This is a genomic window from Cellvibrio zantedeschiae (assembly GCF_014652535.1).
GTDB lineage: Bacteria > Pseudomonadota > Gammaproteobacteria > Pseudomonadales > Cellvibrionaceae > Cellvibrio > Cellvibrio zantedeschiae.
The window spans coordinates 2,016,622-2,074,292 of sequence record NZ_BMYZ01000001.1; the positions used below are offsets into that span (position 1 = coordinate 2,016,622).

54 protein-coding genes and 1 tRNA gene (2 of these 55 only partly in view) are annotated in these 57,671 nt (G+C 45.0%); 18 read left to right on the forward strand and 37 right to left on the reverse strand.

Annotation, left to right across the window (positions count from 1 at the left end; genetic code table 11):
• The 3 genes from IE104_RS08950 to leuB all read right to left on the reverse strand — a co-directional run.
• On the reverse strand, positions 1-2,811 hold the 5' portion of the coding sequence (locus IE104_RS08950) for a motility hub landmark protein FimV (protein WP_189417628.1). 672 nt of this gene lie to the left of the window's left edge; the window shows 2,811 of its 3,483 coding nt (coding positions 1-2,811); the start codon lies at positions 2,809-2,811; its stop codon lies beyond the left edge, outside the window.
• A 358-nt stretch (positions 2,812-3,169) separates the two neighbouring features.
• Positions 3,170-4,279 carry an aspartate-semialdehyde dehydrogenase gene (gene asd, locus IE104_RS08955; RefSeq protein WP_189417630.1) on the reverse strand — a complete coding sequence of 370 codons (1,110 nt, stop codon included), beginning with the start codon at positions 4,277-4,279 and terminating at the stop codon, positions 3,170-3,172.
• Positions 4,280-4,445: 166 nt separating this feature from the next.
• Positions 4,446-5,522: a 3-isopropylmalate dehydrogenase gene (gene leuB, locus IE104_RS08960; RefSeq protein WP_189417631.1), complete on the reverse strand. Its 1,077-nt coding sequence runs from the start codon at positions 5,520-5,522 to the stop codon at positions 4,446-4,448.
• A gap of 166 nt (positions 5,523-5,688) precedes the next feature.
• On the opposite strand from leuB, the gene IE104_RS08965 reads away from it, so the two are divergent.
• The gene (locus IE104_RS08965) at positions 5,689-6,216 is read left to right on the forward strand and encodes an acyloxyacyl hydrolase (RefSeq protein ID WP_189417633.1); all 528 of its coding nucleotides are present in this window, start codon (positions 5,689-5,691) and stop codon (positions 6,214-6,216) included.
• Here the strand turns inward: IE104_RS08965 and leuD are convergent.
• Together leuD and leuC are read right to left on the reverse strand one after the other, a co-directional pair.
• Positions 6,213-6,863, reverse strand: a complete 651-nt coding sequence (gene leuD, locus IE104_RS08970) for a 3-isopropylmalate dehydratase small subunit (protein ID WP_189417634.1) — start codon at positions 6,861-6,863, stop codon at positions 6,213-6,215. The two genes, IE104_RS08965 and leuD, sit on opposite strands and share 4 nt — an antisense overlap.
• Positions 6,864-6,876: 13 nt before the next feature.
• Entirely contained in the window at positions 6,877-8,301 is a 1,425-nt protein-coding gene (gene leuC / locus IE104_RS08975) for a 3-isopropylmalate dehydratase large subunit (protein ID WP_189417636.1), read from the reverse strand.
• A gap of 229 nt (positions 8,302-8,530) precedes the next feature.
• Here leuC and IE104_RS08980 point away from each other — a divergent pair, with 229 nt between their 5' ends.
• From IE104_RS08980 to IE104_RS09005, 6 genes are all read left to right on the forward strand, one after another.
• On the forward strand, positions 8,531-9,418 hold the full coding sequence (locus tag IE104_RS08980; RefSeq protein ID WP_189417638.1) for a LysR family transcriptional regulator: 888 nt from the start codon (positions 8,531-8,533) through the stop codon (positions 9,416-9,418).
• An 85-nt stretch (positions 9,419-9,503) separates the two neighbouring features.
• Complete coding sequence (locus IE104_RS08985) at positions 9,504-10,238, forward strand: TIGR04219 family outer membrane beta-barrel protein (protein ID WP_189417640.1); 735 nt, start codon at positions 9,504-9,506, stop codon at positions 10,236-10,238.
• 110 nt (positions 10,239-10,348) lie between these two features.
• A complete protein-coding gene (locus IE104_RS08990; RefSeq protein ID WP_189417642.1) occupies positions 10,349-11,662 on the forward strand; it encodes a TRZ/ATZ family hydrolase in 1,314 nt (437 codons plus the stop codon).
• Between the two features lie 10 nt (positions 11,663-11,672).
• Positions 11,673-12,377, forward strand: a complete 705-nt coding sequence (gene ubiG / locus IE104_RS08995) for a bifunctional 2-polyprenyl-6-hydroxyphenol methylase/3-demethylubiquinol 3-O-methyltransferase UbiG (protein ID WP_189417644.1) — start codon at positions 11,673-11,675, stop codon at positions 12,375-12,377.
• A 98-nt stretch (positions 12,378-12,475) separates the two neighbouring features.
• On the forward strand, positions 12,476-13,147 hold the full coding sequence (locus tag IE104_RS09000; RefSeq protein ID WP_189417645.1) for an HAD family hydrolase: 672 nt from the start codon (positions 12,476-12,478) through the stop codon (positions 13,145-13,147).
• Between the two features lie 128 nt (positions 13,148-13,275).
• Positions 13,276-14,034 (forward strand): YciK family oxidoreductase, encoded by a 759-nt coding sequence (locus IE104_RS09005; protein ID WP_189417647.1) that lies wholly within the window; start codon positions 13,276-13,278, stop codon positions 14,032-14,034.
• A gap of 27 nt (positions 14,035-14,061) precedes the next feature.
• Here the strand turns inward: IE104_RS09005 and IE104_RS09010 are convergent, their stop codons facing one another.
• From IE104_RS09010 to IE104_RS09020, 3 genes are all read right to left on the reverse strand, one after another.
• The gene (locus IE104_RS09010; protein WP_189417649.1) at positions 14,062-14,952 is read right to left on the reverse strand and encodes a M28 family peptidase; all 891 of its coding nucleotides are present in this window, start codon (positions 14,950-14,952) and stop codon (positions 14,062-14,064) included.
• A gap of 97 nt (positions 14,953-15,049) precedes the next feature.
• Positions 15,050-16,282, reverse strand: coding sequence for a permease (locus IE104_RS09015; protein WP_189417650.1), 1,233 nt, complete (start codon positions 16,280-16,282; stop codon positions 15,050-15,052).
• Entirely contained in the window at positions 16,279-16,710 is a 432-nt protein-coding gene (locus tag IE104_RS09020; protein ID WP_189417652.1) for a MerR family DNA-binding protein, read from the reverse strand. The genes IE104_RS09015 and IE104_RS09020 overlap by 4 nt, the downstream gene beginning before the upstream one ends.
• A gap of 289 nt (positions 16,711-16,999) precedes the next feature.
• Between IE104_RS09020 and IE104_RS09025 the strand changes: the two genes are divergently transcribed.
• Genes IE104_RS09025 through IE104_RS09045 form a run of 5 tightly spaced genes read left to right on the forward strand, consistent with a single transcriptional unit; the run spans position 17,000 to position 22,329 of the window.
• Positions 17,000-17,227: a 4-diphosphocytidyl-2C-methyl-D-erythritol kinase gene (locus tag IE104_RS09025; RefSeq protein ID WP_189417653.1), complete on the forward strand. Its 228-nt coding sequence runs from the start codon at positions 17,000-17,002 to the stop codon at positions 17,225-17,227.
• Position 17,228: 1 nt separating this feature from the next.
• On the forward strand, positions 17,229-17,630 hold the full coding sequence (locus IE104_RS09030) for a GtrA family protein (RefSeq protein WP_189417654.1): 402 nt from the start codon (positions 17,229-17,231) through the stop codon (positions 17,628-17,630).
• Positions 17,631-17,632: 2 nt separating this feature from the next.
• Positions 17,633-18,604 (forward strand): glycosyltransferase family 2 protein, encoded by a 972-nt coding sequence (locus IE104_RS09035; RefSeq protein ID WP_189417655.1) that lies wholly within the window; start codon positions 17,633-17,635, stop codon positions 18,602-18,604.
• A gap of 26 nt (positions 18,605-18,630) precedes the next feature.
• Positions 18,631-20,472, forward strand: coding sequence for an NPCBM/NEW2 domain-containing protein (locus IE104_RS09040; protein WP_189417656.1), 1,842 nt, complete (start codon positions 18,631-18,633; stop codon positions 20,470-20,472).
• A gap of 36 nt (positions 20,473-20,508) precedes the next feature.
• Positions 20,509-22,329 carry a glycosyltransferase family protein gene (locus IE104_RS09045; protein WP_189417658.1) on the forward strand — a complete coding sequence of 607 codons (1,821 nt, stop codon included), beginning with the start codon at positions 20,509-20,511 and terminating at the stop codon, positions 22,327-22,329.
• A 121-nt stretch (positions 22,330-22,450) separates the two neighbouring features.
• On the opposite strand, the gene IE104_RS09050 is transcribed toward IE104_RS09045, so the two are convergent.
• From IE104_RS09050 to IE104_RS09065, 4 genes are all read right to left on the reverse strand, one after another.
• Positions 22,451-24,835, reverse strand: coding sequence for a carbohydrate-binding protein (locus IE104_RS09050; protein ID WP_189417659.1), 2,385 nt, complete (start codon positions 24,833-24,835; stop codon positions 22,451-22,453).
• Positions 24,836-24,931: 96 nt separating this feature from the next.
• A complete protein-coding gene (locus IE104_RS09055; RefSeq protein WP_229837748.1) occupies positions 24,932-26,329 on the reverse strand; it encodes an MATE family efflux transporter in 1,398 nt (465 codons plus the stop codon).
• An 86-nt stretch (positions 26,330-26,415) separates the two neighbouring features.
• The gene (locus IE104_RS09060) at positions 26,416-28,908 is read right to left on the reverse strand and encodes an ABC transporter permease (RefSeq protein ID WP_229837749.1); all 2,493 of its coding nucleotides are present in this window, start codon (positions 28,906-28,908) and stop codon (positions 26,416-26,418) included.
• 20 nt (positions 28,909-28,928) lie between these two features.
• Positions 28,929-29,612: an ABC transporter ATP-binding protein gene (locus tag IE104_RS09065; protein WP_189417661.1), complete on the reverse strand. Its 684-nt coding sequence runs from the start codon at positions 29,610-29,612 to the stop codon at positions 28,929-28,931.
• A gap of 228 nt (positions 29,613-29,840) precedes the next feature.
• On the opposite strand from IE104_RS09065, the gene IE104_RS09070 reads away from it, so the two are divergent.
• Positions 29,841-30,464 carry an arylesterase gene (locus IE104_RS09070; protein WP_189417662.1) on the forward strand — a complete coding sequence of 208 codons (624 nt, stop codon included), beginning with the start codon at positions 29,841-29,843 and terminating at the stop codon, positions 30,462-30,464.
• 6 nt (positions 30,465-30,470) lie between these two features.
• Here IE104_RS09070 and recJ read toward each other — a convergent pair whose 3' ends face one another.
• The 10 genes from recJ to IE104_RS09120 form a co-directional block, all read right to left on the reverse strand.
• Positions 30,471-32,204 carry a single-stranded-DNA-specific exonuclease RecJ gene (recJ, locus tag IE104_RS09075; RefSeq protein WP_189417664.1) on the reverse strand — a complete coding sequence of 578 codons (1,734 nt, stop codon included), beginning with the start codon at positions 32,202-32,204 and terminating at the stop codon, positions 30,471-30,473.
• A 216-nt stretch (positions 32,205-32,420) separates the two neighbouring features.
• Positions 32,421-33,818, reverse strand: coding sequence for a threonine synthase (thrC, locus tag IE104_RS09080; protein ID WP_189417666.1), 1,398 nt, complete (start codon positions 33,816-33,818; stop codon positions 32,421-32,423).
• A gap of 57 nt (positions 33,819-33,875) precedes the next feature.
• The gene (locus IE104_RS09085; protein ID WP_229837750.1) at positions 33,876-35,198 is read right to left on the reverse strand and encodes a homoserine dehydrogenase; all 1,323 of its coding nucleotides are present in this window, start codon (positions 35,196-35,198) and stop codon (positions 33,876-33,878) included.
• 166 nt (positions 35,199-35,364) lie between these two features.
• Complete coding sequence (locus IE104_RS09090; protein WP_189417669.1) at positions 35,365-36,120, reverse strand: thioredoxin fold domain-containing protein; 756 nt, start codon at positions 36,118-36,120, stop codon at positions 35,365-35,367.
• A gap of 21 nt (positions 36,121-36,141) precedes the next feature.
• On the reverse strand, positions 36,142-37,062 hold the full coding sequence (gene xerD / locus IE104_RS09095) for a site-specific tyrosine recombinase XerD (protein WP_189417671.1): 921 nt from the start codon (positions 37,060-37,062) through the stop codon (positions 36,142-36,144).
• Between the two features lie 102 nt (positions 37,063-37,164).
• Complete coding sequence (gene rplS, locus IE104_RS09100) at positions 37,165-37,521, reverse strand: 50S ribosomal protein L19 (RefSeq protein ID WP_444542200.1); 357 nt, start codon at positions 37,519-37,521, stop codon at positions 37,165-37,167.
• Between the two features lie 26 nt (positions 37,522-37,547).
• Positions 37,548-38,264: a tRNA (guanosine(37)-N1)-methyltransferase TrmD gene (trmD, locus tag IE104_RS09105; RefSeq protein ID WP_189418403.1), complete on the reverse strand. Its 717-nt coding sequence runs from the start codon at positions 38,262-38,264 to the stop codon at positions 37,548-37,550.
• Between the two features lie 91 nt (positions 38,265-38,355).
• Complete coding sequence (gene rimM, locus IE104_RS09110) at positions 38,356-38,895, reverse strand: ribosome maturation factor RimM (protein ID WP_189417674.1); 540 nt, start codon at positions 38,893-38,895, stop codon at positions 38,356-38,358.
• A 15-nt stretch (positions 38,896-38,910) separates the two neighbouring features.
• On the reverse strand, positions 38,911-39,156 hold the full coding sequence (gene rpsP / locus IE104_RS09115; protein WP_189417676.1) for a 30S ribosomal protein S16: 246 nt from the start codon (positions 39,154-39,156) through the stop codon (positions 38,911-38,913).
• Between the two features lie 151 nt (positions 39,157-39,307).
• A complete protein-coding gene (locus tag IE104_RS09120) occupies positions 39,308-41,212 on the reverse strand; it encodes a beta-ketoacyl synthase (protein ID WP_189417677.1) in 1,905 nt (634 codons plus the stop codon).
• A gap of 120 nt (positions 41,213-41,332) precedes the next feature.
• On the opposite strand from IE104_RS09120, the gene IE104_RS09125 reads away from it, so the two are divergent.
• Positions 41,333-42,337: a GlxA family transcriptional regulator gene (locus IE104_RS09125; protein WP_189417679.1), complete on the forward strand. Its 1,005-nt coding sequence runs from the start codon at positions 41,333-41,335 to the stop codon at positions 42,335-42,337.
• Between the two features lie 56 nt (positions 42,338-42,393).
• Here IE104_RS09125 and IE104_RS09130 read toward each other — a convergent pair whose 3' ends face one another.
• Positions 42,394-42,897, reverse strand: coding sequence for an Hsp20 family protein (locus IE104_RS09130; protein WP_189417681.1), 504 nt, complete (start codon positions 42,895-42,897; stop codon positions 42,394-42,396).
• A gap of 435 nt (positions 42,898-43,332) precedes the next feature.
• Here IE104_RS09130 and IE104_RS09135 point away from each other — a divergent pair, with 435 nt between their 5' ends.
• The gene (locus IE104_RS09135; protein ID WP_229837751.1) at positions 43,333-43,650 is read left to right on the forward strand and encodes an HPF/RaiA family ribosome-associated protein; all 318 of its coding nucleotides are present in this window, start codon (positions 43,333-43,335) and stop codon (positions 43,648-43,650) included.
• A gap of 82 nt (positions 43,651-43,732) precedes the next feature.
• Here the strand turns inward: IE104_RS09135 and IE104_RS09140 are convergent, their stop codons facing one another.
• The 11 genes from IE104_RS09140 to thrS all read right to left on the reverse strand — a co-directional run bounded on the left by IE104_RS09140 (position 43,733) and on the right by thrS (position 52,738).
• On the reverse strand, positions 43,733-44,476 hold the full coding sequence (locus tag IE104_RS09140; protein ID WP_189417683.1) for a SapC family protein: 744 nt from the start codon (positions 44,474-44,476) through the stop codon (positions 43,733-43,735).
• Between the two features lie 186 nt (positions 44,477-44,662).
• Positions 44,663-44,739 (reverse strand) — tRNA-Pro (locus IE104_RS09145).
• 135 nt (positions 44,740-44,874) lie between these two features.
• A complete protein-coding gene (locus IE104_RS09150) occupies positions 44,875-45,234 on the reverse strand; it encodes a MerR family transcriptional regulator (RefSeq protein WP_189417684.1) in 360 nt (119 codons plus the stop codon).
• Positions 45,215-45,523, reverse strand: a complete 309-nt coding sequence (gene ihfA / locus IE104_RS09155) for an integration host factor subunit alpha (RefSeq protein ID WP_189417686.1) — start codon at positions 45,521-45,523, stop codon at positions 45,215-45,217. Before ihfA ends, IE104_RS09150 begins: the two co-directional genes overlap by 20 nt.
• 32 nt (positions 45,524-45,555) lie before the next feature.
• Entirely contained in the window at positions 45,556-47,943 is a 2,388-nt protein-coding gene (gene pheT / locus IE104_RS09160; protein ID WP_189417687.1) for a phenylalanine--tRNA ligase subunit beta, read from the reverse strand.
• Between the two features lie 92 nt (positions 47,944-48,035).
• Positions 48,036-49,049, reverse strand: coding sequence for a phenylalanine--tRNA ligase subunit alpha (pheS, locus tag IE104_RS09165; protein ID WP_189417689.1), 1,014 nt, complete (start codon positions 49,047-49,049; stop codon positions 48,036-48,038).
• 15 nt (positions 49,050-49,064) lie between these two features.
• Positions 49,065-49,367: a chorismate mutase gene (locus IE104_RS09170; RefSeq protein ID WP_189417691.1), complete on the reverse strand. Its 303-nt coding sequence runs from the start codon at positions 49,365-49,367 to the stop codon at positions 49,065-49,067.
• A gap of 160 nt (positions 49,368-49,527) precedes the next feature.
• Positions 49,528-49,887: a 50S ribosomal protein L20 gene (rplT, locus tag IE104_RS09175; protein WP_189417693.1), complete on the reverse strand. Its 360-nt coding sequence runs from the start codon at positions 49,885-49,887 to the stop codon at positions 49,528-49,530.
• 34 nt (positions 49,888-49,921) lie between these two features.
• On the reverse strand, positions 49,922-50,119 hold the full coding sequence (gene rpmI, locus IE104_RS09180; RefSeq protein ID WP_189417695.1) for a 50S ribosomal protein L35: 198 nt from the start codon (positions 50,117-50,119) through the stop codon (positions 49,922-49,924).
• A 61-nt stretch (positions 50,120-50,180) separates the two neighbouring features.
• On the reverse strand, positions 50,181-50,729 hold the full coding sequence (gene infC, locus IE104_RS09185; protein WP_189418407.1) for a translation initiation factor IF-3: 549 nt from the start codon (positions 50,727-50,729) through the stop codon (positions 50,181-50,183).
• Between the two features lie 83 nt (positions 50,730-50,812).
• Positions 50,813-52,738, reverse strand: coding sequence for a threonine--tRNA ligase (gene thrS / locus IE104_RS09190; RefSeq protein WP_189417696.1), 1,926 nt, complete (start codon positions 52,736-52,738; stop codon positions 50,813-50,815).
• A 370-nt stretch (positions 52,739-53,108) separates the two neighbouring features.
• On the opposite strand from thrS, the gene IE104_RS09195 reads away from it, so the two are divergent.
• Both IE104_RS09195 and IE104_RS09200 read left to right on the forward strand, forming a co-directional pair.
• The gene (locus tag IE104_RS09195; RefSeq protein WP_229837752.1) at positions 53,109-53,753 is read left to right on the forward strand and encodes an RNA polymerase sigma factor; all 645 of its coding nucleotides are present in this window, start codon (positions 53,109-53,111) and stop codon (positions 53,751-53,753) included.
• On the forward strand, positions 53,747-53,989 hold the full coding sequence (locus IE104_RS09200; RefSeq protein WP_189417698.1) for a zf-HC2 domain-containing protein: 243 nt from the start codon (positions 53,747-53,749) through the stop codon (positions 53,987-53,989). The genes IE104_RS09195 and IE104_RS09200 overlap by 7 nt, the downstream gene beginning before the upstream one ends.
• Here IE104_RS09200 and IE104_RS09205 read toward each other — a convergent pair.
• Positions 53,984-54,871, reverse strand: coding sequence for a sensor domain-containing diguanylate cyclase (locus tag IE104_RS09205; RefSeq protein WP_189417700.1), 888 nt, complete (start codon positions 54,869-54,871; stop codon positions 53,984-53,986). The genes IE104_RS09200 and IE104_RS09205 overlap by 6 nt on opposite strands.
• Before the next feature lie 167 nt (positions 54,872-55,038).
• Here IE104_RS09205 and rrtA point away from each other — a divergent pair, with 167 nt between their 5' ends.
• Positions 55,039-55,638 carry a rhombosortase gene (rrtA, locus tag IE104_RS09210; protein ID WP_189417701.1) on the forward strand — a complete coding sequence of 200 codons (600 nt, stop codon included), beginning with the start codon at positions 55,039-55,041 and terminating at the stop codon, positions 55,636-55,638.
• Here the strand turns inward: rrtA and IE104_RS09215 are convergent.
• On the reverse strand, positions 55,635-56,894 hold the full coding sequence (locus IE104_RS09215) for a response regulator (protein ID WP_189417703.1): 1,260 nt from the start codon (positions 56,892-56,894) through the stop codon (positions 55,635-55,637). The two genes, rrtA and IE104_RS09215, sit on opposite strands and share 4 nt — an antisense overlap.
• A gap of 85 nt (positions 56,895-56,979) precedes the next feature.
• On the reverse strand, positions 56,980-57,671 hold the 3' portion of the coding sequence (locus IE104_RS09220; RefSeq protein ID WP_189417704.1) for a DODA-type extradiol aromatic ring-opening family dioxygenase. It continues 118 nt past the right edge of the window; the window shows 692 of its 810 coding nt (coding positions 119-810); its start codon lies beyond the right edge, outside the window; it ends in the stop codon at positions 56,980-56,982.

Consider the following 57,671-nt stretch of genomic DNA (forward strand, 5'->3'; position numbering starts at 1 on the left):
TTCAGATTCGGCAGACTCTTCAAGTCCAGCTTCAAGCTCAACTTCATCTTCTTCCCACGAAAATTCGCTTTCATCCAATTCAGTATCGAGTAATTCATCTTGCTCAGTAGAATTCTCTGCTACGAAGTTTTGCGATTCTGGTTTTTTGTCATCAAGGTTGAGCTCTGCTTCGATTTCATCGAACTCGTCGCCCGCATCAAAATCTTCAAGATCCAAACTTGAATCCAAATCTGCTAATTCGCTATCTACATCATCAAGCTTAAATTCATCTTCATCCAAGCTGGCAAATTCATTTTTGGTTGACGGCGCAGTAGAATCTTCATCATCCAACAAATCTAATTCAGCATCGAGACTCGCCATTTCATCGTCGAGCGCTGCCAAAGCAACATCGTTAACATCCATTTCCAGATTAAAATCATCGCCGACTGCTTCTTCATTAAATTCCGCAGATTTAATGCTATTGGCTTCTTGCGCGAGTGAGCTTGGCTCGTTATCCAACTCATTGAAGTCGAAGCTGAACTCATCTTCTTCACGCTTGGAAACTTCAACGTCTTCTGGCAAACCGTCGTCATCAAGACTGTCGAGCGCTAAAGAAATTTCGGAAAGATCTTCTGCTTCACCGTGCTTGGCAGGAGCATCATCCAAATCGAAATCCAATGTGAAATCGTCATCCAGATCTGCGGGCTTTTTGGCCTCAGCACTGAAATCGCTAGCAAATTCATTGGTATCATCGAGCTCTAAATCAAAGTCGAAGTCATCGCTGGTGGAATCGGTAGCGACGCTAGTTGAGACCGCAGGAGCCGGAGTTTCTGGCTCAACATCAAAGTCATCCAGATTGAAGTCTTCATTAAAATCGAACTTTTCTTCCGGTTGCGATGCCTGCGCAGTATCAGGATTAAACTCACCGATATCTGGAATGCTCGCACGCAATTCTTTAGCGCGGCTTAACGCAAAACCACTTGCGAGCGGCAAGAGTGCTGCGTAGTGTTTATCGAACGCCGTTGCATTTTGAGTATGGGAATAAACTTCCAGAAGTTTCAAACGAATATCAGTAGACGCAGGATCTTTCGCCAAACCGTTCACAAGCATTTCTTCTGCCTGATCAAATTTGCCGTATGCGATGTAAATATCTGCTTCGCCTACTACGTCGCCAGTTTCGGCGACAGCGGTTGTCCCTTCTTCATCAAACAAAGCCATTTCATCAGCGGTTGGCTCCAAAGCCGACTCTTCTTCATGCGTTTGATTGAATGAATCGAAATTAGGTTCGTCTGAAGAAAAATCATCAGTCGCAGAATTATTTTGTTCCGCTTCCGCTTTACGACGACGCGCCAATGCCACACCGCCAGCGCCTAACAATACCGCAGCACCCAAGCCCACCCATAAAATGTTGTCAAAAATTTGATCGACAATTGTTTTTTCAGGTTCTGGCGCCGGTGTAGGCTTAACAACTGGTTTTTTCGGCGCTACTGATGCAGCTGCACTGGATACGGCAGCGGTAGCAGCGGCAGAAGTATTCGCTGCAGCTGCTGAAGTTTTGGTATCTGCAGGTGTAGTTTCAGCAGGTTTAGCATCCGCTGCTTTTTTATCTGCCGTCGCTGATTTGTCTGGTTGTTTGCCGGAATTTAATTGCAGCGCACGCAATTTTTCATTACTGACATCAACCAAACGCTGCATGGTTTTGACCTGCTCTTCCAGATCATGCACGCGTGACGATAATTCGGTTTTTTCAGATTTAGCGCGCTCCAGCTCTTCCAGAGTTGAAGCCAGTTCGGATTCCAGAGCCTTGCCAGAACCTTTGTTAGCTCCACTGCCTTGGCCGCCAGCAGCTTTTTCTTTTGCAGTTGGTGCTTCCAACCTTACGCGACCGGTAACCGCTTCTGATTTGGCGCGCTCGGTGTTAGTACGGCGTGACGCATCCAATTGTGCACCCAAACCTGAATCGCTTGGGCTGACAGAGTTACCGGACCATTCCGCAGACTGCGCATTAAACTGTCTTACGGCTTCCGACTGGGAAACGCTGGAAATTTCGCTGGAATCAGGCACACGCAGCACCTGACCTTTTTTCAATAAATTAATATTGCCGCGAATGAATGCATCAGGATTCAGACGCTGCAACGCCAACATGGTTTGGTGAACGCTGGCACTGGAATCTGGGCGAACAGCAAGTGCGATTTCCCACAGAGTGTCTTTATCACCTACAGGCCCGTAGGTGCCAGACGCAACTTTAGACTTTTTTGCGGGCTGATCTTGCTCGGCAATAATGTCCGGCTTTTCTTCAGGAGTATCTACAGCCTCAGCAGGAGCCTGGGTTACAGGTGCCGTCACTTCGGTTTTCGTTGCGGGAGGCGGAGTTACCGCCGGTTTGGCCGGCGCGGTTTTGGCCGCTTGCACGGCCTGCGGAGCTGCATCATCGTAAGTCGGCAAATCCATCAACAAGGTGTATTCGCGCAACAAACGACCAGAGGTCCATTTAGCTTCAACAAGGAAATTCAAATAGGGTTCGCGAACCGGGTTGCGTGACGTAATACGCACCACGGGGCCGCTGGGGTTATCTAATGCGACTTCAAACTTAAATTCGGTATAGAAGTGAACAAAATCCAGTCCATTGCGCTCGAACTCAGTGGAGGACGCAAGCGAAACGATAATCTGCTCGGGAGATAGGCCTTTGGTATCCAATAACTGGACTTCAGCGCTAAGCGGCTGATTGAGTGTGGATTTTAACTTAACCTCACCCAACCCCAATGCACTGGCATAATTTGACAGGGCGAACGAAGCGAATCCACAGGCTAATACCAATTTACGAAGATGCATAGGGTGATCCTTTATTATCTCCCAGAAGTAAGACTCAACGAGATTCCGGCAGTGAGTAGCCAGAACTAAGGGTTAAGTCCCAAACCGGATGTTGTATGCGGGTACTGCAAAACCTCGAATAAATATTCACTATCTGTCGTAAGTATTCATTATAAATAGGTTTTTATCAACACTTAGCCCTATCTGGAAGCTTGCCAGAACGGACTTTTTGCACATTTTTCATTGCTTTTGGGTAAAAAAGTAAAATTTGGCACGACTAATTCAGACGACAGCACAAAAAATACCAGCCAAAAATAAAAAACCCTCAATAATCGGGCGATTATTGAGGGCACTTAAAGCAATTCTTTAAGTTTGAGGATTAAGCTTCTTTGAGTACGCGAAGCATACGACGCAAAGGCTCAGCGGCTCCCCACAATAATTGATCGCCTACGGTAAACGCTGACAAATATTGCGGGCCCATGTTCATCTTACGCAGACGACCAACAGGAATGCTCAAAGTGCCAGTGACCGCCGTTGGGGTCAGATCACGCATACTGCTTTCGCGATCATTTGGTACAACTTTAGCCCATGGATTGGCATTCGCAATTAAAGCTTCGATATCTGTGATGGGTACGTCTTTATTGAGCTTGATAGTCAATGCCTGTGAGTGACAGCGCATGGCACCGATGCGCACACACAAACCGTCAACTGGGATGGGGTTGCCATCGCGACCGAGAATCTTGTTTGTCTCGGCCTGACCTTTCCATTCTTCTTTGGATTGACCGGTTTCCCATTGTTTATCGATGTAAGGCAACAAACTACCTGCTAATGGATGGCCGAAGTTGGCTTTGGGTAAATCATCGCCACGCATGGTTTCAGCAATAATGCGGTCGATTTCCAGAATCGCAGATTTTGGATCAGCCAATTTGTCCGCAACAGACGCATGCAAAGTACCCATTTGCGAAATCAGCTCACGCATGTTCTGAGCACCGGCACCAGATGCTGCCTGATAAGTCATGGAAGAAACCCACTCCACCAAACCAGCATGGAACAAGCCGCCCAAGCCCATCAACATCAAGCTAACGGTACAGTTACCGCCGATGTAATTTTTAACGCCCTTGGCAATACCATCTTTGATCACGTCGAGGTTTACCGGATCAAGCACGATAATCGCATCTTTCGCCATACGCAGGCTTGATGCAGCATCAATCCAGTAGCCGTTCCAGCCAGAAGCACGCAGTTTTGGGAAGATCTCGTTGGTGTAGTCACCACCCTGGCAGGTAATAATGGCATCCAGTTGTTTCAAATCATCAACTGAATAAGCATCTTTCAATGCTGGTAGGCCACTTGCTATCGCTGGGGCTGCGCCGCCTACGTTAGAGGTGGTGAAAAATACAGGTTCAATATTCGCAAAATCATTCTCTGCTTGCATACGTTCCATAAGAACGGAACCCACCATACCGCGCCAACCTACAAAACCTACTTTCATTTCAATTCTCTCTTAAAAACTGCTTACTTGAAAAATCATCTGCTTTTAGATTCAACACAAACAAACCATTGCACAATTAGCCGATATTTAAACATTTGGCCTCAATGGAGAAATAATAAAGCTTTCCTCCATAGATTGCATGAAGACTTAGCAAAAATTGCCCGGTTTATTGCAATGCTGCAACAACTGCGTCGCCCATTTCCGATGTAGATACTTTTTTGGTGCCTTCAGTGTAAATATCCGCTGTACGGAAACCCTGATCCAACACTTTGCCGACTGCCACTTCGATAGCATCTGCTACAGCCGGATAACCCAAAGAGTAACGTAACATCATGGACACAGATAGAATCGTTGCAAGCGGGTTAGCGATACCCAAGCCAGCGATGTCTGGTGCAGAACCATGGCATGGCTCATACATACCGCGACCATCTTTATCTAAAGAAGCCGACGGCAACATACCAATCGAACCCGTCAACATAGCTGCAGCATCAGACAAAATATCGCCGAACATATTGCCCGTTACCAACACGTCAAATTGCTTTGGAGCACGGACCAATTGCATTGCAGCATTGTCGACGTACATGTGAGAAAGCTCTACGTCTGGATATTCTTTATGAAGTGTATCCATGACTTCGCGCCACAACATAGTGGCTTCAAGCACATTCGCCTTATCGACTGAACACACTTTGCGATTGCGCTTGCGCGCCATTTCAAATGCAGTGCGGCCGATACGGATAATTTCGCTCTCGGAATATTTGTAGGTGTTGTAACCTTCACGCTCGCCATTTTCCAATACACGAATACCGCGTGGCTCACCGAAATAAATACCGCCCGCCAATTCGCGAACGATAAGAATATCCAAACCGGAAACCACTTCAGGCTTTAATGAGGATGCATCCACCAATTGCGGGTACAACAACGCAGGACGCAAATTGGCGTACAAACCTAATTGCGAACGAATTTTTAACAAGCCTTTTTCAGGGCGAATTGAACGATCCAATTTATCCCACTTGGGGCCGCCTACAGCACCAAGCAAAATAGCATCCGCTAAACGCGCGCGCTCAAGCGTAGAATCCGCAAGCGGAACACCGTGCACATCAATTGCGCAACCGCCCATTAATTCATTTTCAAAGGTCATACCCAAATCAAATTTGGCGTTAATAACATCCAACACTTTGCGCGCTTCGCGCACGATTTCTGGACCAATACCATCGCCTTCCAGAATTAAAATATGTTTACCCACAAGTCTCTCCTGTTTCAAAAATATTAGATGCATGCATTTCTCACAAATAATGCATGACAATTCTCACTTCACCGAATGCGCGCGCAAAATTAATCTGGCAACACAATAAAACAACACACCTTATCACTAGAGCCATTAAATATGTGGCAAGTTCGGAACCTGTTTTATGCGTCAGATTGTTATTGCGTTCGTTTGTTTTCTTTCTCTTAGCGCTAGCGTGGCCCACGCTGTTGATCGAATCCATATCTCCGTTGGAAGCCTTTCGCGCCCGTCTTACCACGTAGATACCATTAGTAGCTATCGCGCTGGGTTATCGTGGGATACCGAGTTGCTCAACGATTATCTCAGTGACCAAAGCAGCATTCGTTTGGAATCAAGCATTGGCCTCAACCAAACCAGCTTGGGCGATGTCTATGACATAACCGCTGCACCTGTTTTTCACTACCAATTTAAAAAGTTCGATCAAAAAGCATTTTTTGAAATTAGCGCCGGTATAGCTTACCTTTCAGACACTGACTGGGCGGCATATCACGACATGGGTTCAAATTTGCAGTTTGCCGATCGAATAGGTTTTGGTTACGCTTTTGAGAAAAGTGAAATCAGCATTAACTTTTTTCACTTTTCTAACGGCGGAACCAACGCTCACAACCCAGGTTGCGACATGCTGCTCCTTCGAACAAGCTTTAAGATTTAGTTTTTCACCACGTCAAATAACCACGGACTCTCAACACGCTTTTTAGCTTCGTAAGCGCGAATAGCATCGGCGTGTTCGAGTGTTAAACCAATGTCATCCAAACCATTCAACAAACAATGCTTGCGGAATTCATCAACTTCAAACGCAAAGGTTTCACCACTTGGTGTTTTAACAACTTGCGCAGCCAAATCAATTGTTAATTGATAGCCTTCTGTTGCGTACATTTCTTTAAACAATTTATCAACGATTTCGTCACTCAAAATAATCGGCAACAAACCATTCTTAAAACAGTTATTAAAGAAAATATCGGCAAAGCTTGGCGCGATTACGCTGCGAAAGCCATAATCATCCAGTGCCCATGGCGCATGTTCGCGGCTTGAACCGCAACCAAAGTTTTCGCGCGACAATAAAATTGTTGCGCCTTGGTAACGTGGAAAATTTAAGGGGAACTCATTATTGATCGGGCGACCTTCACAACTTTGGTCTGGCTTGCCTTCATCTAAATAGCGCAACTCATCAAACAAATTTTTGCCAAAGCCAGTACGCTTGATCGACTTCAAAAATTGTTTGGGAATAATCATATCGGTATCGACATTGGCGCGATCCATAGGAGCGGCCAAGCCTTGCAAAACGGTAAAACTTTTCATGGCTCTATTCCTATTAATTGAAAGTGCGAACGTCAACAAAGTGCCCAGCAATTGCAGCAGCTGCGGCCATAGCCGGGCTCACCAAATGCGTGCGACCACCGTAACCTTGGCGACCTTCAAAATTACGGTTGGATGTTGAGGCGCAGTGCTCGCCATTACCTAATTTATCCGCATTCATTGCCAAACACATTGAGCAGCCTGGCTCACGCCATTCCAAACCGGCAGCAATAAAAATTTCGTGCAAACCTTCTGCTTCCGCTTGCGCTTTAACAGCGCCAGAGCCGGGAACCACAATGGCTTCTTTTACCGATGCAGCTTTAGTTCGACCTTTTACAACTTCTGCTGCCGCACGAATATCTTCAATACGCGAGTTGGTGCAGGAGCCGATAAACACGCGATCCACATAAATTGATTCAATCGGTTGGTTAGCTTGCAAGCCCATATATTGCAATGCGCGAATCATACCTTCGCGCTTTACTGGATCAGTTTCTTGCGCTGGGTCCGGCACTTTATCTTCAATGGAAACCACCATTTCTGGCGAGGTTCCCCAGCTCACTTGCGGCTTTATGTCAGCGCCATTGATTTCAACAACCGAATCAAAATGCGCGCCTTCATCACTCACATAATTACGCCAATCGGCAACTGCGCGCTCCCACATTTCACCTTTTGGTGCGTAGGTTCTTCCTTTTACATAATCGATAGTGGTTTGATCCACAGCGACCATACCCGCACGAGCACCTGCTTCAATCGCCATATTGCACACGGTCATACGACCTTCCATGCTCATATCGCGGAATACCTGACCGCCGAATTCCATCGCGTAACCTGTACCACCGGCAGTGCCGATTTTAGCGATGATCGCTAACACCACGTCTTTTGGCGTTACGCCCAAACCGAGTTTGCCTTCAACTTTAATCAGCATGTTCTTCATTTTTTTGGCAACCAAACACTGGGTCGCCATTACATGCTCAACTTCGCTGGTGCCGATGCCGTGGGCCAATGAACCCAAAGCGCCGTTGGTTGCCGTGTGCGAATCGCCGCAAACAACGGTCATGCCGGGCAAGCAAGCGCCGGTTTCCGGGCCAACTACGTGAACAATACCTTGGCGATGATCATTGATTTTGTATTCAACGATTCCAAACTCATCGCAGTTGTCATCAAGGGTTTGTACCTGAATCAATGACACCGGGTCTTCAATACCGCTAATACCGTGGGCGCGCTCTTTTTGGGTAGTTGGTACGTTGTGATCTGGCGTCGCCAAAATCGAGTCAACGCGCCAAGGCTTACGGCCAGCCAAACGCAGGCCATCAAAGGCTTGCGGCGAAGTCACTTCGTGAATGATGTGGCGATCAATGTAAATCAACGACGAACCATCGTCGCTTTCTTTGACCAAATGGGCATCCCACAACTTGTCGTATAAGGTTTTCTTGCTAGCCATAAAACAACTCCTGCTTGGCTTGAGAGAGAGCTTTTAAAGTGAAGCGAGTTTATGCCTGCAGGCACCATAAAACAAATTTATCTTTTTTATAGTTTGCATTCCAAAAAGGAATAGTATAAAAATAATACATGACGACGAATCCGCTCACCTTGTGTTCAGCTGAAAAGTTGTAATTTAGTCGGCTCCACCTGAACGGATTGGTGCCTAATCGGTGGCCTTTAGCAGAAAGATGGATACACAGCACCTTCAAGCGTTTGTTGCTATTGCAGAAAGTGGCTCGTTTTCGGGAGCCGGTGAACGCCTACATCTGACGCAACCGGCCATCAGTAAACGCATCGCCCTTTTGGAGGAGCAGATCAAAGCCAAACTCTTTGATCGAGTCGGTCGGCAAGTGGTTTTAACCCAGGCAGGGAACTTATTGCTGAATAAGGCGACAAATATATTGAAAGAGGTGACAGCCGCCCAACGCGAGATTGCAGATTTGCGGGGCGACATCACAGGAAAACTCAGCGTGGCAACGAGCCATCATCTAGGCTTACATTACCTGCCACCCTATTTGCGGGAATTTTCACAGCGTTACCCAGACGTAAAATTAGACTTACATTTTTTGGATTCAGAACATGCGTACCACGAAGTACTCCTCGGCCGATTCGATATCGCCATTATTACGCTTGCGCTCGAGCAAGACCCGCGCATCAACAGCAATGAACTCTGGCAAGACCAACTCCAGTTCGTCGCGTCGCCCACCCATGCACTTGCAACGCTGGCGAATCTTCGCCTGGCCGATCTAAGTCCGCATCAGGCGATAATGCCGGATATCAACACTTATACCACGCGTTTAATTAAGGATTTGTTTGACCGCGAGAACCAACCGCTTGATATCACCATGGTGACCAACCATTTGGACACCATCAAAATGATGCTAAGTATCGGTCTTGGTTGGGGTGTGCTTCCCAGCAGTATTATCGACGACCAACTTAAAGTATTAGATGTAAGTCACCCCCCTCTTACCCGCTCGCTCGGTTGCATCTATCACAATCAACGCAGCCTGAATAACGCCGCTCGTGCGTTCCTTGAGCAACTTAAAGCGCCAATTGCCTCCAATCTCGTCAGCTAACTCACAAATTCCTTACAAAACAATCACTAAAGCACTCGTTAACCGCTAAACTAACGGCCGTCTCATTGATTTAAAGGATCATCCCATGAAGAAACTTCCCCTTATTATTACCCTTAGCTTCCTGGCTCCATTTGCCCACGCAGACCGCGTGCTTGGCCTTTACGCAGGTGCAGGTTCATGGCTTTCTGACTATGACGGTAAAGCGGGTAACCCCTCGGTAACCCTGAATGACTTGGGAGTAAAAGAAGACTACAACAACTATTTTTATGTCGCGATTGAACACCCTATTCCGTTTATTCCCAACATTCGCTTGACCCAAACCAACCTTAAAAGCTCACAAACGGGTACGGTTACCCAAAGCTTCACCATTGGTGATACCACATATGCGGCCAATGAATCGGTAAAAAGCAGCTTTGATTTGAGCCACCGCGATGCAACTCTTTATTACCAATTATTAGACAACTGGATTAACCTGGACCTCGGTGTCACTGCCCGTCAATTCGACGGATATGTACGAACCGAAAGCGCCAGCTCAAACGAAAACCTCAAAATAGATTTAACCGCACCCCTACTTTACGCAAAAGCGCAATTTGATTTGCCCTTCACAGGCTTATCTGCCGGAGTTGAAGGCAATTACACAAGCTACCAAGACAACTCCCTGAGCGATTACTCCGCCAAACTCACTTATTTGTTCGATACGGTTGTAGATGTAGGTGTAGAAGTCGGTTACCGCAAAATGTCTATCAAGATTTCTGATAATGATCTGGAAGCTGACATGACGTTAAAAGGCCCCTACGCCGCTTTGATTGCTCATTTCTAGGATGGCGATAACAAAAAAGCTCTGCACGGAAAATCTGTGCAGAGCTTTTTGCTTTTAGGCAGGCGTATCTGCGATATACTGCGCGCCTCCAATTCTTGTAAGCCTCTACCATGACGCCGATAGATTTATTGATTAATGCTCGCTGGATAATTCCAGTAGTGCCAGAAAATCGCATTCTTAAAGATTGTGCCATTGCTGTTCATGAAGGGCGAATTCTTGCATTACTTCCGCAAGAAGAAGCTGCTAAACGCTACAACCCAGCGCGCACAGAAAATTTACTCGAACACATTATTACACCCGGTTTAATTAATGCCCACGGCCACGCGGCAATGACTTTATTGCGTGGCTATGCTGATGATCAGGCGCTCAATGATTGGCTCAACAATCACATATGGCCCGCGGAAAAAAAATGGGTAGATGAACAATTTGTACGCGATGGTACTGAGCTTGCAATTGCTGAAATGATTAAAAGCGGAACGACTTGTTTTGCAGATATGTATTTCTTCCCGGAGCAAACAGCGCAAGCTGCATTAGATGCGCACATTCGCTGCCAAATTTATTTCACGATTTTTGATTTCCCCTGCGCGTGGGGCTCAGGGCCGGAAGATTATTTTTCCAAAGGCCTGGCTCTGCACGACACATTTCGCGATAACGATTTAATAAACATTGGTTTCGGCCCACACGCGCCTTACACCGTTGGCGACGAAACATTGAAAAAAGTCGCCGTACTCGCACAGGAAATGGACACACCGATTCACATACATTTACATGAAACCGTACAAGAAGTTGCTGAATCCATCAAACAATATGGCGTGCGCCCCAGTCAGCGCTTAATGGACTTGGGCTTGCTTTCACCGCTTACGCAGTGCGTGCACATGACCCAAATAAATGACATCGATATAGCGATTTTGCAACAAAGCGGTGCCCACGTAATTCACTGCCCCGAATCCAATTTAAAACTCGCCAGCGGATTTTGTCCCGTCGATAAATTATTAAAAGCTGGCGTCAATGTAGCACTCGGAACAGACGGCGCTGCAAGCAATAACGATTTGGATTTATTTAGCGAATTAAAAACGGCTGCGCTTCTTGCAAAAGCCGTCAGTGAAAATGCCGCAGCAATTGATGCGCATACCGCTTTACGTATGGCAACGTTAAACGGGGCAAAAGCCTTGGGAATTGACGACAAAGTTGGCAGCCTGGAAATGGGTAAACAAGCAGATATTACTGCCATCCATATTGGCGATTTGGATTTACAACCAATTTACAATCCAGCATCACAGCTTGTGTACACCAACGTTGGGCATCGCGTATCCCACGTTTGGGTAAATGGTAAATGCTTAATGCAAGACCGTGAATTGCTAACCCTTAATGAACGCGAATTGAAAAGCAAAGTTCGCCAATGGCAAGAAAAAATTCAGAACTGAGAAATTAATTATGGCAAACGTCAACACCGCTGAAATTGCAAAATTTGAAGCTCTCGCCAGCCGCTGGTGGGACAAGAACAGCGAGTTCAAGCCACTACACGATATCAACCCTTTGCGTGCAAATTATATTGACCAACGCTCACCGGTCGCGCACCGCAAAGTGATTGATGTAGGTTGTGGCGGCGGTATTCTTGCAGAATCTCTCGCACAACGCGGTGCAGATGTAACAGGTATTGATATGGGCGAAGCACCTTTATCAGTAGCCCGCTTACACGCCTTGGAAGTTGGCGTAACCATGAGTTACGAACGCATTACCGCCGAAGAAAAAGCACAAGCATGTGCAGGTGAGTTTGACATAGTAACTTGCATGGAAATGCTGGAACATGTTCCAGATCCATCATCGGTAGTAAAAGCTTGTGCGGATTTGGTTAAGCCAAATGGCGATGTGTATTTTTCCACCATTAACCGCAACCCCAAAGCTTACGCATTCGCCATCCTGGGCGCAGAATATATTTTAAAGATGCTGCCAAAAGGCACGCACGATTACGACAAATTTATTCGCCCATCAGAATTAGCACAGTGGTTACGAGCAGCAGGTTTGGAACTGCAAGACATTAGTGGTATGACTTACAACCCCATCACCAAGCATTACAAGCTGGATGCAAATGATGTGAGTGTGAATTACTTATTGCACGCCAAAAAGATACCCCAATAAATATTTCCTAATTCACATTAATTAAATAGGGAGTCGTCATCCCCGTTACGCGAGGATGACGACTTCCCGACAAAGTAAATTCAAGTGTTACTCAATTTATGCAAAATCAAAAAAAAATCCGCGCCGTTATGTTTGACCTTGACGGCACCCTGCTCGATACAGCCCCTGACTTCGTCGCTGTGGTTAATAAACTACTACAAGAAAACGGGCGCGATGAATTACCGCACGAAATGATTCGCGCCTGCGTATCAAACGGTTCAAAAGCTTTAGTAATGATGGCATTCGCCATTGAAGAAGCACACGAAACCTTTCAACCATTGCGTGCACGCTTGCTTGAACTTTACACACAACACATAGCCGTATTTACCAAACCCTTTCCAGGCGTTCAGGATTTATTGAACAATCTGGCAAAACACAATATTCCTTGGGGTATCGCAACCAATAAGCCTGCCGCTTACACAGTTCCCTTGATGGAACAATTAAATATGCAACCCGCACCCGCGATTGTCATTTGCCCGGATCACGTACAAGACAGCAAGCCGCACCCTGAATCATTATTTTTAGCAGCGCGAGAATTAGGCTGCACGCCAGAAGAAATTATTTATGTCGGCGACCATGAACGTGATATCCAATGTGGCAAACGTGCAGGCAGCCTAACAATTGCTGCCGCTTTTGGTTACGTTGGGAATGAAGACATTGATAGCTGGCAAGCAGATTACCGAGTTGAACATGCGGAAGAAATTTGGCCGATTGTAGAAAAATATTTGTAAACCGCCCTATCGTCATCCCCACAGAGGATCCAGCGACTTTAAACCCTGGCAAGAAAAAAAGCACTGGGTGCAGGTATGACGAAAGAGCTCGTACTGTAGATCTAAATTAAATTATTTGATTATTGACCATGAAAACTCCAGAAAATTTTATTCCAACACAAAACTGCCTTGCCGATAAAATTATCATCGTCACTGGCGCAGGCGATGGCATTGGCCGCGTCGCAGCAAAAACTTTTGCAGCGCACGGCGCAGCCGTAATCCTTGTTGGCCGCACGCTACAAAAACTGGAAATGGTTTACGACGAAATTGAAGCAGCGGGTCACCCGCAGGCGGCTATTTACCCAATTGATTTTCAAGTTGCCAACGAACAGTCTTTTATTGATATGTGCAATGCCATCAACGAGGAATTTAATCACCTCGACGGCATACTGCATAACGCTGCAGACTTAGGTCAACGCACACCTGTTGCCAACTACGCACCCGATGTTTGGATGCGCTTAATGCAAGTAAATGTGAACGCGCCCTTTATGCTGACGCAAGCTGTAATGCCCCTGCTGGAGCGAGCAAAGAATGCGTCTATTTTATTTACGGGCTCTAGTGTGGGCTACAAAGGCCGCGCTTATTGGGGTGCTTACGCCGCATCAAAGGCTGCTGCTGAAAATTTGATGCAAACACTCGCAGATGAGCTGGAAGAAACCACACGCATTCGCGCCAATAGCATCAACCCCGGCGCCACCAGAACTAAAATGCGTGCAGGTGCTTACCCGGGGGAAGATCCAACAACCATTAAAACACCGCAGGATTTAATGCGTGATTATTTGTATTTGATGAGTGATGAATCGGTTGGAGTTAACGGCCAACAATTTGAAGCAAGCGTAATCAAATAAAGAGAACGCCTGTATTTTTTATAACCTTTACTCTTTTGCATCCAACACTTGAATATATTGAAAGACACCGTAAACAACCTCGGCCATCTTTTTATAATTCAGCCTCTCATAAGTATCCTGCTCTTGGTGATACTGATGATTTCTATAAAAAGAAGTATCAGTCACCATAATGGCGGGATAACCATGCGACCAATAACTCCGATGATCTGAATAATCTATACCCAGCACCCAACGAGGCGCATTAATAGAATAGGCTTGCACATCAGTATATTTATTAATACTAGCCTTTAAAGGTGCTGCCTCATTTGACAAAAACGAATCAACAACAGCGATAAAATCGCCGCTATCCGGATAAAATAAACTCAACAGCGGCATGGGGAAAGACTGAGATCCTGGCGAATCAGTGAAAAAACCAATCATTTCCAAAGAAATCATCAATCGTACTTTGTTATCTTTCAAGCTTGCTGCATGAATAAAGCTCCCCATATGCTCCGTCGCATAATAAGGCGGCTCTTCCAAGGTATAAGCCACTAATAAAATACGATGCTTTAATTGAACTTTGCCTAGCAATTTTCCGAGTTCAATGAGCCCCGCCACACCACTGGCGTTATCATCAGCCGCTGCATGTGTAGAAAAAGCATCGTAATGCGCACCAATAACAATCACTTCTTTTGTATCTGGACCAAAACTCGCGATGACATTTTTATAGTTATTGCCATTCACAGCATATGATTGAAAGATTGCAGAAGCAGAACTCATGCTGAGCTTTTGTTTAATGAATTCCGCAGCAATATCCAAATTTTCAGGATGCTGGCTATCTCTCGGCAAAACTTTTTCACTTAAAAATATTACAGTTTCTTTTAAATCATTTTGATTAATAAGAGACCGATGGCTCTCATTTTTATTAGTGATCAACAAAGGCCGCGCTATAACCAACCACAACAACAATATGCTTACCGCCAACACAAACACAATACGAATAGTAGAACGCAAAAAACGACTTTTCATATAATTCTTACCAACGATTCATCAAATACCCCACCACCAAAATCTGCGGTAAAGTGATTAGCGGCAAGAACAAAGATATTTTCCAGGATTTAGTTGCATCCTTTAACACTAAAATTTCTGTGTAGTCAGTCGATACGCCAGCCATCATAAAAGTAAATGCATTGCCGGGTGCGTGGGCTCTCGTTAAAAGATCCGCAGCAATTGGTGTTGAACCTTCAGAACACACTTCAATTACCGTTGCAGCAATTAAAGTAAAGATAATTCCAATCAAGCTGGGACCAAACCATTGCTGAAAAAATTCAGCGCTTACAAAAGTGCGAATCAGCGCAGCTAACACCACACCAAATAATAGCCAACGTAAAACCATCTTCGAACCGTTGACACCTTCGCGCACCACAGTTTTAACCGTATCAAATGACCAGCTAACTGCTGACCATTGTTTGCGCGCTTCTGGCCAGAACTGAAAATTTTCCTGTAACTCAAATGCGTTCGGATTGGAGGGCAATATCTTTCGCTGAACACAAAGATCAAATATCCATCCGCTGATAATTGCAATTAACATTGAAAATGCTATGAATGCCAAGGTCCACTTGACACCAATCAACGCAAACATAATTAGGGTTAACGAAAACGAGTTCCAAGGGCTGGCAATTAGAAATGCCATCACTTGCCCCAAGCTTGCACCTTTTTGATATAGCTTGGTGCCAACCATTAAAATTCCGTGGCTACATAAATCCAGCAACACGCCAGCCGCAGTAGCGCGCAAAAGTCCATTGACGGTGCCGCCCTTGCCCAACACTGAGAGCACTAAATTTTGCGGAACATTTGCTAATACGCCGACAAAAACCAAACCAAGTAACACGCCCCACCACATGCTATTAAGCATTTCAAAAATACTATGCGCAAAATGCTGCAAGAAATTTGGTAAAAGTGTTGGCGCCAATAAATGGGAAACATAAAAAACCAAACAAATACTTAGCGAACCCCATAATAAATAGTCGTTCTTACCACCGTGCTCGTGCCCGTGGTCGCTTTCACAACAACCCATATTTTGGGCATGCTCATGCTGATCTACTGCAGGACTGCAACAGGAGGCCGTAGCTGCAACAACTGGGCTTTCCCCCAAATTTGAATAGGATTTTGATTGTGCCGGATGGTGATGATCATGTGATTGAGTTGCGCAGCAAGGCTTGGCTTCTTTGGCCTGACTGGAGGGCTCATGGGAACAAGAATCACTCATGATGATGACTCCACTAACATGAATGGCATTAAGGAAGATTTAGGTTGCGCGAGCGTTTCGATAATGGTGCATTCGGCAGAATCGTCGCCTGCACATCCATTAGCCATATCAGCAAGAACAGATTTAAGGGCATGAAGCTCCCGAAGCTGGGCCTCCACCTGCTCGATCTTCTCAAGCACTAATTTTTTAACCTGTGAGCAGCGACGGTTTTCATCGCGGTAAAGATCAAGTAACTCCCTGCACACCTCCAGGCTAAAACCTACGGCGCGCGCTCGCTGCAAAAAGCGCAAATGCTCAACATCTACCAATGAATAATCCCGATAGTCATTACCCGCTGCACGCGCTGGCTGCACAAGCCCTATTTCCTCGTAATAGCGCAAGGTTTTAGCCGGTAATCCACTCTGAACAGCTGCCTGACTTATGTTCATTGTCTCTCCTCACAAGAATTCACATCAATGTTAATGAACCATCATAAACCTTTCTGTAACTGTAAGGTCAAGCATAAGTTTTTTGTAACTTTGTGTATTTAAATCCCAAAAAAACTATAAACAGGATACAATATGTAACTTTAAGCGACATCAGCTTGAGACATTAATCACAAAATATGTGGTTTTAATCAGTAAAAATCCTTTAAAATCATTTATATGCATCACCTTCTTGACAAACTTATTTAATAAACCACAATAAGTGAACAAGATTAATTACCAGAGCAGTTCTATGGAATACCTTGATATCAACAACCCCGAATGGTCCAAAATGTGGGATGAACTCGCCGCCTATAAAATGAATGCTGGCGATCATCTGTGTGTCTTTGAAGGGCAATGTTGGGAATACATGGGTTCAACAATAGATCACCATCATTTTCGCCACGCTTGCCATCCGCTGACACAAAGGGTTGAATACCTTTACATTGAACGAGCAAGGGCAGCTGTCGGCTGGGCATAGGATGGTTAGATTTATCAAATTCGTAATAATTGGAGGAGCGGCAACGCTCCTTCAGTTTTTATTCCTGGGGCTTTTTGTAGAAGTCTTTGGATTAGTACCAACCTTTGCGTCAGCCCTCTCCTATTGTTGTTCTGCGGTCTTTAACTATCTCGCTAATTATTATTTTACCTTTGGCAGTAACAGCAGCCATAAACAAACCTTACCCAAGTTTATTGTTACCGTTGCCTTGGGAATGGCGCTTAGCACTACACTCTTCGCAATTTTCCATTACCTGCTAATAAACTTCCTTCTCGTCGATACAATTCTGATCAATAGCGCCTACCTAATTGCACAGCTCTTTGCTACCCTGCTCACCCTCATCGCCAATTTTTTAATGCATAAATTTTGGATATACCGGAGATAATAATGAGCAGTGGAACACCTGCAATAGCCATCCCGTCTCTCGCAGTGGTAGTCCCCTGCTATAACGAAGAAGAAAGCTTGCCGAAAACTATTCAGGTCTTAAATGATCTTTTAGATAAGCTTATTGCCGCTAATAAAATTACGCCTGATTCAAAAAATTATTTTGTTGATGACGGCAGCCGCGATAACACCTGGCAAATTTTGCACAATACCGCGCTGCAAAATGACAAAGTGGTTGCGATTAAATTATCGCGCAACAAAGGCCACCAAAATGCACTCTACGCTGGCCTTTGTACAACCACTGAAGATATTACCGTTTCAATTGATGCCGACTTACAAGATGACCCTGCCAATATTGAAAACATGGTGGATGAATATTTGCAAGGTAACGAAGTCGTCTACGGTGTACGCTCAGCGCGCAAAACCGATACTTTTTTTAAGCGTTTCACTGCCGAAGGCTACTACCACACCATGCGCACAATGGGCGTAGATTTGGTTTTCAACCACGCTGATTTCCGTTTATTATCGCGCCGCGCGCTGGAAGCTTTAAAAGAATACAAAGAGTCCAACTTATTTTTACGCGGTATAGTGCGTGAGGTAGGTTTTAAATCATCAGTGGTTGAATACGAACGCCAGGCACGTGAACTCGGCGAGAGCAAATATCCACTCAAGAAAATGCTCTCCTTCGCCTGGAAAGGCATTACTGCATTTTCAGCCGTACCACTCCGAATGATTACGGTGCTTGGTCTTTGTTCTGGTTTTGCATCCTTCGTATTAATTTTGTGGGTGTTGGGCATTCGTATTTTTTCTGACCACGCAGTACCGGGTTGGGCATCTATACTTTTGCCATTGCTTTTTATCGGCAGCGTTCAGCTTTTATGTTTGGGCGTGATTGGTGAATACATGTCCAAAATCTATGAAGAGGTGAAAGGTAGGCCGAAGTACCATATTAGTGATGTCGTACGTAAGCATTAATAACGCGGATAAACCAAGAGATCGCCATGTACAGCGAAAAAAATAATAACTACGCTGCTAATCACATCACCAGCCAAACTGGTACACCGTTAAAAGCTCTTAATTACGGTTATTGGCTACAGGTTTATCTGATTGCTGTTATCGTCTGCAATTTCATCCTGCTCTTTTGGGATAGCAATGGCAGCGATACGGGTTTTTGGGAGGACTGGGTAAAGCAGCTTGTTAATAAAGGCTATGGCGATTTCAATGGTAATTATCCGCCAATGTACATTCATTGGTTGTATGTTGTGGCAAAAGTTTATACTCATTTGAATATCCCTGTTGAGAATAATATTTTTTTAAAATACCTAACTCAGATTCCCATAGTCATCTCTCACCTTAGCCTAACAGCTCTTGTATTTTTTATTGTCAAAAAATATAAATCGACACCAGAACATTTCCACGCGGCCCTAGTCTTAACGGCGTTAAACCCGGCAATTCTTTTTAATGGTGCAATATGGGGGCAAATCGATGTTGTACCTGTAATACCTGTGGTTCTTGCACTCATTGCAGGCACAAGTAATTCCTACAAAATTTACACATTTCCGCTTTACTGTTTGGGTTTACTTACTAAATTCCAAATGATCGCCTTTGCACCTGTTTTTGGTATCTTATTTTTTACTGATTATAAAACCCACTTGAAAGCAAGCATACTCTGCCTTGCTGTCTTTCTGATTGCATTCCTGCCGTATGTAGTCACATATAATTTTATCCCCTCGTTCAAGCTTGCTTATGTAGATGTGTTGAAGCAATACGGCACAACCACCATGGGAGCAGCCAATATCTGGATTCTTTTGACAGGTAATGCAGCACCCGACTCCATCGTGCTATTCGGAATGTCAAACAATCCGGTTATGGCAAAAATATTTACCGCAAAACATTTTGGTATGATTAGTTTCTCCTGTGTTTGCCTGGGAATTTTTACGCAGGGCTTAATAAACTTGCGCGCCAAAAAATATGCTGCGAATAATACGCTGCTCGCCCAGGATATTTTATTTTATGCTGTTTTGTGCTCAACGGCATTTTTTACCTTACTGCCAGCCATGCACGAGCGCTACTTATTACCGGCCGTTGTTTCATCCCTCGTTTGCTTTGCAATAAGCCCTCGAAAGATTATTTATCCTTTAGCGTTCAGTTTTATTTCCGCATTCAACCTTGCAATGTGTATGGGCATTAAAACCTCCAATGGTGTATGGCCTCTTATTTCCTGGCTTATGCTCGCCGTGCTTGCTTATGGCATCATGGAGCTCTTCTATAGGCGCTCCTGGGAAATCTTTATAAAAGATTTAACGTCTACTTTATTTGGATTCAAATACACATATATCATCTTCTTTATTATTGCTAATTACATATTGTGCAACTATCTCATTGAGACTACCCGCATTCATAAAATTACGCTTGTCGAAAATCAGATTGTACTAACGCAAATGACACCTTTTAGTAGTCATCAGGATTATGGCCATTTAAATATCAATAAGAGTGCCAATGGAACTGTATTAGCAATCGCAGGAAGACGATTTGCAGATGGGCTAGGTACACATGCCAACTCCCAAATTGATTATTTAATTCCACATAACGCACAGGAATTTAGTTTTATTGTTGGATTAGATGATGAAACAGAATCTGCCAGCGTTATTTTTTCGATATGGGGCGACGACAAACCCTTGTGGGAATCGAAGCCTTATTATGGCGCCGAAAAAAATCTGGAGACTATCAAGTTGCCTGTTGAAAATGTCAAAAAGCTAAGCTTGCGTGTGTCAGGAATGGGCGACATTAGTAGCGACCATGCCGACTGGATTCAGCCCATTCTCACACTACGTAAAGACTGATCGATAGAAAGCTAATGAGTAGCTAAAGAGATAACGATGAAAAAATTAATACCCCCGTTAATAAGCCTGGGAGCATGCATAGTAATACTACTTATGCTCATGTGGATTTCCACGTGGAAATCTATCACCTTGGGCAAGGTAGAATTTTCATCCAATCCAAATGAACACCGCATTGTCTCACTTCCATTCTCTGAGGATTTTGTAGGGCGCTACACCATTAGCGTTGACCTGGAAAACGTTACCAGTGCATACCAGGAGTTTCGTATAACGCCGGATGATGAAGTTGTTGCCATCCGCGTAAATGGGGAAAACATTCCATTAAATAATATTCCCCACTCCGATCTCAGAAATTATGGGTCTGGATTTTTAATGAGTTTTAATAATTTAAAACCAGACCAAACCAATGTATTTCAATTTGATTTAGTGAACGAAAGTAATCCTACTGGATTTCGCCTGGAAACAACCCAACGATTAACAACAACTCAATTGATTGGCATAGCGTTTAGCTTATTTAGCTTCGCCTTGTTTCTTAGCCGCACCTTAAAAATTTCACATGCACAAAAACTATTTCTTCTTGCTGGATTAATAGTGTCGGTAATGTATCTATCCAAAACGGATTCGCGCACACGGACTTTTGATGTTTATGAAGGTGGCGGACATAAAGATTATATAGAGCATTTAATCCATCACAAGAATTTACCAAACCCTGGCGAGGGATGGGAATATCATCAACCGCCGCTTTATTATTTAATTGCCGCAACCGCAAAAGTTACCGGCCACATTCCCGAGGCTGCCAGTGATTTATGGGCACAACTCTTAGCGCTTTATTTTTGGGTTATTTTTCTTGTAAGTGGTCTTGCTTGCTTGCACATAGCCTTTCGAAAACGATTGGTACCGCTTTTAATTTCCAGCCTCGCATTCTGCTTATGGCCTGCGGGGATTATTCATAGCATACGAATTGGGAATGATTTGGGTCTTTATGCCTTTTATGGCCTCTCATTTTTCTACACGCTTAAATGGTGGAAGACTCGTGCATCAAGCGATTTAATTTGGGCCAGCTTGTGGATGGGGGCATCCTTATTAACTAAATCCAATGGATTAGCGATGACTAGCACTCTGGGAGCGTTATTTTTCTTACATATGGTTTTAATCTTTACGGACAAACAACACTTTCAAGCAAAGAAAACCAAACTTATTCGCGATTTTTCTATAATGTCTGCTATTTTCGCTACCGCACTCCTATTAAACTTTGGAGACAATATTTATTACTATTTAAAAGGCACTTCAAGCGACTGGTTGCTCTCAAACGTAAGTGAAAGTATAAATTCAGGTCTAAAAGTAAATAACAATCTAGAAAATTATTTAGTCTTTGACTTAGCAACTTACGTATTACATCCATTTATTAGCACTTGGGATGATATCTCGGGGAGGCAATATTTCTGGAATTTTGTATGGCGCTCAAGCCTTACGTCGGAATTTTATTTTCAGGGCGATGCGCTAAAATATTGGGGAGTGAGTAACGGCATATTTCTTTTGTGTGCCCTTGCCGGCACTTGTATTTATTTTTTACAAAAACAACCCTACACAACTAGAAGAGAAATGATCTTGGGAGCCTATAAATATCTTCCGTGGATTTTAACGCTTGTTTTACCTTTTTTATTATTGCTGGCTTACCGTATTAAAGTACCTTTATCATGCAACACTGACTTTAGATACATATATCCTGTATTGATAAATATCATTTTCTTTGCATGTTTAACGTGGAAAAAACCAAAGGAGCTTCCCATTCCGGCTGTTCTTACATTGGGGCTAGGAATAATTGGAGCAAGCTCTTTATACTGGATTAAACTTATCTAATCAGCACAGATAAAAATTATAGGCCTATCCGGATCAAATCTATTTTCATTTAACAAAACCAATATTTCCAGAAACATTGGTTTTGTTAATCTGCTTCATAAAAAGGCATCCAAAATTTATATTAACGAGTAAGTTTAAATCTCAGATAATCTGCATCACAGCCACTCCAATAAAAAGCACCCGTACCTTCTGCTGGCATTGATGACCCGCCATTTGGATGAATACACAAACCACTTTTGATATTTTGGAGGCTTCCCTGACTTGTCACTTGTATTGGTAGGCCAGGATCAACACAAGCTGGCCATAATACAAGGGGAACGCCTACACCAGCGGTACCGCCAGAAGGATGCACGCAAAAGCCCGTGCCTGTGCTCGAAGATCCCATAAATTCAAGCATACCGTTTTCACGAAGTTGAAACGAAGATGCATCTGTATTACACGTTAATGAAAAAACTATTTCTGTCCCGGCAGCGGGATTAACCACTCCATTTTTGGTCGACAAACACATTCCACTTGTGACCTGGATAATTTTATTTACTCCAACGGAATCTCTAGCGGTTGCAAAAGCTCTTACTGTTTCTCGCCGAAACATTCTTGGACCATATCCACGATAAGTATCATCAGTAGCGATAACGGTACCTAACCAATAATCGCGATACCAAGGCATCCAGCCATCAGTTTCACTTTTATATTTATTAAATTCCGCACCATGTAAATAACCCTCGGGTAACGGTAATCCGAAACGATCAAAATGCGAATCGAATCCGTGCATGGGTTCATGAATAAAAACTTCCGTTGGCTCATTGGCACCGGAAATCCATTGAGCTGCCGGGGTAGTGCCACCATTCACGGTTGCCCATAAGGTATAATTTGACTCTTTGCTACTTCCTTGCCCCCAGCCCCAACCTCCGGATACATTGCCTGGTGTAAAAAATAAGGTAACCGTATCGTACTTACCAATGGGCACAAATCGTTGTACATCGTCCTGCACATTTACGGCGGCCGGAAGATAAGTTACTCCATCATTGGTAAATGATGTGATTGGATTGGGCGAAATCACAGTTTCTGCTTTCCAAGTAACTCTGCCATCAGTCATACGTTTAAACCACAAGGCAACATCCCTTTCATATGATGTACTTGCAGCTGCCATGATATCTGAAGCTATTCTTGCTGAAGCCAAACCAGGTACATTAGTAAATTCTTTTATCAATAATAATGATTTAACTTCGTACTCAACTGGCTTGGAACGCTCGCCATAACCCACTGGCTCGAAATACCAACGAGCATGTTCTCCACACTCACCCATAGCAATTCCTGTTTGCGGATGAGCGACCACACACCCTCCGTAGAACGAACGGAGTTGGTAAATCGCTGGCCTCTCCTCACTGCGGGCACGCAACATGTCTAATGCCCAAAAACCACTAGCATCCCCGCACGTAGCCAAGCCTTTTGAAATTAAAGGGGTCAAGCATTCACCAGAGCCTTCCAAAGAAATTTGCAAACGCTCATCACCCAGCTTTTTAACACGCCATTGTTGTTTGATATTTCCAGAATATTCAGACTCAACTAAATTGCCCGAAACCGGGTCACGAGTTAAGGTCATTCTGGTGTCCCTATTCACCAACCGCCACAACCCTATTTCTACATTCTCATTCGGTGTTGCAAAACCTGGACTCAACTTTACCCAGTTCAGAACCTGGGATGGTGTCGTAAATTTAATACGTAACTTATGTAAACCAGCGGCAACTCTAAAAGATGTTGAATCAAAACTTTGCCAGCTATTGAATGATCCGGTTGAAGATAAACCCAACTCGGCAACTTCAATACCATCAATTTCTATTTGCTGTCTACTTAGAGCAATCGTTGCACTACGTGAGGTCAATTTGAAAATATTGCCCGCAGGTACATTTATATCCCACTCGACATAATCACCCGCCTCTATTCCCGCAATGTGCTGGCCGTTCACATCATCATTATTAGTGTCATACCAAATACCTGAAGTGCGCTCATTACGCTCACCTTCCAATTTATTATTTATATCTCGTCCAATGGAAGACGAGCTCGAAGACCTGGATGAGCTGGAAAATGACGAACTGAAAATAGAGGAAGAGAGTGAAAATTGGCTAGACAAGCTGAGGCTGGAATAACTGATAGCAGATGAATAAGAGCTGGCAGAACTAATAGCAGAAGAACGCGAGCTACTTTCAATCACTGATGCTGATATAGAGGAAGGTTGCGATGAAGAGGCAACAACAGTACTCGAACTTGTATTACTTGTTGAACCAGATAATTCACTTGAACTCGCCTGATCTTTACTAGAGATCTCACTTGATAGTGCAGAAGATGAAACCGCAGGGGCACTTGATGCAACGGGTGTTGAATTACTTCCTGGGTTACCTGTCGATGTTGAGCTACCACCAGATCCACCACCACAAGCACTAAGAACACAAACCCACAAAAATAAGGAGGATTTTTTTACGCATAAGTTATAGCATGCCCGCACCATTACAATCTCCCTTTGAGAAAAACAGATCAATTATTATAGATTGCATATTATACAACCTATTTTGTTCATTATTCATCCTTTGAGTAATGAAGCAGTTTATGAAACTGGTGACTCCCTGACCACTACTCCATACCCCTGCCACTTACGCGCCTTCCAACGGAAATATTTAATGAGTGCACGCACGCCTTCGTCTAGAACCGCTGCTATCAACAATCCGAATATACCGAGGTGTAGGGGCACAGCTAACACATAAGCCAGAGGCACTGAGAAAAGCCAGATCACTGCAATACTGGATACTGAAGTGAAAGTCGCGTCTCCAGTACAGCGAAGCGCCCCCCCAATAATAATATTGGTCGTGCGCATAGGTTCTGCCAGGAAACCTAACAAGAAAACCCAAAACCCTATAGAAATAATTTCAGGATCGTTCGTAAACATTTTTAAAATCGGTTGATTGAACACCAACCAAAGTGCAGCAAGGATACTTGTACCAATAAGCGAAGCTTTTAAACTTTGCCGCAATTGTAAATGCGCTAAATCAAACTCCTTACGCCCAACTCGCTGCGCAATAATAGCTTCTGTTGCCATGCTGAGTGCGATTGAAATCATTAAACAAAAAAGAAACGTATTGTAAGTATATATTTTTACTTTTAACGCAAGATCACTTACGCCTGCCGCAATCCAGTTCAAAACAATCATATAACCCTGGAATGACATAGGCTCCAAAATAGCAGGCGCGGCAATCAATAATATCGGTGTCATCAACACACCAAACTGCGCAAATGATGATTTGAAAGGAATATGAATTCGCAACCGGAAATGTACAGCTGCCATAACAAACAATAAACTGCTAAACGCAGCAAAAATACTGGCAAGCGCTACGCCCGTGACACCTGATGGTGGAATAGATTTGAATCCATAAACCGCTACCAGATTTCCAATTACGTTTACCGAAAAAAAGATTACATTACTGTAAGTATTCCATTTGGGTGCACCATAAATATTTAAAATAGTTTGGTAGATTAAACGGCAGCCCCAAAAACCCACCATCCAACCAATAATAGATAAGTATTCAACAGCGTAGGTTTCGACCGCGTCACTTAGGTTCATCGCGCGAGCTACAACACAGCCACCATAATTTACCGCGAGAATCGCAATTATAGATAAACAAATAACAAAGAAACTGTAAGCGCCAATAGTCGCATTACCGCGCTGATAATCATTGGCACCAATGCGTTGACCAGCGATACTTGCACCCGCAAACGCACTGACTTGCAAAAAGGCATTAGCAACAAACACTAAAGGTGTAACTGCGCCGACTGCTGCCGCAGCCGAATCAGATACACGGCTGAGGAAATACATATCGACGAGGGGGATGGTATAAGTGACAGCCTGGTCAAAGAACATGGGGGCGCTCATACCCCACAAACCTTTTTCCAATACCTGACTTTTAGGAGATTTGTGCATCAACAACAACTCAAGATGAAGTTGATGCACATGTTACCAATTTAGCGAATAATTTTCCCTGAGGCCAAAGGTAAAGATCCTATAAGGATATTAAGAATTCCAACTTTATCAGCTTGTTAACTCGCTTCACGCAATACCACCATTGGAGGCGTTGTGACCACCGGTCTACAACACAACACACCCAACACACTGATAAACACAGCACTGCCAAAAGGTACAATCAACCAATAAATAAAATGAGGTTGCATAGGGTTTTTGAAAATAAATTTTTGCATAGATAGCAGTAACGACTCCGCCCCAACAACAGCAATCAAACCAGACAGCAATCCCAATACCAAAAACTCTACTAAAACGCTCCCTAAAATTAATTGTCGAGAGCTACCAAGGGCGCGTAGCAAGCCAGCCTCCTGCTTACGGCTATCGATGCTGCTCATCACCGCTGCAAATAGCACAAGGGAACCAGCAACAAGCGTTAACCACAATACCAAACCTATACCGTCGCTGACCTGATTAATAATATTGCGTATCTGATCAATAATCCGATCTAACTCGATAACCGTTATAGTCGGGTATTGGCGTAGCAACTGATTAATAAAAAGCTTTTGTTCCGCCGGCAAATAAATACTGGTCATATAAGTTGGTGAAAAAGGATCAAGTGCTTGCGGTTCAAAAATGAAAAAGAAATTAGGGTTCATTGTCTTCCAGCTTAAGCTGCGAATACTTGCAACCTGCACGTCAAGCTCAAGCCCGCCGAATGAAAAACGTAGTTTGTCACCCAATTTCAAATTCATACTTTTAGCAACACCATCTTCTACGGATACACCGGGCAAAGAGGTCTTATGCCACTTATCCCACCACTCACCCTGTAATATTTTATTGTCTTCCGCTAAAACCTCTGCCTGGGTTAAATTGAGTTCACGCTGCAGAGCATTCGCACCTTTAACCATTTCCTCATCAGGAACAGATCCATTAATTTGAATTAGCCGACCTCTAATCATGGGATATAGGGGAGCGCTTATTAATTTTTCATTCGTCAGCATAGATCTAACGTTATCAACATCCGTTGGAGCAATATTTAATAAAAAATGGTTAGGTGAATTTTCCGGAACCTGGCTTTTCCAATCATCAATTAATGACGTGCGCACAATAGCCAAGGTAACTAATAACATGATTGCAATGGCAAACACCATAATCTGCACAAGGCTTTGACCTTTACGGCGTTGCAAATTAGAAAATGCCAAGCGTCCAAATCCGCCCATTTTTGTGGAGAGTGATTTGCTGATCAACAACAGCATCCATGACAGCAGCAAGGAGACTATAATAATCACCACTAGCGCACCACTAATGCTTGCCGCCAGCTTTATGTCCTGACTAAATAAAAATATCAAAGCAACCACTGCAAACAATGCCAAAATTCCTTGTCCCCAGGAGCGCAAACTACTAACTTCCATTTCTTTACGCAGGATTTTCAACGGCGGAATTGTTGGTAAAAACCACAGCGACGGCAGCGCAAAAAAAGTGAGGCAGATCAAACCACTAAAAAAGCTCAACACATATGGCAGAAGATGTCCGCCTTGCAAAACCAGGTTGTAATTTTTTTCTAAATTATGAGCAACAAAAATTTCAATTGCGCAACCCAACAGCAATCCTAATGCAGACGCAATACTACCTAATATAAATAGCTGCCCAAAATACAGTTGCCGAATTCTGTTAGCGCTGGTGCCCAAGCTTTTCATTAAAGCAACTTGATTAGTATGGCGTTCCGAAAATTGGCGCGCAGCAATTGCAATTGCAACACCAGCTAACAAAACAGCAATAGCGGCCGCAAAGAGTAAAAAATTTCGGCTGGACTTTAAGGTGTTAGACAAACGCTCTTGGCTTGTAGCAACACTACCCACTCTTTCATGTTTACTAAGCTGAGGCTTTAACCATTCAATAAATTTATCGACCTTGCCATCCTTATCACTGGCGAGCAGCCACGAGTAGGAAATATTGCTGCCTTCCTTGGTAACCTGCGTGGCAGGAACATCATCTATGCTCATCAAAATTTTTGGAGCCAAGGTTGAAAAGAAACTTCCACTTTCCGCCTCCCGAATCACAACATGGGTAACTTGTAATTCGAGGTCACCAATAAAAAGCTTATCGCCCACATTAATATTAAGTTGCGCCAGCAAACGAGAATCTACCCAGATCTCACCCGAACGCGGAGCGGATGTTGCAAATTGAATATCTTTCGCATCCATGGCAAAAGGTTTGTTGCTAATTTTTAGTTGTCCACGTAATGGATAATTTTTTTCCACCGCTTTAACGGAAGCCAAATGCATTTCGTCACCGGCATAAACCATTGACGAAAATTCAATAGTATTAGATTGTAATAAACCATCTTGCTGAGCGCGCAATTTCCACTCAGGATTCATCGTGCGGGTGCTATTTATCCAGGAATCCGCACCAAGCAGTGCATTGCTCTGATTTATCAAAGTTGATTCAAGACGATCAGTAAATATTGCAATTCCACTGAGCACAGCGACTGCCAACACAATGGAAACACCGAGCAGCTTTAACTCGCCACTGCGCCAGTTACGTAGTAATAATTGTAGAGCTAACATCATTTCATCTCCTCTTTAAATGGTTAAAGATCGTTAGAAATAATGCTGCCAGCAGAAAGCTCAATGTGCTTATGGCACAAAGAAGCCAAACGCTGCTCGTGGGTAATTAATATTAATGTAGTACCTTGCGAACGATTCAATTCAAATAATAAATCAATAATTTTTGCGCCGGTTGCGCTATCCAGATTTCCGGTGGGCTCATCGGCAAAAAGAATTTTAGGCTGACTGGCAAATGCGCGAGCTATCGCAACACGTTGTTGTTCACCGCCGGATAATTGTTGTGGGTAATGCTTAAGACGTTTTTCCAAGCCTACATGACGCAAAAATTCTGTGGCCAAACTGCGAGCTTGTTTGTTGCCGCACAACTCTAGCGGCAACATGACATTTTCTAATGCGGTTAGTCCGGGCAAAAGCTGGAATGACTGAAATATAAATCCCACGCTCTGAGCACGCACCTTAGCCCTGCCTTCTTCATCCAGGCTGGTGAGGCTATTATTATCCAGATAGACCTCGCCAGAGGTAGGTACATCCAATCCTGCCAAAATACCCAAGAGGGTGGATTTGCCTGAGCCAGAGGCTCCTGTAATTGCAAGGGATTCCCCCGCAGCAACACTCAATGTGATAGGTTGCAATATTTCCAACTCACCTTCCTGGGTGGTCACTGATTTCGTTATTGCTCGTACATCAAGTATTAATGCAGACGACATAATTAATTCTCTTGGGTTGTAAAATCAAATATTGCCACAATGCTTATCAAAGCAATGTTAAGTTTCGCAATCAAGTTTGACGAGGCATAATGCGTTAAAGATGCAGTCACAAAAATTTTTTTAATTCGCAGGATTTATCGAGACATTTATATAGACAAAGGAATTCAATCGCTATCAAAATAGCCCCATCCTTAAGACCACAATGCCACATTTACAGGAAGCCTTAGCATGACTTTTGTCAGAATTTTGGTGCTCGCATTATTCACTTTTGTAGCAACATTTGCCTTTGCCAAACAACCAAGCATTCTTGTTATGGGCGATAGCTTGAGCGCTGGCTACGGAATTAAATTGGAACAAGGATGGGTGCACCTGTTACAACAGGAACTGGCTAAAAAGCAACAAGCCACTCTTATAAACGCGAGCGTGAGTGGTGAAACAACCAGTGGTGGTTTAACCCGCCTGCCCGCGCTGCTTAGCAAACACAAACCTGATATTGTTATTCTTGAATTAGGGGGCAATGATGGGTTGCGCGGCCAGCCGTTAAAAATCATGCGAGAAAATTTACAAGCAATGATTAGCTTAAGCCAAGGTAGTAATGCAAAAGTATTGCTTGCGGGAATGCAAATCCCACCGAATTATGGGCAACGCTACACAACACAATTTAAAGATATTTACCCGGAACTTGCAGAAAAAAATAAAATCTTGCTGATTCCTTTTTTGCTGGAAGATGTAGCAGGCCATAGCAACCTTATTCAACCGGACAACATACATCCGACAGCAGAAGCACAGCCAGCCATTGTAAAAAATGTCTTGCCTGTTTTATTACCGATGATCAAAGAAGCTGCGCAATAGAAATGACTAGAGAGCAGCTTCCATATAGTCCACCATAAGCTGCACAGTTTTATTACCGCGGAATTCATTCACATCCAGGCGATAAGCCACTTTTACTTTTTTCGCCTGCAAATTTGGCCAAAGCTTGGCATCAATATTAAACGCTATGGCATCTACCAATTGTTGCCCCAGTGGATCAACACCCAAGGTCATTTTCAGGTGCTTTTCACCCAAGAGTTTCTGCTGAATTAGAAAGAATTCACCATCAAAAACCGGCTCTGGAAAATGTTGTCCCCAAGGGCCTGATTCGCGTAACTGCTGGGCCATCGACAAATTAAAATCTTGCGCGTGTAGTTCACCATCGCTTAGCACTACAGCAGACAAATCATCCTGCGTTAATTGACGGCGCACTTCGTCATCAAAAGCCCGCGCAAACGCAGAAAAATTTTCGCGAGTCAAACTCATTCCAGCAGCCATAGCGTGACCGCCAAACTTTTGCAAAATGTGTGGATGACGTGCGGCTATTGCATCCAAGGCATCGCGAATATGAAACCCGTGGATTGAACGCGCAGAGCCTTTGATTTGCCCGTCGCCAACATCTGCAAACACAATGGTTGGTCGATGATATTTATCTTTAATTCGCGAAGCCAAAATACCAATCACACCCTGATGCCATGTTTCATCAAACAAACACACGCCCCAGGGTAACGCATCTTCATCTGCCGATAACACTTTTTGCAGCATAGACATAGCCTCCTGCTGCATACCGGTTTCAATGGCTTTTCTGTCCTTATTTAAATCGTCCATCTGCATGGCCATTTCACGTGCAAGAGATTCACTTTCACAAATCAGACATTGAATGCCGAGAGACATATCGTCCAAGCGCCCTGCCGCGTTTAGACGTGGGCCCAGTGCAAATCCAAAATCACTGGCAACAACTTTATGCGCTTGCTTGCCTGCGACATCTAACAGAGCATTTATTCCCGGACGCGCCATACCCGCACGAATTCGCTGCAAACCTTGGGCAACGAGAATACGATTATTGTGATCAAGGGGAACAACGTCCGCCACTGTGCCGAGCGCAACCAAATCTAAAAAGCTCGCCATATTCGGTTCAGTAATTCCGCTTTCTGCAAACCAGCCCATTTGACGCAACTCAGCACGCAATGCGTTCATTACGTAAAAAATAACACCAACACCCGCAAGATTTTTGCTGGGGAATTCGCAACCGGGTTGATTGGGATTTACGATGGCATCTGCTTCGGGCAATTCACTACCCGGCAAATGGTGATCTGTTACGATTACTGCAATACCTAATTCGCGCGCTGCATTTACACCTTCGATACTGGAGATTCCGTTATCTACAGTGATGATTACATCCGGTTCCTGCGCGGCAGCTACGGCAACAATTTCTGGCGTTAAACCGTAACCATATTCAAAGCGGTTGGGCACCAAAAAATCCACATTATGCAAACCCATTGCACGCAAAGCCAAGACTGCAAGCGCACTGCTGGTTGCGCCGTCAGCGTCAAAATCACCAACGATTATTATTTTTGCACCGGCAACAACTGCATCCGCCAAAATACTTACAGCTTCCTGCAAACCTTTGAAGTTTGGTTTATGCAGCTGCGCGAGTTGATATTGCAATTCATGTTGCTGCTGAATGCCGCGAGCGCTGTAGATGCGTTGCAGTAAGGGATGAACTGATTCATCGAATTTAGTTTGTTGATCGATTGCACGGCGTTTGATAATTTTTTTCATAAGTAGATTTTAATTTAACAGGGAATCGTCATCCTCGCGAAGCGGGGATCCAGCTTTTGATTTTGTAAACTAAAAGAGCTGGATCCCCGCTTCGCGAGGATGACGATTCCCTATTTACTCTACTCAATCACTTAAAAAGAAAGAAATAGTTTTTAAAAACAAAAAACGCCGCATTAGCAAACCAATGCGGCGTTTCGTTATACGCAGAATACTAAATTATTTGCGCACGTTAGCCGCAATAAAATCCTGAACCTTTTTAAGCTCTTGCGGCAATACAGTGTAACGCTCTTCGCGCTCAAACAAATCTGTCATGTGATGCGGCAACGCTGGATCTTCATCCTGCCCTGCCTTACGCACTGCTTCCGGGAATTTTGCAGGATGCGCAGTTGCTAAACACACCATTGGAATGTCGTGACGACGGCGAGTCTTACGCGCGGCTTCAACACCAATAGCAGTGTGTGGATCAAGCAAGTATTCGGTATTTTCAAATACATCGCGAATCACATCAATAGTGACATCATCATTCACGCCGTAGCTAGTAAATAACTCACGTGCGCGTGAAAGTGCAGATTCTTTTAATACCATGCTGCCTGATTTGAAATCTTCCATTAGCTGGCGAATTGCATTGCCATCGCGATCATACAAATCAAACAACATACGCTCGAAGTTGCTCGATACCATGATATCCATGCTTGGCGACAAGGTATGTTGCAATTGATTTTTGCTGTGATCGTTACTGCTAATACAACGGTGCAATATGTCGTTGCTGTTGGTGGCAATAACTAATTGATCAACCGGCAAGCCCATTTTCTTAGCAAGATAACCCGCAAAAATATCACCAAAGTTTCCAGTAGGAACAGAGAAAGCAATTGGACGATGTGGAGCGCCGAGCGCCAAACCTGCGTAGAAGTAGTAAACGATTTGCGCCATGATACGCGCCCAGTTAATGGAGTTTACCGCTACTAGTTGACGACCTTCTGGCAGAAAAGATTGATCGCCAAAACTTGCTTTCACCATATTTTGGCAATCGTCGAAGTTACCTTCGAGTGCAATATTGAAAACGTTCGGTGCAAGTACAGTGGTCATTTGGCGACGCTGAACTTCAGACACGCGATTGTTCGGGTGCATGATAAAAATATCGATGTTATCGCAACGGCGACAACCTTCAATTGCTGCTGAACCTGTATCGCCAGAGGTTGCGCCCATGACCACAACTTTTTGGTTACGCTTTTTCAATAAGTGGTCAAGCAAGTGACCTAAAAATTGCAACGCGAAATCTTTAAACGCAAGCGTTGGGCCTTGGAACAACTCCAGAATAAATTCGTTATGTGCAGTTTGCACGAGCGGAGCAATTGCATCATGACGGAAAGTTGCGTAAGCATCGGCAATAATTTTTTTGAAATCCTCATCGCTCACCGCACCAGCAACAAATGGCTTCATTACGTTGAACGCCAAATCCTGATATGACAAGCCAGCCCATGACGCAATTTCTTCTTTTGAAAAAGTTGGCAAAGTTTCTGGCACATACAAACCGCCATCAGGAGCCAAACCAGTTAGAACAACTTCTTCGAAAGAAAGCGCAGGTGCAATGCCGCGGGTGCTGATGTATTTCACGTTAATTAACCTTTTACAAAATTTTCAAAATTATTTCGATACTGCGCGTATTGTCACTTACTTCAATGATTCAACACGAATGCGAACAACAGGAGCTGAAATAGAATCAAGTGATTCAATTTTGCTAATCGCAGCAATCATTTTCTTTTCTTGCACACGATTGGTAAGCAAAATTAACGGCACAGTTGATTCACCCTCCTTCGCTTCTTTTTGAATCATGGCCTCAATACTGATCCCCGAGTCGCTCAAAATAGTCGCAACTTTAGAAAGAACGCCTGGCTTATCCAACGCAGACATACGCAGGTAATAAGCGGTTTCAATTTCATCCATTGGCAAATGTTTTTGCTCGGTAACGAACTCGTCCTGAAAACCAAGATAAGGAACGCGGTGAGCTGGGTCTGCAAGCAAAGTACGCGCAACATCAACAATATCACCTACAACAGACGAACCTGTTGGCTCTGCACCCGCGCCAGCGCCGTAATAAAGTGTTGGACCTACAGCATCACCTTTTACCAATACAGCATTCATAACGCCATCAACATTCGCGATTAAGCGCTTTTCTGGAATCAGCGTTGGGTTTACATGCAATTCAATTCCACCGGCAGAGCGACGCGCTATACCCAAGTGCTTGATGCGATAGCCAAGCTCTTCAGCGTAATTCACGTCTTCAGTCGAAATTTTGGTGATGCCTTCTGTGAATACTTTTTTCACATCGAGCGGAATGCCAAATGCTAGCGAAGCCAAAATCACCAACTTGTGCGCCGCATCAATACCTTCTACGTCGAAAGTTGGATCTGCTTCGGCATAACCCAACTCTTGCGCTTCTTTAAGCACATCTTCGAAAGCACGACCTTTGTCGCGCATTTCGGTCAAAATAAAGTTGGTAGTACCGTTAATGATGCCCGCCAACCATTCAATGTTGTTAGCAGCCAAACCTTCACGGATAGATTTGATAATTGGTATACCGCCTGCAACAGCAGCTTCAAACGCAACAGTGACACCTTTAGCTTTAGCGGCCGCAAAAATTTCATCGCCGTGATGAGCAATCAATGCCTTATTTGCTGTAACGATATGCTTGCCATTAGCGATTGCAGTCAATACCAAATCTTTGGCAACGGTAGTGCCGCCGATTAACTCAACAACGATATCAACAGCTGGATTATTCACCACATCGAAAATATCGCGGGTAACGGAATAGCCTGACGTATCCACTTTCGGGTTATCGCGACGGGCGCCAATTTGCACAATAGACACATTGCAACCTGAGCGGGCATCGATCAGCTTTTTGTTGCGTGTGAGTATGTTTACAGTGCCGCTAGCGACGGTTCCAAGACCGCAGATGCCCACGTTGACCGTGCGCGCAGAGTTGACTGGATTCAAGTAGATTCCCCTAAGCGTGAAAGCCCAAAAAAAGAAACGAAAAAATAAGGATTGAACCCCAAGCATTTAGCCGGTTTTCAAAAAAGGTGGTCACCATACTCAGGGAAGTCAGGGCTGTCAATGCACCAGCCCTGCTGATAAGCGAAGTTCTACAGAAAAACGAAAATTACAAAATACCAAGATCTTTTGCGAGCTGACTTGGGGGCAAATAACCTAACTTGATAGTGCCATCTGGCATCCAAAGTGCGGGGGTTGCACTCACACCCAAACGCCCGCCCAATTCGAATTGCGCAGCAACAGGATTGGGGCACGTGAGGTTTGGAACCTCATAGCCTTCTTTAACTTTGGTCAATACAGCTTGCTTGTCTTTAGAGCACCAGGCGGTTACCAGCTTGTCTGCAGATGGGCTGGGGATACCGGAGCGCGGGAAAGCCAAATAACGAATTTCAATACCCAGCTTGTTGTAATCAGCCATTTCACTATTTAGCTTACGGCAATAACCACAGTCCACATCAGTAAACACATAAACCACAGCCTTGGTTTTTGCAGGTTTGAAGTTAATGGAGTCTTTGGGATTGATGGTTGTCAGCATTTTCTTGCGCTCGGCAACCAAGGCCGGATCTTCCCATTTAGCGATGCCGGTAGAGGTAACGTCAAAAATATCGCCCTGGATAAATTTGCTACCGTCGGCGGTGACCAATACATCGCTACCGCCAATTTGCACAAGGTACAAGCCAGCAATAGGGGAAGGACGAACCGAAGTCACTTTGTATTGGGGAATCGCCTGGGAAAGCTTGGCAATGATAATAGACTCGGGTGTTGGGCGCTTAAGCAAGTTGCCCGGTGCATCGGCCGCATAAGCAGCACCCATGCAGAAAAAAGCCATGAAACCAAACCATAAAGACAGGCGACTAGCAGCCATAACTAACTCCAAAACGATAAATTAACCGCGCGGGTGATGCGCAGCGTGCTGTGCTTTCATTCGTGTACGCGCAATATGCGTGTAAATCTGTGTTGTTGATAAATCACTGTGCCCCAATAGTAATTGTACCACTCGCAAATCAGCTCCGTGATTTAAAAGATGGGTCGCAAACGCGTGCCTGAGGGTATGCGGCGATAAAGGTTTATCGATACCCGCAACTGTAGCCCAATGCTTGATGCGATGCCAAAAAGTTTGGCGGGTCATGTGCTGCGCGCGCGTACTGGGAAATACCACTTCGTTAGGCAAGTTATTCAGCAAAAAAGGTCTTGCCTCGCGAAAATATTTTTCCAGCCATGAAGCAGCTTCCTCCCCCATAGGAATTAGCCGCTCTTTACTACCTTTCCCCATTACGCGAATTACATTCTGACGTAAATTGATTTGCGGCATAGTCAGGGTTACCAATTCAGTCACTCGTAAGCCACAAGCGTAAAGAACCTCCAGCATAGTGCGATCACGTAACCCGATAGGATCCTCCAAATCTGGGGCATCCAACAATGCTTCGACATCAGCTTCGGTTAAAGATTTCGGTAAGGAGCGAGGTAATTTTGGGCTTTCGATTAACGCCATAGGGTTTTCTTGCAAAACACCCTCTCGCAATTGGTGGCGATAAAACCCGCGCATGCACGAGAGAAAACGCGCACTTGAACGGCTTTGAAGCTTCTGCGACAACCGGTGCGCAAGATAGGACTGTAGATCAACAGAAGTAACGCCCAACAAATTCTTTCCCTGCAAACATAACCACTGAGCAAACAAGGTTAAATCTGTGCGATAGGAATCCAGCGAGTTTTGACTCAGGCCTTTCTCCATCCAAATCGCATCAAGATAAAGTGCGATAACACTTTCTTCGTGCGCCGATAGCGGTTGCGGTAAATCAGCTTCCATTAAAGCATCTCAAAAAATTCGAGATTAACAGAAAACAAAAAGCCAGGGCAGTTTCCTGCGCTGGCTTTTGCGGTTATAGCAACTAAAAAATTTAGCTGACTATTAAACCAATTTTTCCTTAATACGTGCAGCCTTACCAGTAAGGTCGCGCAGGTAGTAAAGTTTAGCTTGACGTACATCACCACGACGCTTCAGGGTGATGCTCTCGATTTGGCGAGAGTGAGTTTGGAAAGTACGCTCAACACCAACACCGTGAGAAATTTTACGTACGGTGAAAGCAGAGTTCAAACCACGGCTACGGATAGCGATTACAACGCCTTCGAAAGCCTGTGAACGCACGCGATCACCTTCTTTTACTTGTACCTGAACTACAACGGTGTCACCTGGTGAAAATTCGGTTACGTTGGCTTTCAGTTGTTCAGCTTCGAGAGCCTGAATAATTTTGTTAGTCATTGATATTCTCCTAAGAGTCTATAGCTTCACAGCTAGAGTGTGTCGTTATCAAGGTCCCGACGATAATCCGTCAACAGCTTTTGCTGTTCCTCGGTTAAGTTTATTGCTTGCAATAAATCTGGCCTTTTCAGCCATGTTCGCCCTAACGCTTGTTTCAAGCGCCAGCGCCGAATCAGTTCATGGTTACCAGACATTAAAACCTCTGGAACCCTCATGCCTTCAAATTCTTCCGGCCGAGTGTAGTGCGGGCAATCTAACAAACCCGCAGTAAACGAATCTTGCTCTGCCGATAGCGCGTGCCCTAAAGCCCCCGGAATTAACCGCGTTACCGCATCTATCAACACCATCGCCGGCAACTCGCCACCGCTTAACACATAATCACCGATGGACCATTCTTCATCGATAACTGTGTCGAGCAAGCGCTCGTCTATGCCTTCGTAGCGCCCTGCGATCAAAATCATGTTGTTATAGCCCGAAAGCTGCACAACACCCGCTTGATCCAGCGTTCTACCCTGTGGCGACAGGTAAATCACTTTGGCTTCACTACCCGCCCAGACCTTGGCTTCTGCGATAGCATCCCGCAAGGGTTGCACCATCATCACCATACCGGGGCCGCCACCGAAGGGGCGATCATCCACTGTTGAGTGGCGATCATGCGCAAAATCTCGTGGAGTGATAGTTTTCAACTCCACCAAACCTTGCTTGAGCGCGCGACTGGTAATACCAAAGTTGGCGATAGCGCCAAACATATCGGGGAAGATCGAGATTACCGCTATCTTTAACGGTGACCCGCTTGTTTGTGGTTGATTATCCACCACAGCCCCTCAATGATTTTAAAACTTAAAATTCTGGATCCCAGTCAACTAGTATCTCGCCTGCCGTTAAATCCACAGAGAGAACAAATTGCTCGGGAACATAAGGCACTAAACGTTCTTTTTGGTCGATAGATTCAGCATCGCCGACCACCACCAACACATCGTTAGCACCCGTTTCAAACAGTTTTGACACAATCCCCAAGCGCTGACGCGTACCGGAAAACTGTGTGTATACTGCCAAGCCCTCAAGCTGACTCCAGTAGTATTCACCATCATCCAGCTCTGGCATGAGATCGCGTTCAATCGCAATATCGAAACCGGTAAATTCCATCGCCAAATCGCGATCATCCACCCCAACAATATGCGCAACAAAAGCGTCGCCATGCGGTCTTGCATCATCAATCTCAACCTTTTTGACACCGTGGGCTGTTTTCAACCACCAAGGGTGATACTCAAAGAGGTTTTCTTGCGGCTCGGTGTAAGAGTGAACCTTCACCCAACCTTTAATACCAAATACAGCAGTGATACGCCCAACGTTGATTAAATCTAATTTTTTCTCAGACATTAGGCGTCAAATCACTTAAGCAGCTTTTTGGCTTTTAACGAGAGCAGCAACGCGATCACTCAATTGAGCGCCTTGAGCAACCCAGTGAGCCAAACGGTCAGCATCAACACGCAAAGTTTCTTCTTGACCACGAGCAACTGGATTGAAGAAACCAATACGCTCAATGAAACGGCCGTTACGAGCGCTGCGGCTGTTGGTTACAGTCAAGTGATAAAATGGACGAGCTTTAGAGCCGCCACGTGACAGACGAATAGTTACCATTGAGGTCTTCTTCCTGTGTTTGTTTAGAGGAGAGCGTTAATGCTCTCAGTTAAAAAAATGTTAATCGCACAACAAGGTATGCGAAAGGCGCGGCATTTTAAGGGAAAGCGATGGGTTTGTATAGACTTGTTTCGCCCCTAAACCACAAGATCTAGGGAGCCATATCCTCAAATCGACTGGTTACTGGTAGATCGATGGACTGAGCAAAGCCCGGCAAAGTGATTTTTGACTGACTAATAGTAATTTGGCTCTCATCAACCAGGTTTTTACCAAAGTGATAGATAGTATCGAAATTACCCTTAAGCGCTTGCTGGTCATAATCATTCGCATTGGCTACAACCGCCGCTCGGCGCTCCTGATAAGCCGCTACAGCATCAGCCCCATAACGACGACTCAGCATTGACGCCACTACATGAGGCGCCAAAAGATTCGCCGTAGCGTTATTGCCTCCAAAGCCTTTGGAGTTCAGGAAAGCAACATCAATAGGCGAGGACCTACGGTCAACATCTTTAATCGATATTTGCAGGCGCTCGGCAAAAACATCATCCGCAACCTTGTCGATGGTTTTAATGCCCGGAATCAGGCCGTATTTGAAAACTCCCAAGCTGGAGATCAACTGCTCGCCACTTGCAGCAGCCAACGAATGACCAACGTAAGCCTTCACTGCAGAAACCGGCCACTGCGTAATACCAAAAGTTTGGGCGATTTGATCGAAAATATGCGATTCAGTGACACGGTTTTGCGGAGTGCTTGAACCATGGGCCTGGATCATGGAGCGCTCACGGACCGCTTCTTCACCCACCAAGGCGCGCGCTGCAGCCACAGCCTTAGCCATGGTGATGTAATTACCCGGACCGGGAGCGGAAATGGATTTTTTAAAGCCGTCAGCATTAATAAACACATCGCTCACGGCACCGTGAATGTCTGCACCCAATTCCATCACCAAGGCATCATCCATCAAGACAATGTATTGGCTAGCCTCTGCCATAGTAAAACCGGCGTTTTCACCAAACGGGCGACTTGTGCGGCGAGGATCAGCCTCTTCGGTACCATCCAATTTTCTAAGCTTTTCTTCACTGGCCAACGCACCCATGGTCGCATAGCCATCAATAATCTCAGGCAGTATGGGCGCCTCAGCAGTACCCACCACAGCAACGCGACATTTACCCGCAATAATATCTTCCACGGCAGCGCGCAGGTTATACAGAAAGGACGCACAAGCTCCCGTAATGGCACCAGTGTGGCCTACGCTCCCAAGGATGTAAGCATTTACAAAATCAGCGGGCATGGTATTTAAACCCAGCGGGCATTGTTTACTACCGACTCGACCACCTTTTAAGCGCGATTTCAGCAAACCGCCGAAACCATTTTCGTCCATTTGGCTCATAACGTTGCTGGCATAAACGGTGACCTGATCAGGATTAACAGCATCCATAATGGTCTGCCATTCAATACCAACAGATTGAATGGCATCTGAAGCGCCAATGACCGCCAATTGCAGTGCGCGCGGATGGTAATGTGAATTGTAGAGGGAACCAGGATTGAAACCGCGCGGCAACTGACCCGCAGATTTAACAGGCAGCTCGCGATAACTATCAAATTTAACTTCCAGGCCATTTGGCGCTGTGACTTGGACACGGTCATCATCCAAATCTTTTACCAACCAATTTGCGGGCACCGGCTCAGGCAAATCGCGGCGGCGCATGTCAAAAACTAGAGGTTGGTCATTGGCCCCCAGAACAGCATTTTTCTGCCAGTGAGCAGCATCCACGTCAAAAAAAGTTTTCTCAATGCGACGAATCAAGGTGCCATCTAAAACCGCAGCGCCATGCTTCGACTCTATCTGAGCCAGACTCAAGGTATTGCCTGATTCATCCTGATATTGGTCGCCTTCGTATTTCACTAAACCCATCATGACAGCCAAACCCGCCAGGGTTTCCTGACGTTCTTGCTCCGGCAAGCTCTCAATGACCATGCGACGATAAGCATGATGACCGGAACTACGGCCTGCAGCACTAAAACCACCAAAACCAACAATGATAGGCAAACGCGACATCTTTAACCTCAGGCAACAAACAAGCATTCGATAAAAACAGTCTATTGAGTTCAACCTCCAAAGTCATTGTTGATTTAGCCATAATTAATGGTATTTTAGCCATTACTAACCGAGGCCCATATGCAAAGCACCAACATCACCTTTGTCTTGCTTGAGAACATGCTTGCAACCAGCACTACCCTACCCTCCGAGATGTTGTTGGCAGCTCAAAGTGCGGCATCTAAAGCCTTAACAGTCAACGCCCAAAATACACCGCCCATACAAATACGTACCGCCAGCCTAACGGGAGAGCCGGTTTTAACTCGCTCGGGTTTGCGTTGGCAGCCAGACGGTGCGCTGCATGAATTCGCTGACAACCAGATCATTTACATCCCGGGCCTGTGGCGCAACCCTCGCCCCCTCATAAAAAAAAGCCAAGCTTTGCTGGATTGGCTAAAACAGGAATACCAAAATGGGGCATTAATTAGCGCCGTTGGCACCGGATGTTGTTTTTTGGCGGAGGCCGGATTACTGGATGGTAAAGCTGCTACTACTCACTGGCATTATTTTGATCAGTTCCAAAAAGATTACCCGCTGGTGCAACTCAAACGGCAATATTTTATTACCCAAGCGGGCAACCTTTATTGCGCAGCCAGTGTGAACTCTCTTGCCGATTTAACAGTGCATTTTATTCAACGATTATTTGGAAAAGAAATCGCCAATCACGTTGAACGGCATTTCTCTCACGAAATTCGCCGTGCTTATGAAGCGAGTGGTTTTTTTGAAAAAGAGCACAGCAACCATCCGGACGAAGACATCACCCAAATTCAAATTTGGTTACAAGATAATTATCACCGTGACATCGTTATGACACAGCTAGCCGAAAAATTTGGCATGAGTACGCGAACATTAAATCGCAGATTCAAAGCAGCACTGGGAATTTCGCCGTTAGATTTTTTACAGGAAGTTCGAATTAATATCGCCAAAGATCTATTGAAGACCACCAACTTATCTATTAACGAAATCGTTGATAAAGTTGGTTATCAAGACACAGGATTTTTTACCGCCTTATTTAAAAAGCATTTGGCAACGACACCTATTGCCTATAGGGAAACCGTACGCGCAAAATTATTTAGCACAACCTAAAAACGAATATCCCCCGCACAAAAAACTGCACGAGGGATAAATTCGATGAGGTCAGATTAAGCGGCTACTGTATTTCCGCCGGCCTCAGCATTGGCGGCCACAGACGAAGTGACCTGAGTAAGCTTATCTTGCGCTGCACTATTTCCGATAGGAATACTACGAGGCTTCATAGCTTCTGGAATAATTCGCTGCAGATCTATATGCAACAAACCATTTTCATAGTTGGCTGATTGCACTTGGACATGATCAGCTAATTGAAAACGACGTTCAAAACTGCGTGCAGCAATACCTTGGTGCAGATAAGTACGAGCTTGCTCTTCTGTACCTTTATTAGCAGAAACAGTTAAATGATTTTGATTCACTTCAATATTAATTTCCGAGCGATCAAACCCAGCCACTGCCATAGTGATGCGATATTTATCTTCGCCCGTTAATTCAATATTGTAAGGAGGATAGCTTGGCTGATTTTGTTCAGCACGATTTAAACTATCAAGAATGTTGGCCATACGATCAAAGCCAATAGCAGAACGATACAGCGGAGAAAAATCAAAATTACGCATAAACATATCCTCAATTCTGAGCAATATAAAAAATGACTTATCGCAATGATCAAGTCGTTAGTTTTTTGCAACTCCCTGATGAGCAGCTGCCAGATAGATATGTAGCCTGCCTAAAACATTTCAAGGTAATAATTAAAAAATAATTACTCTCTAACTTGGAGTGCCGATTCCGGTGCACCAAGGCTTTAAAAATCGCACCAAAAGCAGACGGATCACGAATTTAGCAGCACCACATTTGCTCCCATTCGCTTATTACCTAAAAAACTTAAGGAACTATGTAGAGATTAAAATGTTATTAAGATAAGTGAATTTAATCTTGATATTTGTTATCAAAGAGTCAATATTGAAACCGAGGGTCGGGAGTTTTACCGGCTTCCCTAAATGTAAAAGCCGGAAAATTGAATCTGCCCTCTAACATAAACGTTAAGGAGCTTTATGATGAAACCTGCTGTCGACGTTCTCTATCGTGATTTGGATTTCTCTGCTTCACTCAACGAAGTTATTACAAAAAAACTTGAAAAACTAAACCGCTTCTCCGATCAAATTATGCACAGCCGTGTGGTTCTTGACACCCCCCACAACCACAAACACAAAGGCAAACAATTCCGCGCCTCTATTGAAATAGATATCAAAGGCCATCCTATAGCCGTTACACAGGACAACGAATCGATTCATCTTGCCGTGCGCGATGCGTTTAATAGCGCCGAACGTAAAGTTAAACAAATCACAGCACGTCAAAGAACGCTGCAATAGGCAGCTCCCCGGCACTTACAAGTGCCTATAAAAAAAGCCGGAACCTCTTGCGAGATCCCGGCTTTTTTAACACCGTCACAAATTATTCTTTAGCTAACTGCGCGGACATAATGTCAATCAAACGGTTGAAGTTGGACAAGGAATTCATGTGTGCATAAATGAGTTCCAAACCATCTTTCTTAAACAAATCCAACGCCTCTTCATCGCTAATCGCTTTTAGATTTTCACGCTTCACAACAAAAAAGCCACCCAAATTCAACTTAACTTCTTCCTTTGCTTTGAAGGAAATGTTAGCCGACATAGGTTCTAACAAACCTAACTCATGTAATTTCTTGCTAAAGTTGCGCGTTAAAGGCGCGTGAGACTGATAGTCCTGTTGGAAAGCAATAATATCATTCAACAGATCTGAGTTGCTGCCGTCATCATTAAACAAACGCTCACCGCGGCTACCATCTTTAACGACTGCCTTACTGTCTTCATCCAAACAAAGGGTCATCATTTCTGCACCCTCTGCACCGCCCAAAATGAACGGATAACGGCGAATAAAAGCGGGCACATAGCGAGTGATTAAGATATTTTTATCGTTAAGCAGCAGATTTTGGTCGTCTTTTAACCCCATAACAGCGAGAGGGAGATATTCACCCTCTACACCGGTCTTGGAGAAGATAATCGGAAATTCAGCTGCTGCTGAGGAGATTTCGCTGGCGAGAAGAGGAACAGAATTTAAGTGGCTGACAAATGCATGGTCTTCAACGCTTATAGACCACTTGGCGTGCTTTTCAGATAAAGGTTGGATGTTGTCGTAAATCATTAATTGCTTTGACACGGGGATACCTCTTGTTATTGTGACGCACAGAGCGCTCTGGAAAAATTAGGTGCTTCAAAAATGAAAATGCATGGTAGCACTTTGATTGATGAGTGCCACTAGCTGGGAATTAAATTCGTTAGAACAAATAATGCGAAAATTTCGGGCAATAAAAAAGGCGCTTATAAAAGCGCCTTCTCATAAATATGGTCGGAACGGCGGGATTTGAACCCACGACCCCCACACCCCCAGTATGGTGCGCTACCGAGCTGCGCTACGCTCCGAGTGTAAACCTTTTGCTATTTATCACATGCGCAGCATAAACAATGCCTATGCTGCGAGGGACGGGCATAATACCTTAATTCATTGGGATTGCAACAAACTATTAGGATTAATCCGACGGGAATTTATGGGGCTTTTTAGCGCGACTTTAACACCTTTAAAACCTGTTCCAACTCGCCAATCATTTGATTGACCAATTGCGAAAATTGGTTGATATCGGTCTGCGAAGTTTCGCTGCTCATTTGCAAACGAGCGCCGCCAATCGTGAAACCTTGATCGTAGAGCAATGAGCGAATCTGGCGAATCGTCATTACGTCCTGACGCTGGTAATAGCGGCGGTTACCGCGGCGTTTAACGGGCTTTAATTGGGGGAACTCCTGCTCCCAATAGCGCAGCACGTGCGGCTTAACCGCACACAACTCACTGACTTCACCAATAGTGAAATAGCGCTTCCCGGGTATGACCGGGAGTTCGTCGTTATGACTGGGTTCCAACATAAGCTTCTACTCGAGCCTTAAGTTTTTGTCCGGGACGGAAGGTTACTACCCTGCGCGCGCTGATTGGTATTTCTTCGCCAGTTTTCGGGTTACGACCCGGGCGCTGGCTTTTATCGCGCAGTTCAAAGTTACCAAATCCGGATAACTTAACCTGTTCATTATTTTCAAGCGCGTGGCGAATCTCCTCAAAGAAGAGTTCGACCAGCTCCTTGGCTTCACGTTTGTTTAAACCTAAATCTTCATACAGCTTTTCAGCTAAATCCGCTTTGGTTAAAGCACCATCCGACATAGTTATTTTTCCTATTAAGGGCTGTCATAGGGCTATCTTAGGGTGGCAGCGAAATTAGCCTCCAAAGATTTAATAACCGCATCTATGGAAGCATTAACTTCATCCTCGTTAAGAGTGCGTGATGGATGCTGAAAGGTCAAGCCCAAAGCAACACTTTTTCTATGTGGATCAATGCCTTTGCCCATATATACGTCAAACACCTTTAAGTCCGTCACATGCTCGCCTGCGGCCGCAGATACAGTATCCATCAGGGTTTTAGCTGCCACTTGACGATCAATCAGGATCGCCAGATCACGGCGCACCTCGGGGAAGCGCGACAGGCTTGAGAATGCTGGCACCCTCGCCTGGGTAACCGCAGACAGCTTCAACTCAAACAAGAAGACGTTTTTAGGAATATCCAACTGTTGCTGTAAGGTTGGATGCAAAGCACCCACATAGCCTTGTAGTTCGCCGTTAAGATATATGGCTGCAGTTTGGCCGGGGTGCAAAGCGGAATGCTCACCCGCCTGGAAGCTAAAGTCTTTGGCATTGCCAGTAACTGCCAAAACAGATTCAAGGTCGCCTTTGATATCAAAGAAATCTACCGCTTCCGCGACGTTTGACCAAGCTTCTGGCAAGCGACTGCCGTAAATTAAACCGGCCAACATAGCTTCTTGCTGCAAACCATCAACACCGCCCTTCTCGCTCGGTACAAAACGCAACCCAGTTTCAAATAGGCGAACACGCTCTTGCTGACGGTTGAGGTTGTTACGCAGGACGGTAACCAAACCGGGCAGCAAGCTGGTCCGCATGGCTGCCAAATCTGCACTAATGGGATTGCGGAGCACTACTGGCTCGCACTTTGGATCAAACAAAGCAGAAAGTTTTGGCTCAATAAAGCTGAATGTAATCGCCTCTTGATAACCGCGAGCAACCAACTGGCGACGCACAGCTGAAACGCCAAGAACAGCTTCTGGGCGTTCATCGATTTGGATAGGTGTAGCCAAAGCGCGGGTTGGCAAACGGTTGTAGCCATATACACGAGCCAACTCTTCAAGCAAGTCGGCCTCAATGGAAATATCAAAACGGTAGCTTGGGACATTGAAAGTCCAGCCGTCAGCGTTTTGAGAAACCAAACTTAAACCAAGACGGGTAAGGATATCTACCACCTCGTCATCCGCCATCTCCAAGCTTAAGCCACTGACAATACGGGCTTTGCGTAGAGTTACTTGACGCTCTTGCGGCAAATGATCGTTGGTCACATGGGTCAAGGGGCCTGCTTCACCACCGACAATCTCAAGCAACAATGCAGTTGCGCGCTCGATAGCTTCCACCTGCAGGTTGTAATCTACACCACGCTCAAAACGATGTGAGGAGTCAGTATGCAAACCATAAGAGCGGGCACGACCTGCAACTGCTAATGGATTGAAAAAAGCGCTTTCAAGAAAAATATCGCGGGTTTCAGTCGTAACTGAACTTGGTTTACCACCAAATACGCCGGCAATTGCCAATGCGCCCTGCTGATCGGCAATCACCATAGTATCGGCATTGAGCTTAACCTCTTGGCCATCCAGCAATGTCAACGCCTCATCTTGTTTGGCCAAGCGAACATCAATACCACCAGACAGTTTTGACAAGTCAAAGGCATGCATAGGTTGGCCTAATTCGACCAGCACATAGTTAGTTACATCCACTACCGCGTCAATGCTACGCAGACCGGCGCGAACGAGCTTATCTTGTAACCAAGCAGGGCTCGGTTTGGTGATATCGATATTGCGGATCACACGGCCAACATAACGGCTGCACGCGGCACCCGCAGAAAGCTTTACTGGGAAAGTATCGGCAATAGTTGCTGTAATTGGATCGATTGCTGGCGACTGCACAGGCGCGCGGAACAGTACACCGACTTCACGAGCGATACCTTTAACACTCAGGCAATCGCTACGATTGGGAGTTAAATCTACTTCGATAAGCTTGTCATTAAGGTTCAAATAGTTTCGAATATCTGCACCTACAGGAGCGTCAGCAGCCAATTCCCATAAGCCAGTATCGTCATCACCTGCTTTTAATTCGGTTTGACCACAAAGCATGCCGAATGATTCAACACCGCGAAGCTTGGCCTTTTTGATCTGAAAGTCGCCTGGCAATTCAGCACCAATAGTAGCAAATGGGATTTTGATACCTACACGCGCATTAGCCGCGCCGCACACCACTTGGGTTGGGCCATCAGGCAGACCGGCAACTTGGGTTACACGCAACTTGTCAGCATCGGGATGCTGCTCACAAGCTACAATTTCACCCACGATTACACCGGTAAAATCGCCGGCGACTGATTCGATCGCATCTACTTCCAAACCCGCCATGGTGAGCTGGGCTACTAATTCGTCGGTGCCAACCGCAGGATTTACCCACTCGCGCAACCAGGATTCACTTACTTTCATATCGTCTATTCCGTAGGTCGAGCGAGCAAAACTCTAGCCCGACATTGTTCTGGTACCGAATTAGGCCTCGCCCAATCCAACCTGCATACAAATTAGAATTGCTTTAAGAACCGCAGATCATTCTCAAAGAACAAGCGCAAATCGTTTACACCGTAACGCAACATCGCCAAGCGTTCCACGCCCATACCGAACGCAAAGCCGGTGTAGGTTTCCGGGTCAACACCGCTCGCCTTGAAAACTTCCGGATGAACCATGCCGCAACCACCAACTTCCAACCAACCGCTGTTTTTACACATACGGCAGCCTTTACCACGACACTGGGTGCACTGGATATCCATTTCAGCCGAAGGCTCGGTGAATGGGAAATAAGAAGGACGGAAACGCACAGGTACATCGGCTTCAAAGAAGGTTTTGAGGAATTGATCCATAGTGCCTTTCAAATCGGCGAAGCTGATGTCTTTATCTACAACCAATCCTTCTACCTGATGAAACATCGGTGAGTGAGTTACATCAGAATCGCAACGGTAAACACGGCCAGGGCAAATCACACGAATCGGTGGCGTTTTGTTTTCCATGGTACGCACTTGCACGGGCGATGTGTGCGTACGCAACACGTGAGTGTCATCCACATAAAAAGTATCGTGCATTGCACGCGCAGGGTGATGCGATGGAATATTGAGTGCTTCGAAGTTGTGGTAGTCGTCTTCAATCTCCGGACCGACTTCTACGGTGTAACCCACCGCAGAGAAAATATCTTCGATGCGTTGCAAGGTGCGCGTTACTGGATGTAAACCGCCAGTGTGTTGGCCGCGACCTGGCAGCGTTACATCGACAACTTCACCGGCGAGTTTTGCGGCAATAGCAGCTTGCTCAAGCGTTGATTTGCGAACATCTAATGCAGCTTGCACAGCATCTTTCGCTTTATTAATTTCTGCACCAGCAGCCGGACGCTCTTCCGGCGATAACTTGCCGAGAGTTTTCATGAGTGCCGTAATGCTGCCGTTCTTGCCCAGATAATCAACACGCACAGCATCGAGCGCAGCCAAGTCTTGAGCATTGGCAACTAATTTGAGCGCTTCTTCAGTAAGCGCAGCGAGATTTTCCATCTGCTATTCCAGTTATTAAGATTTTTGTGATTCGTATTCTTGGGCAATTGATTGGTGATTTTCTACAACACAATCAATCACGCTCACTAGTAACTTTTGCGCAAACACAGGATCAAGGCCATAGGCTTTTGCAAGCTCGCCGATTCTGGCCAATTGAATGGCTTCGCGCTCAATATCTTTTGCTGGCAATCCGTGCTGAGCTTTGTAGTGTCCGACTTTAGCCGTCACCTTAAAACGTTCTGCGAACATCGCCATTATGGCGTTATCAATGTTGTCGATGCTCTTTCTTAGCTCGTCCAGATTTTCAAAACTATTCATTTTGAATTCTCACTTCGCCTGATAGACGCCGCTCCTGCGCGTCCTGCGCCCGCGGCATACCGTACATCCTGTACATAAAAAAGGGGAGGAACCGAAGCTCCTCCCCTTTCATCGCGTTCACAGCGGTGTTAATTGCTTAACACCTGAAGTCGTTGGACGATTAAGCAGCCAGAGCTGATTTAGCCTTCGCAACAACAGCAGCAAATGCTGTTTTATCATGCACAGCCAAATCGGCCAACACACGACGATCCAATACGATGTTGGCTTTTTTCAGGCCAGCAATCAATTGGCTGTACGTCAAGCCTTCAGCACGAGACTGAGCATTGATACGAGTAATCCACAAAGCGCGGAAGTTACGCTTCTTAACGCGACGATCACGGTAAGCGTACTGACCAGCTTTGATAACAGCTTGCTTGGCAACACGGAATGTACGCGAACGTGCACCGTAATAACCTTTAGCTGCTTTTAATACTTTCTTGTGACGACGACGCGCCTCTACACCACGTTTTACACGAGCCATTTTCTAAACCTCTATTTGATTACTAATGAAGCCATTAAATGGCACGGAACATACGCTTAACACGTGGTACATCAGTCGCATCAATGATGCTGGTACCGCGCAATTGGCGCTTACGTTTAGTAGTCATTTTGGTCAAGATGTGACTCTTGTTTGCGTGCTTGAACTTGTAGCCAGCAGCGGTTTTTTTGAAGCGCTTAGACGCTCCGCTATGTACTTTAGCTTTGGTTGCCATGGGGTAAAACTCCACACATATAGATAAACATAATAAATAATCAAGGCAGCTAAAAGCCCGACTATTTTCTCTTTTTAGGGGCGATCACCATAGTCAATTGCTTACCTTCCATCTTGGCAGCTTGCTCTACGGTACCCAACTCGAGCAGGTCTTTCTCGATGCGTTGCATCATTTCCATCCCCAACTCTTGGTGGGCGAGTTCACGGCCACGGAACTTTAAGGTTACCTTGGCCTTGTCCCCATCCCCCAGGAAACGTATCAAGGCTTTTAATTTCACCTGATAGTCACCTTCTTCCGTCCCTGGACGAAATTTCATTTCTTTAATTTGCTGTTGCTTTTGTTTCTTCTTAGCAGCAGCTTTGGTCTTTTTGATCTCAAACAGATGTTTGCCGTAATCCATAATCTTACAGACTATAGGATCGCTATCAGCAACGATCTCCACTAAATCCAGAGTGGCCGCTTGTGCCTGAGCCAGTGCATCACTCAATGCAACAATACCGACTTGTTCGCCTTCGGCATTAATTAAACGAACTTGTTTAGCTTCGATCTGATCGTTGATCCGCGCTTTCTTGGAATTTCCTTTAGCAGCGGGGGCGTTATCTCGTTTGATAGTTGTATCTCCAAATAATTAATAAAAACGAATCTTACTGGCTCATTTACTCTGCAGGCTTTTCTTCGGCAGAAAGCTCTTTTTTAAGGAGCAAGAATTCGGCCTCGACGCGCTATATCGGCGGTCAAGTGCTCGATGAAGGCTTCCAGATTCATTACACCCAAGTCTTTTCCGTCCCTTGTGCGAACTGCTACAGAGTTATTTTCAACCTCTTTGTCGCCAATGACGAGCAGGTAGGGAACCCGCTGAATTGTGTGCTCGCGGATTTTAAAGCCGATCTTCTCATTTCTCAAGTCCGAAATGGCGCGGAAGCCCTTATCACGCAAGGTTTTTTCCACTTTTCTGACAAAATCGGCCTGATTATCAGTGATATTCGCAACTACGGCCTGAACTGGTGATAACCAGACCGGGAATGAACCCTCGTAGTGTTCGATCAAAATCCCGAGGAAACGCTCGAAAGAACCAAGGATTGCACGGTGCAACATAACCGGACGTTTACGGGCGTTATCTTCCGCCACGTACTCAGCATCCAAGCGCTCAGGCAAGACATAATCCAGCTGGATTGTGCCGCACTGCCATGAACGGCCAAGGGCATCTTTGATTTGGTATTCGATCTTGGGACCGTAGAAAGCGCCCTCGCCCGGCAATTCTTCCCATTCCAAACCAGCAGCGCGCAAAGCAGTACGCAGACCGTTTTCGGCCTTTTCCCAAGTCTCTAGAGTACCGGCGTATTTTTCAGGGCGCAGCGATAGCTTCACAGCAATATCAGTAAAACCAAAATCGTCGTAAACCTCTTTCAACATAGTGTTAAACGCTGATACCTCTGCTTCAACCATGTCTTCAGTACAGAAAATATGGGCATCGTCCTGCACGAATCCACGTACACGCATGATGCCGTGTAGAGCACCAGATGCCTCGTTGCGGTGACATGAACCGAATTCCGCCAAACGCAAGGGCAAATCTTTGTGTGAGCGCAAGCCGTGATTAAAGATCTGGATGTGACCCGGGCAGTTCATGGGCTTAACCGCAAAATCGCGTTTTTCCGATTCGGTAGTGAACATGTTGTCGCGGTAGTTTTCCCAGTGGCCGGATTTCTCCCACAGGGTGCGATCCATAATCAGCGGAGTTTTAACCTCGTCATAACCCCAGTCGATTTGCTTGGCGCGCATGTATTGCTCGATTTGTTGCCACAAAGTCCAACCTTTTGGATGCCAGAACACCATACCCGGTGCTTCATCTTGCAGGTGAAACAAATCAAACTTCTTCGCCAGTTTGCGGTGATCACGCTTGGCAGCCTCTTCCAACAGATTCAAATAAGCCGCTAATTGCTTTTTATCGGCAAAGGCAGTGCCGTAAATGCGTTGCAACATTTTGTTGTTGGAATCGCCACGCCAGTAGGCACCTGAAGTGCGCATCAATTTAAAATTCAGGCAGAAACGCATGTTAGGCACGTGCGGACCACGGCACATGTCTACGTATTCTTCGTGGTGATAGAGACCCGGCGTTGCATCTTTAGGAATGTCGCGATCCAGAATCTCCAGTTTGTAGCTCTCTCCACGCGCAGTGAAAACATCATAGGCTTCTTGCCAAGTCGCTTTTTGTTTCACCACGTCATATTCGGTTTTAGCTAATTCGATCATGCGCGTTTCAATCGCAGCCAGATCTTCATCCGTAAGCTTTTGCTCGATGTCGATGTCGTAATAAAAGCCATTATCAATCGTTGGGCCAATGGCCATTTTCACATTGGGGAACAATTGTTTGATGGCATGGCCGAGCAAATGCGCACAGGAGTGGCGAATAATCTCAAGACCATCTTCGTCTTTAGGGGTGAAAATCACCAAATCTGCATCTTCACTGATGAGATCGTGAGCATCCACACGTTGACCATTGACGCGGCCGCCCAGAGTTACCTTGGCCAAACCAGGGCCAATATCAGCAGCAACTTGGTACACGGACACGGGAGCATCGAATTGACGTTTGGAACCGTCGGGGAGAGTAATAATAGGCATTTCGTAACCCTTTTCAGTGGTGACCCCTACCAAAGGTCACTTGATAATAGAAATTCTCACAGATCAAGGTGCTAGGCATTAGGTCGTTAAACCCAACCATAAAAATGCTCATTTATTACAATAAACTGCGCTTTTTCTGGCTGGCTTTGCCTACTACTGCCGTCGCTGTGCCACATTCATAATGGGCTACCTTAAGCGAAAACATAAAACTGCTATTTAAAGCAGGTCGGCGAGTATAAAAAGTGGAGGCGTTGATAGCCAGTAAAATTTTATTTCTTCGGAAAACTGTAACAATTCCGTGTCGCGGTTATCTAATACTCAAGGCGACTCTTATGGTAATCTGCGCGCAACTTAAGGTTGAGCCAGAATAATGACAACTTCGCCACCATCCACCTATATGGACAACATGGACGAGCAAGCATTTATCACTGCATTGATTGCCGGAGATGACCGCGCTTTTTGTGAAATCATCACTCGCTTTCAACATACAATGTTGAGCATCGCGCGCGCTATTTGCGGGGATACGTTTGCCGACGATGTTGTGCAAGATGCCTGGGTTGCCATTCACAACAATATTGGCAAGTTTGAGCAGCGCTCATCGCTTAAAACCTGGGTAATAACGATTGTAAGCAATGAAGCCAAAGCACGTTTGCGCCGCGAATCGCGCAGGATATCCTTGGAAGAGCTGGATGGCGAAGCGCCCGGAAGTTATTTGGACGGCAATAATTTTAAAAGTGATGGACATTGGCAATCTGCAACACCTATGTGGAATTGTGAGTCACCTGAAGAATTATTGGAAGAAAAACAATTGCAACATTGCATCAATAAAACCCTGAACTTATTGCCGCCTGCGCAAAAAGCAGCGTTTATGTTGCGTGATATAGAGCAACAATCATTTGAAGAAATTTGTGAGATTTTGCAAGTCAGCGCCGCAAATGTTCGCGTACTTGTTCACCGCGCTCGCTTGACGCTTATGCAAGTGATAGACCGTTATCAGGAGACTGGCTCATGTTGAAATTCAAGCTACTGACATGCCAGCAAGTTGCCAGCTTGGCTAGCGACTATCTTGATAATTGTGTTGATGGGAAACTCAATTTCAAAATTCGTGTGCATTTGATGATGTGTGCCAACTGTCGCCGCTTTGTTAAGCATTTAAAACTTACCAAAGAAGTTGCGCCTAAATTTATTAACGAGCAACAACCAGTAAACGCAGAAGCAATTTTGCAACGGATAAAACAAAAAAAATTATAGCTCCAACTCATCCAGCTCAATTAAGGTAATTTGGTTCCTGCCATTGGCTTTGGATTGATAAAGCGCGTTATCAACCTGACGATAAATAAATGCTGGCGATTTAGGCTGCGTGCAAATACCAAAACCACAGGAAATTGTCACGCAATCATAAGGAGGGTTGGCCTTATGTGGAATTGCCAACTGCTCAACTGCACTGCGAATATTATTGATAAACGTAATAACATCCTCACGGGTGCGACTGTGATACTGCAAGAAAAATTCTTCACCGCCCACGCGATAACCTGAATCCGATGTTCGCTGTAAATGCTCGCGAATAACCTTGCCGATATTACGCAACACATCATCACCAGCAGCGTGTCCGTAGGTATCATTAAATAATTTGAAATGATCGAGATCGAAGAGCGCTATTCCCACTACAGATTGCGGGCTCGCCGCCACACTTAAGGATGAAAAATGGCGTTCGAATTTATTGCGGTTGAGCAAACCGGTTAAGGTATCAATGTGGCTGTACGTAATAGCTGTTACGTCGGTGAAAATCCAGATTCTTGATTGCCCTAAATCCTGATCCTGAAAAGAAACGCTCCGCCGCCGGAACACGCGCCCATCGCGCAAACGAATTTCATCTTCAAGCGATTGGGACGTTTGATGCAAGGATTCTATGATGCGCAGAAAACCGTCGGGGTCGACCAACTGCGACAAGGCGTATTGCATAATCGCCCTTCCCTCATCGTCAAGATGAGTATCCAGCGGAATATTCCACAACTCACGAAAACGGGTATTGGTATAAATCATTTGACGGTTATTACCGACAATCAAAATGCCATCGGGTAATGCGTCGAGCACGTTTTTAAGTAGCTCTACATTAAGGAGCTTGTAATCCATGTTGTTGCCTGATGTTTCTAATTAGAAGGCCACGATTAGCGTAAGTCGATCTTGCTGTCAGGTGGTTTTTTCTTAATGGATCATTATCGTTTGTTGTATAGTTTTGAACATAACACAAGCTTACACTGCCTATATTTTATACTACCCAAATAATGACCAGCTCGCCTATGAAATTATTCCCGTTTTCCGCCAGGGTTACTATCAGCCTCATAATAGCGGGAGTAATCGCAGTTTTTGCTACCTTTCCTGATACTTTTTTTCCACTTCTAAGTCTGGAGCGAGCCAAACTGGCTGATGGCGAAATTTGGCGATTATTCACCGGTAACTTTGTGCACTTTGGCTGGGCACACAGCTTGATGAATCTTGCCGCTTTTGCCATTTTTGTATTTGCACTGGCAACAAGCTTTTCAACCCCGCGTTTTATAGCACTGATTCTGTTCTGCTGCACAGCGGTTGGCTTGGGGGTTTATTACCTGAATCCAGAATATGAAACCTACGCCGGTTTATCAGGGGCGATTCATGGATTTTTTGTAGCAGGATTGCTCCTAAACAACCGCCACGCTTTTTGGGTGAATGGACTTTTAACGGCTGCGCTTTTTGGCAAAATTATTCTAGAACATCAACCAGGCTACCAAGCCACCGAACTGCAATCACTTCTACCTGTTGCTGTTGCTTACGACGCACATTTATACGGAGCCATAGCAGGATTAATTTTTGGCTTGGGTGGTTTATTTATCGATAAGTATCTGCGCAAGCGACATACTTAATCATTGGCATCCTCATCACCCAACACCATATTCCCACCCGCTTCTTTCCCTAATCGCAGTAAATGGGTAGCACTTTTGATTTGCGGATCAACACCATCTTGCATATGGTTACTAACGCCGGCGCTAAAATAAAGCCGTTTGGATTCGCCGTTAATCACACATTCTTCAGAAGATAATAGCTGCCGTACCCTGCTAATAAGGGAAACCGCTTTTTCATTGTCCAACCCCGGCAAGAGCACAAAAAAATCATCCGCATCCGCACGACAAATTAAAAAGCGTTCAAGCATATTATTTAAACACTGCGCCACATGTTTGAGCGCAAGATCACCGGATTCATGACCGTATTGTTCGTTAAAATCCCGGAAGTGATCTACGTTAATGACCGCTAGAGCCAAAGGCATGGATTTTTCCTGGGCGTTGCGATAAACCTCGCGCGCTGCGTTAAAAAAATGATGGCGATGATACAAACCTGTGAGGTGATCGCGCTGCGCTGCGCTGGTAATTTGCTCAACCAGTTCGAGATATTCAAGGTTGTGAATAATGCGGCAATAAAACTCTTCCGGGTGAAAAGGTTTGCGTAAAAAGTCGTTGGCGCCGTGTTTGATAAATTTAGCAGACAAAGCTTCTGTGCTTTCGCCAGAGACACCAATCATAATCAAATCAGTTTTGTCGTATTTGTAACGCAAGTTTTTAACCAATTCAAAACCGTCCATGCGCGGCATATTGTAATCGGTAATTAATAAGCGGACGTCCTGATTATCGAGCAGCACTTTAATTGCATCAACACCATCTTTTGCTTCCACTACTTGAAACAAGTGGCGGCGAAATAAATTGCTCACGTGCTTACGTGACATGTCGGAATCATCAACAACAAGCACTTTGATCTGTTCGTTTTTTTCCAGGCGATGAATTAAATCGACTGCCTTGTTGTAAGCGTAGCGCCCTTCTTTGGTGACATAATCCACTATGCCCTTGGCAAAAAGATGTTCACGTTTTTTTTCGTCGTAACTGCCAGTCAGCACAATCGTGGGGATTTTTTGCGAGAGAGCGTAGTCAACAATTTCGCCATCAGGCGCATCAGGTAAATTCAAATCCACCAGTGCTGCGAAAATATCCTGGGGATGTTGCTCTACAATTTCTTGAGCCTGAGCCATGTTGGCTGCGAATAGCGCCTGATAGTGCGGATACTGCGCCATTAAATGGCGCAGCACTTTAATGACCATATCACTGTCTTCTACGATCAGGACTTTTTTCATCAGCGAGCACTCTGGAATTTATTTGAATACCTTTGAGTGTAGCCAAACTTTGAAAAAGTGCTGTTAAATCAATAAGGCAGTAGTTTTAAGACCACAAAAACGCAGAAATTTTGGTGTTAAACAAGAAGCCACTAAAGACTTTCGTCGCTACCGGAGAGGCAATTGAGCCTGCACCGAAACAAACGTGCAACGGCAATAAATGCTCTTCACGCGGGTGACAAAAAAGCGCTTCGGGCGCATTTTTCCAGTCCACCAGACGTGCCGCTCTATCTTCCGCAGTTAAGCCATCCTGCGTAATAGTTTCCGTCAGCCAATCGTCAAAGTCTTCGCTTCTCGCTTGTGTTGAGGGATTCGCCGAGAAAAATGCCCGCATATTATGGAATGACATACCAGAGCCAAGAATCAGCACGCCTTGCTCGCGCAAGGGCGCAAGCACTTTGCCGAGCGCTATATGCGCAGCGGGATCAAGGCTTTTAAGCAGCGATAACTGAACAACCGGAATATTGGCATGCGGATACATCAACATAAGCGGCACAAAACTACCGTGGTCCAGATCGCGCGCAGCATCCAGACGTGACTTCAAACCCTGAGCTTCCAGTAAAGCTGCAATCTGTTGTGCTAATGCAGGATCGCCCGCAACAGGATATTTAAACTCGTAAGATTTCGGTGGAAATCCAGAATAGTCGTACAACATGCCGGGCGCAGGGCTATTAGAAATAGTCGCAATATTTTCCTCCCAGTGCGCGGTAATGACCACAATAGCTGTAGGTCGCGGTA

What these genes read in the sequence shown, in the direction of transcription:
- asd (WP_189417630.1), bottom strand. Translation starts at nt 4,279, where the DNA reads ATGAAAGTAGGTTTTGTAGGTTGGCGCGGTATGGTGGGTTCCGTTCTT.
- IE104_RS08965 (WP_189417633.1), top strand. Translation starts at nt 5,689, where the DNA reads ATGCGTCAGATTGTTATTGCGTTCGTTTGTTTTCTTTCTCTTAGCGCT.
- leuD (WP_189417634.1), bottom strand. Translation starts at nt 6,863, where the DNA reads ATGAAAAGTTTTACCGTTTTGCAAGGCTTGGCCGCTCCTATGGATCGC.
- leuC (WP_189417636.1), bottom strand. Translation starts at nt 8,301, where the DNA reads ATGGCTAGCAAGAAAACCTTATACGACAAGTTGTGGGATGCCCATTTG.
- IE104_RS08980 (WP_189417638.1), top strand. Translation starts at nt 8,531, where the DNA reads ATGGATACACAGCACCTTCAAGCGTTTGTTGCTATTGCAGAAAGTGGC.
- IE104_RS08985 (WP_189417640.1), top strand. Translation starts at nt 9,504, where the DNA reads ATGAAGAAACTTCCCCTTATTATTACCCTTAGCTTCCTGGCTCCATTT.
- IE104_RS08990 (WP_189417642.1), top strand. Translation starts at nt 10,349, where the DNA reads ATGACGCCGATAGATTTATTGATTAATGCTCGCTGGATAATTCCAGTA.
- ubiG (WP_189417644.1), top strand. Translation starts at nt 11,673, where the DNA reads ATGGCAAACGTCAACACCGCTGAAATTGCAAAATTTGAAGCTCTCGCC.
- IE104_RS09000 (WP_189417645.1), top strand. Translation starts at nt 12,476, where the DNA reads ATGCAAAATCAAAAAAAAATCCGCGCCGTTATGTTTGACCTTGACGGC.
- IE104_RS09005 (WP_189417647.1), top strand. Translation starts at nt 13,276, where the DNA reads ATGAAAACTCCAGAAAATTTTATTCCAACACAAAACTGCCTTGCCGAT.
- IE104_RS09015 (WP_189417650.1), bottom strand. Translation starts at nt 16,282, where the DNA reads ATGAGTGATTCTTGTTCCCATGAGCCCTCCAGTCAGGCCAAAGAAGCC.
- IE104_RS09020 (WP_189417652.1), bottom strand. Translation starts at nt 16,710, where the DNA reads ATGAACATAAGTCAGGCAGCTGTTCAGAGTGGATTACCGGCTAAAACC.
- IE104_RS09025 (WP_189417653.1), top strand. Translation starts at nt 17,000, where the DNA reads ATGGAATACCTTGATATCAACAACCCCGAATGGTCCAAAATGTGGGAT.
- IE104_RS09030 (WP_189417654.1), top strand. Translation starts at nt 17,229, where the DNA reads ATGGTTAGATTTATCAAATTCGTAATAATTGGAGGAGCGGCAACGCTC.
- IE104_RS09035 (WP_189417655.1), top strand. Translation starts at nt 17,633, where the DNA reads ATGAGCAGTGGAACACCTGCAATAGCCATCCCGTCTCTCGCAGTGGTA.
- IE104_RS09040 (WP_189417656.1), top strand. Translation starts at nt 18,631, where the DNA reads ATGTACAGCGAAAAAAATAATAACTACGCTGCTAATCACATCACCAGC.
- IE104_RS09045 (WP_189417658.1), top strand. Translation starts at nt 20,509, where the DNA reads ATGAAAAAATTAATACCCCCGTTAATAAGCCTGGGAGCATGCATAGTA.
- IE104_RS09050 (WP_189417659.1), bottom strand. Translation starts at nt 24,835, where the DNA reads ATGGTGCGGGCATGCTATAACTTATGCGTAAAAAAATCCTCCTTATTT.
- IE104_RS09060 (WP_229837749.1), bottom strand. Translation starts at nt 28,908, where the DNA reads ATGATGTTAGCTCTACAATTATTACTACGTAACTGGCGCAGTGGCGAG.
- IE104_RS09065 (WP_189417661.1), bottom strand. Translation starts at nt 29,612, where the DNA reads ATGTCGTCTGCATTAATACTTGATGTACGAGCAATAACGAAATCAGTG.
- IE104_RS09070 (WP_189417662.1), top strand. Translation starts at nt 29,841, where the DNA reads ATGACTTTTGTCAGAATTTTGGTGCTCGCATTATTCACTTTTGTAGCA.
- recJ (WP_189417664.1), bottom strand. Translation starts at nt 32,204, where the DNA reads ATGAAAAAAATTATCAAACGCCGTGCAATCGATCAACAAACTAAATTC.
- IE104_RS09090 (WP_189417669.1), bottom strand. Translation starts at nt 36,120, where the DNA reads ATGGCTGCTAGTCGCCTGTCTTTATGGTTTGGTTTCATGGCTTTTTTC.
- xerD (WP_189417671.1), bottom strand. Translation starts at nt 37,062, where the DNA reads ATGGAAGCTGATTTACCGCAACCGCTATCGGCGCACGAAGAAAGTGTT.
- trmD (WP_189418403.1), bottom strand. Translation starts at nt 38,264, where the DNA reads ATGTTTGGCGCTATCGCCAACTTTGGTATTACCAGTCGCGCGCTCAAG.
- rimM (WP_189417674.1), bottom strand. Translation starts at nt 38,895, where the DNA reads ATGTCTGAGAAAAAATTAGATTTAATCAACGTTGGGCGTATCACTGCT.
- rpsP (WP_189417676.1), bottom strand. Translation starts at nt 39,156, where the DNA reads ATGGTAACTATTCGTCTGTCACGTGGCGGCTCTAAAGCTCGTCCATTT.
- IE104_RS09120 (WP_189417677.1), bottom strand. Translation starts at nt 41,212, where the DNA reads ATGTCGCGTTTGCCTATCATTGTTGGTTTTGGTGGTTTTAGTGCTGCA.
- IE104_RS09125 (WP_189417679.1), top strand. Translation starts at nt 41,333, where the DNA reads ATGCAAAGCACCAACATCACCTTTGTCTTGCTTGAGAACATGCTTGCA.
- IE104_RS09130 (WP_189417681.1), bottom strand. Translation starts at nt 42,897, where the DNA reads ATGCGTAATTTTGATTTTTCTCCGCTGTATCGTTCTGCTATTGGCTTT.
- IE104_RS09135 (WP_229837751.1), top strand. Translation starts at nt 43,333, where the DNA reads ATGATGAAACCTGCTGTCGACGTTCTCTATCGTGATTTGGATTTCTCT.
- IE104_RS09150 (WP_189417684.1), bottom strand. Translation starts at nt 45,234, where the DNA reads ATGTTGGAACCCAGTCATAACGACGAACTCCCGGTCATACCCGGGAAG.
- ihfA (WP_189417686.1), bottom strand. Translation starts at nt 45,523, where the DNA reads ATGTCGGATGGTGCTTTAACCAAAGCGGATTTAGCTGAAAAGCTGTAT.
- pheT (WP_189417687.1), bottom strand. Translation starts at nt 47,943, where the DNA reads ATGAAAGTAAGTGAATCCTGGTTGCGCGAGTGGGTAAATCCTGCGGTT.
- pheS (WP_189417689.1), bottom strand. Translation starts at nt 49,049, where the DNA reads ATGGAAAATCTCGCTGCGCTTACTGAAGAAGCGCTCAAATTAGTTGCC.
- IE104_RS09170 (WP_189417691.1), bottom strand. Translation starts at nt 49,367, where the DNA reads ATGAATAGTTTTGAAAATCTGGACGAGCTAAGAAAGAGCATCGACAAC.
- rplT (WP_189417693.1), bottom strand. Translation starts at nt 49,887, where the DNA reads ATGGCTCGTGTAAAACGTGGTGTAGAGGCGCGTCGTCGTCACAAGAAA.
- rpmI (WP_189417695.1), bottom strand. Translation starts at nt 50,119, where the DNA reads ATGGCAACCAAAGCTAAAGTACATAGCGGAGCGTCTAAGCGCTTCAAA.
- thrS (WP_189417696.1), bottom strand. Translation starts at nt 52,738, where the DNA reads ATGCCTATTATTACTCTCCCCGACGGTTCCAAACGTCAATTCGATGCT.
- IE104_RS09195 (WP_229837752.1), top strand. Translation starts at nt 53,109, where the DNA reads ATGACAACTTCGCCACCATCCACCTATATGGACAACATGGACGAGCAA.
- IE104_RS09200 (WP_189417698.1), top strand. Translation starts at nt 53,747, where the DNA reads ATGTTGAAATTCAAGCTACTGACATGCCAGCAAGTTGCCAGCTTGGCT.
- IE104_RS09205 (WP_189417700.1), bottom strand. Translation starts at nt 54,871, where the DNA reads ATGGATTACAAGCTCCTTAATGTAGAGCTACTTAAAAACGTGCTCGAC.
- rrtA (WP_189417701.1), top strand. Translation starts at nt 55,039, where the DNA reads ATGAAATTATTCCCGTTTTCCGCCAGGGTTACTATCAGCCTCATAATA.
- IE104_RS09215 (WP_189417703.1), bottom strand. Translation starts at nt 56,894, where the DNA reads ATGAAAAAAGTCCTGATCGTAGAAGACAGTGATATGGTCATTAAAGTG.